At 51.2% G+C, this 45,573-nt stretch carries 46 protein-coding genes and 2 pseudogenes; 34 read left to right on the top strand and 14 right to left on the bottom strand.

Translation table 11 applies throughout. The features are described from left to right. On the top strand, positions 1-423 hold a 423-nt coding region (locus tag EFBL_RS21095; RefSeq protein ID WP_231705673.1), incomplete at its 5' end, for a pyridoxal-phosphate dependent enzyme. Between the two features lie 97 nt (positions 424-520). Next, positions 521-1,207 (top strand): DNA/RNA nuclease SfsA, encoded by a 687-nt coding sequence (gene sfsA / locus EFBL_RS03570; protein WP_096180765.1) that lies wholly within the window; start codon positions 521-523, stop codon positions 1,205-1,207. Between the two features lie 18 nt (positions 1,208-1,225). On the opposite strand, the gene EFBL_RS03565 is transcribed toward sfsA, so the two are convergent. Beyond that, positions 1,226-1,480: a hypothetical protein gene (locus EFBL_RS03565; protein WP_096180764.1), complete on the bottom strand. Its 255-nt coding sequence runs from the start codon at positions 1,478-1,480 to the stop codon at positions 1,226-1,228. Between the two features lie 178 nt (positions 1,481-1,658). Between EFBL_RS03565 and EFBL_RS03560 the strand changes: the two genes are divergently transcribed. From EFBL_RS03560 to EFBL_RS03550, 3 genes are all read left to right on the top strand, one after another. Next, entirely contained in the window at positions 1,659-2,906 is a 1,248-nt protein-coding gene (locus EFBL_RS03560; RefSeq protein ID WP_096180763.1) for an MFS transporter, read from the top strand. A 60-nt stretch (positions 2,907-2,966) separates the two neighbouring features. Beyond that, complete coding sequence (locus EFBL_RS03555; protein ID WP_096180762.1) at positions 2,967-4,295, top strand: DUF2252 domain-containing protein; 1,329 nt, start codon at positions 2,967-2,969, stop codon at positions 4,293-4,295. Positions 4,296-4,402: 107 nt separating this feature from the next. Continuing rightward, positions 4,403-5,614, top strand: coding sequence for an MFS transporter (locus EFBL_RS03550; RefSeq protein ID WP_096180761.1), 1,212 nt, complete (start codon positions 4,403-4,405; stop codon positions 5,612-5,614). A gap of 40 nt (positions 5,615-5,654) precedes the next feature. On the opposite strand, the gene EFBL_RS03545 is transcribed toward EFBL_RS03550, so the two are convergent. Then, positions 5,655-6,131 carry a hypothetical protein gene (locus tag EFBL_RS03545; RefSeq protein ID WP_096180760.1) on the bottom strand — a complete coding sequence of 159 codons (477 nt, stop codon included), beginning with the start codon at positions 6,129-6,131 and terminating at the stop codon, positions 5,655-5,657. 185 nt (positions 6,132-6,316) lie between these two features. Here EFBL_RS03545 and EFBL_RS03540 point away from each other — a divergent pair, with 185 nt between their 5' ends. The 3 genes from EFBL_RS03540 to EFBL_RS03530 all read left to right on the top strand — a co-directional run bounded on the left by EFBL_RS03540 (position 6,317) and on the right by EFBL_RS03530 (position 9,429). Then, a complete protein-coding gene (locus EFBL_RS03540; protein ID WP_096180759.1) occupies positions 6,317-7,972 on the top strand; it encodes a glutamine--tRNA ligase/YqeY domain fusion protein in 1,656 nt (551 codons plus the stop codon). Between the two features lie 20 nt (positions 7,973-7,992). After that, positions 7,993-8,217, top strand: a complete 225-nt coding sequence (locus EFBL_RS03535) for a DMT family transporter (RefSeq protein WP_165912524.1) — start codon at positions 7,993-7,995, stop codon at positions 8,215-8,217. Positions 8,218-8,286: 69 nt separating this feature from the next. After that, on the top strand, positions 8,287-9,429 hold the full coding sequence (locus tag EFBL_RS03530) for an acyltransferase (protein ID WP_096180757.1): 1,143 nt from the start codon (positions 8,287-8,289) through the stop codon (positions 9,427-9,429). A gap of 47 nt (positions 9,430-9,476) precedes the next feature. Here EFBL_RS03530 and fdhF read toward each other — a convergent pair whose 3' ends face one another. Together fdhF and EFBL_RS21790 are read right to left on the bottom strand one after the other, a co-directional pair. Then, on the bottom strand, positions 9,477-11,384 hold the full coding sequence (fdhF, locus tag EFBL_RS21795) for a formate dehydrogenase subunit alpha (RefSeq protein WP_341769640.1): 1,908 nt from the start codon (positions 11,382-11,384) through the stop codon (positions 9,477-9,479). Between the two features lie 6 nt (positions 11,385-11,390). Further along, a pseudogene (locus EFBL_RS21790) lies at positions 11,391-11,549 on the bottom strand (hypothetical protein); the annotation flags it as partial. A gap of 234 nt (positions 11,550-11,783) precedes the next feature. On the opposite strand from EFBL_RS21790, the gene EFBL_RS03520 reads away from it, so the two are divergent. The 6 genes and pseudogenes from EFBL_RS03520 to EFBL_RS03500 form a co-directional block, all read left to right on the top strand. Further along, the gene (locus EFBL_RS03520) at positions 11,784-12,065 is read left to right on the top strand and encodes a hypothetical protein (protein ID WP_096180755.1); all 282 of its coding nucleotides are present in this window, start codon (positions 11,784-11,786) and stop codon (positions 12,063-12,065) included. A 449-nt stretch (positions 12,066-12,514) separates the two neighbouring features. Continuing rightward, positions 12,515-13,342: an aldo/keto reductase gene (locus EFBL_RS03515; RefSeq protein WP_096180754.1), complete on the top strand. Its 828-nt coding sequence runs from the start codon at positions 12,515-12,517 to the stop codon at positions 13,340-13,342. A 61-nt stretch (positions 13,343-13,403) separates the two neighbouring features. Beyond that, positions 13,404-14,333: a peptidase U32 family protein gene (locus tag EFBL_RS20440; RefSeq protein ID WP_165912523.1), complete on the top strand. Its 930-nt coding sequence runs from the start codon at positions 13,404-13,406 to the stop codon at positions 14,331-14,333. Between the two features lie 21 nt (positions 14,334-14,354). Continuing rightward, the gene (locus EFBL_RS20435) at positions 14,355-15,602 is read left to right on the top strand and encodes a peptidase U32 family protein (protein ID WP_165912522.1); all 1,248 of its coding nucleotides are present in this window, start codon (positions 14,355-14,357) and stop codon (positions 15,600-15,602) included. A 68-nt stretch (positions 15,603-15,670) separates the two neighbouring features. Continuing rightward, a complete protein-coding gene (locus EFBL_RS03505) occupies positions 15,671-15,871 on the top strand; it encodes an alpha/beta-type small acid-soluble spore protein (protein ID WP_096180753.1) in 201 nt (66 codons plus the stop codon). A 158-nt stretch (positions 15,872-16,029) separates the two neighbouring features. After that, positions 16,030-16,236, top strand: a pseudogene (locus EFBL_RS03500) (DegV family protein); the annotation flags it as partial. 81 nt (positions 16,237-16,317) lie between these two features. Here EFBL_RS03500 and EFBL_RS03495 read toward each other — a convergent pair. Then, complete coding sequence (locus EFBL_RS03495; protein ID WP_231705672.1) at positions 16,318-16,776, bottom strand: PaaI family thioesterase; 459 nt, start codon at positions 16,774-16,776, stop codon at positions 16,318-16,320. Between the two features lie 155 nt (positions 16,777-16,931). Between EFBL_RS03495 and trhO the strand changes: the two genes are divergently transcribed. The 15 genes from trhO to EFBL_RS03425 all read left to right on the top strand — a co-directional run bounded on the left by trhO (position 16,932) and on the right by EFBL_RS03425 (position 32,911). Further along, entirely contained in the window at positions 16,932-17,822 is an 891-nt protein-coding gene (gene trhO, locus EFBL_RS03490) for an oxygen-dependent tRNA uridine(34) hydroxylase TrhO (protein WP_096180752.1), read from the top strand. Between the two features lie 254 nt (positions 17,823-18,076). Beyond that, positions 18,077-18,874 carry an alpha/beta fold hydrolase gene (locus EFBL_RS03485; RefSeq protein ID WP_096180751.1) on the top strand — a complete coding sequence of 266 codons (798 nt, stop codon included), beginning with the start codon at positions 18,077-18,079 and terminating at the stop codon, positions 18,872-18,874. Positions 18,875-19,351: 477 nt separating this feature from the next. Continuing rightward, positions 19,352-19,531 carry a YgiT-type zinc finger protein gene (locus tag EFBL_RS03480; protein WP_096180750.1) on the top strand — a complete coding sequence of 60 codons (180 nt, stop codon included), beginning with the start codon at positions 19,352-19,354 and terminating at the stop codon, positions 19,529-19,531. Between the two features lie 11 nt (positions 19,532-19,542). Beyond that, a complete protein-coding gene (locus tag EFBL_RS03475; RefSeq protein ID WP_096180749.1) occupies positions 19,543-20,196 on the top strand; it encodes a succinate dehydrogenase/fumarate reductase transmembrane subunit in 654 nt (217 codons plus the stop codon). Next, positions 20,193-22,028 (top strand): fumarate reductase flavoprotein subunit, encoded by a 1,836-nt coding sequence (locus tag EFBL_RS03470; protein WP_096180748.1) that lies wholly within the window; start codon positions 20,193-20,195, stop codon positions 22,026-22,028. The genes EFBL_RS03475 and EFBL_RS03470 overlap by 4 nt, the downstream gene beginning before the upstream one ends. 23 nt (positions 22,029-22,051) lie before the next feature. Further along, positions 22,052-22,777 (top strand): fumarate reductase iron-sulfur subunit, encoded by a 726-nt coding sequence (locus EFBL_RS03465; RefSeq protein WP_096180747.1) that lies wholly within the window; start codon positions 22,052-22,054, stop codon positions 22,775-22,777. Positions 22,778-22,929: 152 nt separating this feature from the next. After that, complete coding sequence (locus tag EFBL_RS03460; RefSeq protein ID WP_231705671.1) at positions 22,930-23,670, top strand: glycerophosphodiester phosphodiesterase; 741 nt, start codon at positions 22,930-22,932, stop codon at positions 23,668-23,670. Between the two features lie 149 nt (positions 23,671-23,819). Continuing rightward, complete coding sequence (locus EFBL_RS03455) at positions 23,820-24,002, top strand: hypothetical protein (RefSeq protein ID WP_131927694.1); 183 nt, start codon at positions 23,820-23,822, stop codon at positions 24,000-24,002. Positions 24,003-24,168: 166 nt separating this feature from the next. Beyond that, positions 24,169-26,550 (top strand): bifunctional diguanylate cyclase/phosphodiesterase, encoded by a 2,382-nt coding sequence (locus tag EFBL_RS03450; RefSeq protein WP_096180745.1) that lies wholly within the window; start codon positions 24,169-24,171, stop codon positions 26,548-26,550. A 135-nt stretch (positions 26,551-26,685) separates the two neighbouring features. Next, entirely contained in the window at positions 26,686-27,474 is a 789-nt protein-coding gene (locus EFBL_RS03445) for a gamma-glutamyl-gamma-aminobutyrate hydrolase family protein (protein ID WP_165912521.1), read from the top strand. 4 nt (positions 27,475-27,478) lie between these two features. After that, complete coding sequence (locus tag EFBL_RS03440; RefSeq protein WP_096180743.1) at positions 27,479-28,933, top strand: NAD-dependent succinate-semialdehyde dehydrogenase; 1,455 nt, start codon at positions 27,479-27,481, stop codon at positions 28,931-28,933. Between the two features lie 12 nt (positions 28,934-28,945). Beyond that, a complete protein-coding gene (locus EFBL_RS03435; RefSeq protein ID WP_231705670.1) occupies positions 28,946-30,334 on the top strand; it encodes a glutamine synthetase family protein in 1,389 nt (462 codons plus the stop codon). Positions 30,335-30,357: 23 nt separating this feature from the next. After that, positions 30,358-31,125, top strand: a complete 768-nt coding sequence (locus tag EFBL_RS03430; RefSeq protein ID WP_096180742.1) for an SDR family NAD(P)-dependent oxidoreductase — start codon at positions 30,358-30,360, stop codon at positions 31,123-31,125. A gap of 93 nt (positions 31,126-31,218) precedes the next feature. Further along, a complete protein-coding gene (locus EFBL_RS20430; RefSeq protein ID WP_165912520.1) occupies positions 31,219-31,356 on the top strand; it encodes a hypothetical protein in 138 nt (45 codons plus the stop codon). Positions 31,357-31,387: 31 nt separating this feature from the next. After that, a complete protein-coding gene (locus EFBL_RS03425) occupies positions 31,388-32,911 on the top strand; it encodes an amino acid permease (protein WP_172899635.1) in 1,524 nt (507 codons plus the stop codon). A gap of 59 nt (positions 32,912-32,970) precedes the next feature. On the opposite strand, the gene EFBL_RS03420 is transcribed toward EFBL_RS03425, so the two are convergent. The 5 genes from EFBL_RS03420 to EFBL_RS03400 all read right to left on the bottom strand — a co-directional run bounded on the left by EFBL_RS03420 (position 32,971) and on the right by EFBL_RS03400 (position 36,590). Continuing rightward, a complete protein-coding gene (locus EFBL_RS03420) occupies positions 32,971-33,255 on the bottom strand; it encodes a late competence development ComFB family protein (RefSeq protein ID WP_096180740.1) in 285 nt (94 codons plus the stop codon). A gap of 109 nt (positions 33,256-33,364) precedes the next feature. Continuing rightward, the gene (locus EFBL_RS03415; protein WP_096180739.1) at positions 33,365-34,315 is read right to left on the bottom strand and encodes a DMT family transporter; all 951 of its coding nucleotides are present in this window, start codon (positions 34,313-34,315) and stop codon (positions 33,365-33,367) included. Beyond that, positions 34,315-34,905: a non-canonical purine NTP pyrophosphatase gene (locus EFBL_RS03410; protein WP_096180738.1), complete on the bottom strand. Its 591-nt coding sequence runs from the start codon at positions 34,903-34,905 to the stop codon at positions 34,315-34,317. Before EFBL_RS03410 ends, EFBL_RS03415 begins: the two co-directional genes overlap by 1 nt. 564 nt (positions 34,906-35,469) lie before the next feature. Continuing rightward, entirely contained in the window at positions 35,470-35,826 is a 357-nt protein-coding gene (locus EFBL_RS03405) for a DUF3600 domain-containing protein (protein WP_096180737.1), read from the bottom strand. Continuing rightward, a complete protein-coding gene (locus tag EFBL_RS03400) occupies positions 35,823-36,590 on the bottom strand; it encodes an IclR family transcriptional regulator (protein WP_172899634.1) in 768 nt (255 codons plus the stop codon). Before EFBL_RS03400 ends, EFBL_RS03405 begins: the two co-directional genes overlap by 4 nt. Positions 36,591-36,753: 163 nt before the next feature. On the opposite strand from EFBL_RS03400, the gene aceB reads away from it, so the two are divergent. Continuing rightward, entirely contained in the window at positions 36,754-38,349 is a 1,596-nt protein-coding gene (gene aceB, locus EFBL_RS03395) for a malate synthase A (RefSeq protein ID WP_096180735.1), read from the top strand. Positions 38,350-38,445: 96 nt separating this feature from the next. Here aceB and EFBL_RS21605 read toward each other — a convergent pair whose 3' ends face one another. Together EFBL_RS21605 and EFBL_RS21600 are read right to left on the bottom strand one after the other, a co-directional pair. Beyond that, entirely contained in the window at positions 38,446-38,877 is a 432-nt protein-coding gene (locus EFBL_RS21605) for an alpha/beta fold hydrolase (protein ID WP_096180734.1), read from the bottom strand. Beyond that, on the bottom strand, positions 38,874-39,212 hold the full coding sequence (locus tag EFBL_RS21600) for an alpha/beta fold hydrolase (protein WP_165912519.1): 339 nt from the start codon (positions 39,210-39,212) through the stop codon (positions 38,874-38,876). The genes EFBL_RS21605 and EFBL_RS21600 overlap by 4 nt, the downstream gene beginning before the upstream one ends. Before the next feature lie 174 nt (positions 39,213-39,386). On the opposite strand from EFBL_RS21600, the gene EFBL_RS03380 reads away from it, so the two are divergent. From EFBL_RS03380 to EFBL_RS03365, 4 genes are all read left to right on the top strand, one after another. Further along, positions 39,387-39,902 carry a phosphatidylglycerophosphatase A family protein gene (locus EFBL_RS03380; protein WP_096180732.1) on the top strand — a complete coding sequence of 172 codons (516 nt, stop codon included), beginning with the start codon at positions 39,387-39,389 and terminating at the stop codon, positions 39,900-39,902. 85 nt (positions 39,903-39,987) lie between these two features. Continuing rightward, complete coding sequence (locus tag EFBL_RS03375; protein WP_424955035.1) at positions 39,988-40,314, top strand: ferritin family protein; 327 nt, start codon at positions 39,988-39,990, stop codon at positions 40,312-40,314. A gap of 17 nt (positions 40,315-40,331) precedes the next feature. Continuing rightward, positions 40,332-40,706 carry a spore coat protein gene (locus EFBL_RS03370; protein ID WP_424955034.1) on the top strand — a complete coding sequence of 125 codons (375 nt, stop codon included), beginning with the start codon at positions 40,332-40,334 and terminating at the stop codon, positions 40,704-40,706. A 131-nt stretch (positions 40,707-40,837) separates the two neighbouring features. Next, positions 40,838-43,396 (top strand): bifunctional diguanylate cyclase/phosphodiesterase, encoded by a 2,559-nt coding sequence (locus EFBL_RS03365; protein ID WP_096180731.1) that lies wholly within the window; start codon positions 40,838-40,840, stop codon positions 43,394-43,396. Positions 43,397-43,473: 77 nt separating this feature from the next. Here EFBL_RS03365 and EFBL_RS03360 read toward each other — a convergent pair whose 3' ends face one another. Further along, positions 43,474-43,683: a hypothetical protein gene (locus tag EFBL_RS03360; RefSeq protein ID WP_096180730.1), complete on the bottom strand. Its 210-nt coding sequence runs from the start codon at positions 43,681-43,683 to the stop codon at positions 43,474-43,476. Further along, positions 43,667-44,956, bottom strand: coding sequence for a helix-turn-helix domain-containing protein (locus EFBL_RS03355; protein WP_269432674.1), 1,290 nt, complete (start codon positions 44,954-44,956; stop codon positions 43,667-43,669). Before EFBL_RS03355 ends, EFBL_RS03360 begins: the two co-directional genes overlap by 17 nt. Between the last annotated feature and the right edge of the window lie 617 nt (positions 44,957-45,573).

Below are 45,573 nucleotides of genomic sequence, written 5' to 3'. Positions count from 1 at the left end.
GACGGGAAGCTGGATGCGCTTGTTCTGACTGCGGGTACCGGCGGAACGGTCACGGGTGTGGGGGAAGAACTGAAGAAGAAGATACCCGGGCTGAAGATCTATGTGGTGGAACCGGCGGGCTCTCCTGTGTTGGCAGGGGGGCAACCGGGTCCCCACAAGATTCCCGGAACCGGTCCCGGATTTGTGCCGCGGATCCTGAACAGGGAGATTTACGACAAGATCCTGCATATCAGGGACGAGGATGCACAGACGATGGCTCGCCGTTTGGGGGCGGAAGAAGGCATCCTGGTTGGGGCTTCCGGGGCTGCATCCGTTCACTTCGCGGTGCAGATTGCCAAAGAGTTGCCTGCAGATGCAAGAGTTCTGAGCATCGCGCCTGACACCGGCGAACGGTATCTGTCTTCCGATTTGTTTGTTGACTAAAGGATTCAAAGTCATAAATGCTATAAGGGGGCTGTACAAAGTAGACAAACCTGCTTTTGGTACAGCCCTTTGGTTTATCAACACCCGAGGTGAAGCAATGAAATACCACCATGTAATCACTGGCAAGTTCATAAAAAGGGTGAACCGCTTTCTTGCACATGTATGGCTGGAGGGTGCCGAACAAATCGTCCATGTCAAAAATACGGGGCGATTGAAAGAACTGTTGATCCCTGGTGCTGAGGTGCTGTTGGAGCAATCCGGCAACCCTGAGCGCAAGACCCCTTTTTCCCTGATTGGGGTGTACAAAGGTGAAACGCTGGTCAACATTGACTCCCAGGTTCCCAATCCGGTTGTATATGAAGCGCTGACCACCGGTGCCGTTCGTGAGATTGGACCGGCTGAACATGTAAGAAAAGAGGTTAAGTACGGTAACTCCCGATTTGACCTTTATTATGAGACGAAGTCAAAAAAAGGGTTTATCGAAGTGAAGGGCGTGACGCTTGAAAAAGAGGGAGTCGCCCTCTTTCCGGACGCACCGACCGTAAGGGGAACCCGTCACATTTATGAAATGATGGAGGCGGTGGAGAACGGCTATCAGGGGACGATCCTCTTTCTGATCCAAATGATAGGCGTTCACTGCTTTACGCCACACAGTGAGATGGACCCCGAGTTTGCAAACGCGTTAAGAGTGGCTTCGCAACGTGGAGTCCAACTGTTGGCCTATGATTCAATTGTCACAACGAATGATATCGTAATAGGGAAACCGGTGGAGGTTCGGCTGTGACGAATACGGCAGCACGGTTTATTGCTTTCGAGCCATAAAGATAAAGAACCTTACCAAATGTCCAACCGAATAAGTGCCGGTGATCAGCAGCAGAAAGAAGCCGATCACGGCAAACATGACAGCCAGACCGTTGGAGAAGAAATGAGCCAGGTATACGAGAATGGCCGATACAATCAGGATAATCAGAAACTTGGAAAATTGTTTCACAGCATAATGCAATTCTTCCCTGGCGCGTGTCGGGAATCTGTTTGAATGGACTTGCTCTTCCTGCATCAAGGCAGCACCCCTTTCGGAAACCATTGTACCACAGTCGGCGTGCTTCCAATCACCGGGAAGTGTGCCATCCCCCACTTGAAAAAAGATGGTGCCATGATTATAAAGAATATTTGCTGCCATACAATGAAAAGGATACAATCAACGCATGGGTTGATGAACGCTAGGGGTGGAAGAGATGTCCATAACTGCGCCTGCGGCGGCAGGCTTTTTTCGCAATCGGTTTGTTCAGGCTATAATGCTCTCGGGTATTTTTCTGCAAATCGGCATTTGGGTACGAAACTTCGCTATCTTACTGTATGTAATGGAGCAGACCGGCAATGACCCGTTCTTCGTATCTCTGATATCCGTTGTTGAGTTTGCCCCGATTTTTTTGTTTTCCGTTATTGGCGGCACCTATGCGGATCGCTGGCGGCCGAAGCGAACCATGGTCTGGTCTGATTTGTTGAGTTCGGTGTCAGTGTTTATTGTGCTGCTTACGATCCTTTATGGAGTATGGCAAGCGGTCTTTCTTGTAACCCTGGTTTCGGCCATTCTTTCGCAGTTTTCGCAACCTTCGGCCATGAAATTATTCAAAACCCACGTACCGGCCGAGCAGTTGCAAATGGGAATGGCCCTATTCCAAACCCTGATGGCCATTTTCATGATTATCGGGCCGGTGCTTGGCACCTTCGTTTATCAAACATATGGAATCGGAATTGCTGTCGGGGTCATGGGAGTGGCGTTTTTGCTTTCGGCCGGAGTGCTGACATTTCTGCCGCCCGATCAAACCGGAGAGAAACCGGAACACCAAACGGATTTCTGGCGTGAACTGACCGATGGGTTCCAGTATGTCTGGCAAAGCAAGGTGCTGAAGTGGCTGGGCGGGACGTTTCTTGTCGCTGGCTTCGCGGTGGGCATTATTCAACCGCTTATGATCTTTGTAGTAATGGAGCGGCTGGGGCTGCCGAAGGAGCATGTGCAGTGGCTGATGATGGTCAACGGTGCGGCGATGCTGATTGGCGGCGGGCTGGTAATGGGTGCCGCAAAGAAGATCGCACCCTCGAAGCTGCTGGCAATTGGGCTTTTGGTCAGTTCCATTTCCGTTGTCGGCGTCGGACTGTCCACCAGTTTGAAGCTGACACTGTCTTTGCAGTTCTTAAGCGGCCTCTTCTTTCCCTGCATCCATATCGGGGTGAACACGCTGATCCTGCAAAATACGGAGGAAGCGTTTGTGGGGCGGGTGAACGGGGTGCTCAATCCGCTCTTTATGGGAGCGATGGTAACTATGATGAGCATGGCCGGTTGGCTCAAGGCCACTTTTTCACTTGTGAATGTATATGCGGGGGCGGGCCTGCTGTTCTTTATCGGCGTGCTGCTCATGGTGCCGCTGTTTAATCACCGGGCTCACGGGAACAAAGAGCAGCTGGTGACCGAAGGGGAGTAAGGAACTGTAGTATACTTAGTGCAAGGTAAAGAATGGCTGAACGGGGGAGAAGTTGAAACTATGGGAACTCGTTTGGGGGAGCGTGTGAAACAAACGCAAAAAAATCTGCGCATGCAGGCGCTGGTCACCGTGTTTGACGAGTTTGACGGGCAGATTATGCAACTGGATGAAGAGAAGCGCGGGGAAAAATACAGGAAGATGTCGGGGAACCCGTTCTCCTTCTTCCGGGGAAGCGCCTACCTGTTTTACTTCGATGCCACGCGCGAATGGCTTCCTTATCATACACGGCCGGACCGTCCCACCTGGATTCAGGGTGATCTGCATTTTGAGAATTTCGGGGCGTTTCACAACGGCAAAGGAGCCCTTGTTTTTGACGTAAACGATTTTGACGAAGGGTACCTGGGTTCGTACCTGTACGATTTGATGCGGATGTCTGTCAGCATTGCCCTGGTGTGCCGACTCAAGGGGTTTCCGGTTTCAGATCAAACAGATGCCATTACCGCCTACCTGAAGGCCTACCACAAACAGATCCGGCGGTTTGCCAGAGGCAAAGAGGATCCCGCCTCGTTTGTATTGACGGAAGAAAACACAGAAGGTCAGATAAGAAAACTCCTGAAGAAACTGGAAAAAAAGAAAAAACATCACTTTCTCGAGAAAGTAACGGCATTGTTGGAAGGAACCCGGCAGTTTTCCCCTTCAGACGAAATTCAACCGGCAAGCCCTGAGGAAAGGGAACTGCTGCTGTCCGCCTGGCCTGCCTATATTGACAGCTTGGAAGACCCGGATCGGGAAACTGCAACCTACTACCGCATCAAGGACATAGCAGTCAAACATGGTTCCGGAACTGCCTCCATTGGCCTCGACAGATTCTATGCACTGATTGAGGGGGGAACCGAAGCCCATGGCATGGATGACATCGTTCTCGAAGTGAAAGAAGTAAGAGTTCCAATTCCCGCCTATTTCATGCCTTACAATGAGCTTTTCTGGGATCACTACAGCCATCAAGGGAAACGGGTGATCATGACCCAGCGGGCCATGCATCATGAGGCAGATCCCTTCCTGGGCTACCTGACCTTGGAGGAAAGGGAATTCTATGTGCGAGAGCGCTCCCCCTACAAGAAGAGGCTGAAACTGGAGTCTATAGAGAGAATGGAAGATCTCGTTACCGTCCTGGGATACATGGGACAGATCACGGCCAAACTGCATGCAAGGGCAGACGCAGACATTGAAAACGGAGTGTTGTCATATCACAGTGAGCAAGAGATCCTGTCAGCCATGGGGGAAGATTTGGACGCTTTCTGTGCGACCATCTCCCAATGGGCACTGTCGTACGCCAACCAGGTGGAGCAGGACTTTGAGTTGTTCACGCAGTGGATGGAGAGACGGTAAGAGTGCGCAAGATACAAAGACCACACCTTGAAATTTAAGGGAGCGGTATAGTGAATCAATATATTTATCTGTAGAGCTGCAATTGCGCCAGATGGGAGAAGCATTCTATGTGGAAAAATCGAAACGTTTGGATTGTGCTGGCCGGGGAGTTCATAACCGGCTTGGGTCTGTGGACGTCCATTATTGCCAACCTGGAGTTCATGCAGCAGCATGTGCCCTCCGATTTCATGAAATCCCTCATCTTATTCGTGGGTCTGTTGGCAGGTGTATTGGTGGGACCTGCAGCCGGAAGGATCATTGATACCCGGAGCAAAAAGTCGGTCCTCCTCTTCTCCGGGATTCTGCGCATGGTCAGTGTCGGATTTATGTTTCTGGCTCTCTATTATGAATCCGTATGGTGGATGGTTCTGTTTGCCATCCTGCTTCAAATCGCTGCAGCCTTCTCCATGCCGACCCTGCAAGCACTGCTGCCGATGATCGTATCGGAGAAAGATCTGCTCTCCATCAATGGAGTTTATATGAACGTCACTACTGTCTCAAGGATTCTGGGGACCGCTTTGGCCGGTCTCATGTTGGCTGTGATGAGCCTGTATTCTCTTTATACCGCTTCCCTTGTTGCCTATGTTCTGCTGCTGATATCCACCTTCTTCCTCGATGTGAAGGAAGATGAGAATGCCGGTGCGGGGCATCAAAAGCAAAACAAAAGCAGCTTTAAGGATGTTATTCCGGTGCTGAGGGGATTGCCTATTGCCATCGTTATACTGGCCTTGTCAATCGTTCCCATGCTGTTCATTGGCGGCTTTAATCTGATGGTCATCAATATCAGCGAGATGCAGAACGATCCCCAAATCAAAGGGTTACTGTATGCGGTCGAAGGAACCAGCTTTATCATTGCCGCCTTACTGGTCAAGCGACTGTCTGAAGGGCGCAACCTGCTGAAGCTGCTGTTCGCCATCGCGATCGTAATTGCCTGCTCTCATTTGTCCCTGTATTTTGCCGACAGCAAGGTCATGTCACTGGTGTCATTCGGACTGTTCGGAATCGGGGCGGGTTGTTTCTTTCCGATCTCAGCCACCATCCTTCAAACCAGGGTTCCGAAAGAGTACCATGGCCGATTTTTCTCCTTCCGTAACATGTTTGACCGTGTCCTCTTTCAGGTGATTCTGTTGGGAACAGGGTTGTTCCTTGACACCATCGGCTTCCATCAAATGGTGCTATGGTTTGGTGCAATCTCGATTCTATTGGCGCTGTATGGGGTTCTCAAGATGGCAAAGACTGTAGAATTCACGGAAAAGTCAGGGGTCAGTCAACAGGCATAAGAAACAGCCAAGGCCATCCAATCGGGTGGCCTTTAGATTTTTAATCTCTTCTGGCGGCAGCTGCAATCAAACCTGCCAGGGCACCTGATCCAATCAATAGAAAATCTTTGGTGCGTTCCATATCATATTGGGTTTTTGCGTAGAATTGTATGTCGGGCAGGTGTTGTTCCTGACGAGGGGTATCGGGTGATGGCTGAACAGAAGAAGGTTGCACCGGGGTATTTAAGGCGCTGTACAATTGGGTCAGGTAGTTGTCCGAGTGCTTGTCGTAGCTGTAAGCACCAATGCCAATCAGGCTGAAAGCAACCACTATCAGCAGATTGCTCAGGCTGTTGGGGTTTGTGATGCGGGGTTCATAGGCAAGGGGCGGGGACTCTTCATGTGTGGTGCCGCAAACATGGCAAAACAAGTATCCTTCCATCTGTTTCTTGCCGCAAGCAGAGCAATAGGACGGAAGTTTGGGCGGTTCGGGCGGTTTGATCTGTTCCTTGTAAAATGCGCTAACGTAATCGTTCAAGCGAGCCCCTCCCCTCTACGGAAACTATATAGAAAAGGCCTTGTACCCATTCCGAAAGATTTGTTAAACGTAGGAACAATAGGCAGATGTTGAACTCCTGATACATTGACAGTATTATGGATTGAGAAGGGTCTGGGGACACGGCGTCCTCCCGCTCCCGCGATCAAGCGAGAAGGGTTGATAGGATGGAGAATGCAAGTTCCAATTTTATTCGAAACATTGTGATCGAAGATCTGAAAACGGGAAAGGTCGATCAAATCGTCACCCGTTTTCCGCCGGAACCAAACGGATATTTACATATCGGTCATGCCAGGTCAATCTGCCTCAATTTTGAATTGGCGGACGAATTTAACGGCAGGACCCATCTGCGGTTTGATGACACAAACCCATTAAAGGAAGACGTCGAATACGTGGAATCCATCAAGGAAGACGTCAGATGGCTTGGATTTGAATGGGACGGATTGTTTTTCGCGTCCGATTACTTCGAGGAAATGTACAATAGGGCCGTTCTGTTAATCAAGAAAGGCAAGGCATACGTGGACGATCTCTCGGCAGAAGAAATCCGGGAGATGCGAGGAACCTTGACGGAACCGGGTAAAGAAAGCCCTTACCGCAATCGAACGGTTGAGGAAAATCTGGACTTGTTCGAACGGATGCGGAAAGGGGAATTCAAGGACGGGGAGAAAGTGCTGCGAGCCAAAATTGACATGGCTTCTCCCAATATCAACATGCGGGATCCCGTTCTTTACCGAATTGCTCACGCCACCCACCACAACACGGGTGACAAATGGTGCATCTACCCAATGTATGATTTTGCCCATCCATTGGAAGACGCGATCGAAGGCGTCACCCATTCTCTGTGCACCCTGGAGTTTGAGGACCACCGTCCCCTTTACGATTGGGTAATCCAAGAGTGCGAAATGGAGCATGTCCCGCGCCAGTATGAGTTTGGCCGCTTAAACCTTACCAACACGGTCATGAGCAAGAGAAAGCTGAAGCAGTTGGTGGACGAAAAGTATGTGGACGGGTGGGACGACCCCCGGATGCCTACCGTTTCCGGCTTGCGACGGAGAGGCTATACGCCGGAATCCATTCGCAATTTCATTCGGGAATTGGGTGTTTCCAAAGGATCGGGCGTTGTGGATACCCAGATGCTTGAGCACTTTGCACGTGAGGATCTGAAGCTGAAGGCACCTCGAACCATGGCGGTTTTAAGGCCCTTGAAGGTAGTTATCACCAATTACCCGGAAGGGAAAGTCGAAATGCTGGAAGCGGAGATCAATCCGGAAAATCCCGAAATGGGGGTAAGACAGATTCCCTTCTCCAGGGAAATCTATATTGAACAGGACGACTTCATGGAGAACCCGCCGCCCAAATATTTCCGGCTGTTCCCGGGAAATGAAGTCCGGCTGAAACACGCTTATTTCATCAAGTGCAATGAAGTGATCAAGGATGAACAGGGCAACGTCGTTGAACTGCACTGTACCTACGATCCCGAGACCAAGAGCGGAAGCGGATTTTCCGGCCGCAAAGTCAAAGGTACGATCCACTGGGTGGAGGCCCAACATGCGGTTCCGGCCGAGCTCCGATTGTATGAACCCCTGTTGCTGGATGATACGGACGGAGAAGAGAAGGATTTCCTGGAATTGGTAAACCCCAATTCTCTGGAAGTGCTTCAAGGGTTTGTCGAGCCAAATATGAAAGATGCCAAACCCCATGACAAATTCCAATTCTTCCGCCACGGGTATTTTAATGTGGATCCCAAGGATACCACCAGTGATCAATTGGTGTTCAATCTGATTGTATCCCTGAAAAGTTCTTTCGAAGTTCCAAAGAAATGACCGCTGGCCGAAGGCACTCAGTGTCTTCGGCTTTTCAACGTATTAACATTTTCATGATGGTGCTTGTGGTTCCGAAAATCGGTGTGGCTACTGCATTGGTTTGCGTTATAACCGGCCAGATTTTTGCCAGCACAGTAATTGACCATTTCCAGTTGTTTGGCGGGCGGCAGATTCCTATTGACGGGAAACGGATCGCCGGAATTCTGTTTCTGGCTTTAGCGCTCTGGCTGTTCTACAAAAGGTGATTTGCTTTCACCAGTTTCTGGTATAGTGGTGGGAGAGCGTGGTCACTGCAAGGCTAGGGGGCTGACACCATGAAGAAAGCCAGAATCGAAGAGATTGGGTATTTGCGGGGCATTGCGTTTCTTGCGGTAGTGATGCAGCACGCGATTGCTTACTTTGCGGCTTTGCCGCAGGCACAGCTGGCTGATGGCGTGGAGCTGGCCATTCTGCTGCTGGCCGTCAAGTTTGCCGTTCCCCTGTTTGTGTTTATCACCGGACTTGTGTTGTTCTACAATTATGAAGGCAAGCTGCATTACGGGGAGTTCATGCGAAAGCGGTTCCAGGACATTATCGTTCCCTATGCGGTGTGGTCGCTGGTCTACTTTCTGCTTTACCATGGCATCCAAGGGAATCTTCTGAAGAGCATGAAGTTGCTCTTTGTCCAGATTTTTACGGGACAAGCCTTCTACCATCTCTGGTTTGTGGCAATGATCTTTCAGTTTTACCTTTTGTTTCCACTCTTTCGACTGCTCATCACGAAGGTCAAGGAGAGGCTCCGGACAAAGTTTGCGGCCTATGCAGCTCTATTGGTATCCGGAGCCGTTTTTATCTATGTTACGTCCGAGGTTTATGTGATCCACGAGAGGATAGATCGTCTCAAGATCCCTGTGTTTACAGCCTGGTTCACCGATTTTGCAGACCGCAACTTTGTTTATTTCTTTTACTATTTTGTCTTGGGAGCGGCGGCAGGGCTGTCCATCGAGCACTGGCGAGGATGGGTAACCAGGTACAAAACGCCGGTGTTGTTGACTTTCTTGGCTTTCTTCTCCTATTTCTTGCACAAAGTGATAAGCGGATTTCAAGTGGTGCCCTTCTTCAAGATGAACTTTAACGACACGTTCCTGATCCGGCCCAAGATGGCCATGTTTCTAATCATTTCCATGCCTGCTGTCTACTGGCTGTCCATACAAATATCACGACACGCAGCGCCTGTCGCCAAACGGATTCTTCATAAATTGGGGGAGTACTCCTACGGAGCTTATCTCATTCATGCCCTGGTCTTGGACATCTGCGGCCTCGTGCTCAAGCACCTGCTGCCGGCAATAAACCTGACATTGCAAACCCTTCTGGCGTTTGCCCTGTGTTCTTTTCTTTCCATAGGGTTGACGGTCGTGTTGAGCCGACTGCCGCTTGGGCGTTGGACGGTGGGAATCAAGAAATCGGGTCGGGCTTGATTCTATAGGAACTAAACGGCCCTCACTTTGAAAGAGAGGGCACTCATTCACTCAGCCAAAAGGGTGGCGGGTGCAATCTTCACCGCGCAAGCTTTAAATTCGGCTGTACCGGATATGGGGTCATATTCGTTGATGGTCAAAACGTTGGTCGGTACATCCGCCCAGTGAAAACTCATAAATACCAGGCCTGGCTGCATCCGGTCAGTAAGTTTGGCTGTGACCGACACTTTGCCGCGACGGGAACTTACCTCTACCCGATCTCCATCTCCGATACCCAAGGAAGCCGCATCCGTTGGATGGATGTCCAAAGTTTCCTCTGTCTGCTTCAGTTTCACACCATCCGCATAATAGCGGGTCTGGGTGTGGGTATTGTACAATTCATACCGCCTTCCCGTCGTGAGCATAAAAGGATACTCCTCATCGGGAACCTCCGCGGGCGGCGTGTAATCCACCGGAATAAACGGGGCTGCCGGGCCTTCCAAAGCCGGTTTGTGGAATCGTTCATGCAGACAAGTTGTGCCGGGGTGGTCGAGAGAAGGACAAGGATAACACAAACCTCCCTCCCGATCAAGCCGGGAGTAGGACATGCCTCCATACATTTCGGGAGCCAGCTGCCGCACTTCCTCCCAAATCTCTTCACTGCTGCGATACTGCATCGGATAACCCAAACGGGTGGAGAGGTCACAAAGGATATCCCAATCATCCCGTGTAGAGGGACCCGGTTCGACCGCTTTCCGAACCCGTTGAACACGACGTTCCGTATTGGTGTAAGTTCCCTCCACTTCTCCCCAGGAACGGGCAGGAAGAACCACGTCGGCCATCCGGGCCGTCTCGGTCAGGAAGATGTCCTGCACCACGAGCAAATCCAGATTTTTCAACAGCTTGTGGGTGTGGTTCATGTGCACATCGGCCAGCAGCGGATTTTCGCCTATGATATAGAGAGCTTTTATCTCACCGCTTTCCATCTTTTCAAATATGCGGGTCTGGGTGGCCCCTGCCATCGGATTGAGCCTGACATTCCAGGCTTTTTCGAAGCGGGAACGGTACTCGTCGTTGGCAAGGCTGAAAGCGCCAGGCAGTTGGTTGGGCAGACACCCCATGTCACCGGCACCTTGCACATTATTCTGCCCCCGCAGGGGGAGGATTCCATTTCCCCTCCGGCCGATGTGCCCCGTGAGCAGGGCCAGGTTGGCAATATCAAACACGTTGTTGACTCCGCAATGGTGCTCGGTTATTCCCAATGTGTAAGCAATCATCGCATTTTGCGCACGAGCATATGTCCGGGCAGTGGAAATGATCTGTTCCGGAGTAAGGCCGGTGATGGATGCGGCATATTCGGGCGTGTAGGGCTCCACCTTCTTTTTTAAGTCTTCAAATCCGGTACTGGTGCGCCGGACAAAAGAGGGATCGAACAATCCTTCCTTAATGATCACATGGAGCATTCCGTTCATCAGGGCGATGTCGGATCCTACCTTGATCTGCAGATAAGAAGACGCAAACTTGGCCATCTCAATCTCACGCGGGTCGATAACGATCATCTGCAGTCCTTTTTTGACCGCGTTCTTGATCCGGTTTGCAATGATGGGATGGGCTTCCGTGGTGTTGGAACCCATCAACAGCAGCACATCCGCCTCGTCAAAATCGTCCAGGGTTCCGGTTGGGAACCCGCTGCCAAATACAGTCGCCAGACCGGCGACGCTGGGAGCGTGTCAAGTCCGGTTGCAGCCGTCGATGTTATTGCTGCCGATTGCCGCCCGCATGAACTTCTGGGTCACATAGTTGGTCTCGTTGGTAGCCCGGGCACAGGCAAACATGGCAATCGAGTCCGGGCCCCAGGCAGATTTCAGGTCAGCCAGTCTTTGTGCAATGACATCCAGCGCTTCGCTCCAGGAAACGGGTGTCAACTTTCCCTCTTTCCGGAGCAGAGGTTGCTTCAGACGTTCGGGTGCATGCACATATTTGTAGGCAAATGCTCCTTTGACACAGGTTTGCCCCTTGTTGACGGGCGCTTCCTTGTCTCCTCTCACTCTGACAATCTGATTGTCGCTTACCTCAAGGACCAAGCCGCATCCGGTGCCGCAATACCCGCAGATGGTCTTGACTTCCTTTGTCGTTGCCATGTTACCTCCCCCTTACTGCAGAATGATAATGACTCCACCTGTTTGTGCATGCTCTGTCTTTATACTTCCATTATGAACCTGATACATCTGCAGGGAAAGAGTTTTCACTGAAAAATCAACTACCGGTTGACACGGTGGTTGGGTATGCAACATTTTTTGAGTTTATTATATAATAGTATTGTAAAATTCAATCTGTTATAATACAATAAATCAAAAAAGAGGGAGAGGGAAAATATGACAACCGGACTGGAACTGGTAAACAAGTGGATTGAGAAGAATCGGGAGATGGGGCTGCCGGACGAAGCAATGGAAGGGACGAAGTTTGTCTTTGGAGATATGCTCTACACCATCAGGAAAAACGGGGAGGGCCGGTTTCATGTGGATTCCAGCCAGGGCAAGATCGTGATCTTCCGAGACCTGAAACAGTACACCGACGAACTGACCTGCCGGATTTGCGGCACTGAATACGACAACAAGATTGACACAATTCGCTGCTGTACCAACGGAGACGAATAATGAATCAACAGGCAAGGATCTGCCACCCTGTTTGTTCCGGAAAGGAATGAACAGGGTGTTTGCCTTTTGTGAGCGGGAACATGGCCACTGTTGGATCACCGGGTCTGCCGGGTTCACGATCCGGCAGCTCAGGTAGAAAATAAACGGATTTTCGATTCTCTTATTTGAGTAAACTTTGGTGTTGGTGGTTACTAAGATGGGAATAGGGGACTGAAAATCCTCTAATTCAGAAACCTTTTCCGATTTCTTAAAGTTAGAAGACTGGGAATCCGTTATTTTTGAGAACAGAGGCCAACGATCCTATTGTAAGTTATAATAGGGGACAGACACGAAAATGAGGAGGGGCATCCAAAGACGGTGTTTCAATTAAACCCGGAGCAGCTTGTCAAGTTAACCGGCGGACAGGTAGTGACGGTAAAATAAACAAGGAGGAAAGGAATGAGGGAATCATGAAACAGATTACGGATTGCACGGTTTTGCGGAATGGGGTGCAGATGCCGTGGCTGGGGCTGGGTGTATACAAAACCCAAGATGGAGAAGAAGTAATACGTGCCGTGACAACGGCAATCAGTCTGGGATACAGAAGCGTTGACACCGCAGCCATGTACGGAAACGAAGAAGGTGTGGGACAGGCCGTCAGGGAATCGGGTCTCACACGGGAAGACATCTTTGTTACCACAAAAGTCTGGAACTCCGACCAGGGTTATGAGACGACCTTGCAAGCTTTTGAAGCAAGCCGGAGACGTCTCGGGTTTGACTACATTGACCTGTATCTGGTGCATTGGCCGGTTCGGGGCAAATACATAGAGACCTGGAAAGCTCTTGAGAAACTGTACAAAGAGGGCTATGTCCGGGCGATTGGCGTCAGCAACTTCCAGATCCATCACCTGCAGGATATAATAAAGGAATGTGAAGTCAAGCCGATGGTCAATCAGGTGGAATACCACCCGTTCCTGACCCAGAAAGAGCTGCATCAGTATTGCGAATCCCAGCAGATTCAACTGGAGGCCTGGAGTCCGCTGATGCGAGGCGAATTGTTGAACCATCCGACTGTAACCGATATGGCCGGCAAGTACGGGAAAACCCCCGCACAGATCGTGCTGCGATGGGATTTGCAGCACGAAGTGGTGACGATTCCCAAATCGGTTCGCGAAGAACGGATCCGGGAAAACTCAGGTATCTTTGATTTCGAACTGACGCCGGAAGATATGCTAAGGCTGGACGGGTTGAATCAGAACAGACGGATCGGACCCGATCCGGACAACTTCAACTTCTAAAAAATCATAAATTCCTACAAGTGTAAATTTAGCAATTGTCATTTGGAAAGAAGTGACACTCATGGGCAAAAAAACGGAACTGCTGGTAACGGCAGGCGACCTGCAAGAAGCGGAACGGATGCTTCAGGCGGGAGCTGATGCGATCAGTATAGGCCATGAAAGGTATGCGTTGCGGATGCCTGGGAGCTTTGAGCTGCCGGACATCCGGGACGCGGTAGCGTTAGCCAGACACTTTCAGGCCAAAGTATACGTGTCCATAAACGCATTGCTGCATAACGATAGTTTGCCGGAACTGAATGACTACATCCGGCAGTTGAATGAGGCAGGCGTGGACGCAATCGTATTTGGAGACCCGGCGGTCTTGATGGCCTCTCGCCTTGCAGCTTCCAAACTGAAACTCCACTGGAATACGGAGACTACCTCCACCAACTACCGAACTGTCAACTATTGGGCAGGCAGGGGCGTTGCGAGGGCTATCCTTGCCCGAGAGTTGTCCATGGAAGAAGTGCTGTACATCAAACAAAATACCAAAATCGAAGTGCAGGTGCAGGTTCACGGCGCCACCTGCATTTTCCATTCCAGGCGGGAACTGGTCGGCAATTACATGCAGCACCAGGGACGAATGGCGGAAGAGGGGAACCGGAGCCGGAATCGCCATATGTTTCTCAAGGAAAAGAACCGATCGGAAGAGCGTTATCCAATTTTTGAAGACCGGCACGGGACGCATATTCTCAGTGCAGAAGACATTTGCATGCTTGAGCATTTGGGCCCTTTTTTGACGGCGGGGATTGATTCCTTTAAGATCGAGGGATTGCTGAAAACGGCTGACTATAATGCGGCGGTGGTGTCTCTGTACCGCAAGGCCATTGACTGTTTGGCAGACAACCCGAACGCCGGGATACACCCTGGGTGGCTGGCGGAGCTAAGAAGCATTCAACCGCCCGACAGGCCCTTGGGGACGGGGTTTTACTTCAGGGAACAAATCTACTAGGGAAGACAGGAGGTTGATCTTGTGAGGAAACCGGAACTGTTGGCCCCCGCAGGCAATTTGGAGAAATTGAAATTCGCCGTCCTGTACGGGGCGGATGCGGTATACATCGGCGGGCAGAGATTTGGTCTTCGTTCAAAAGCGGGCAACTTCTCTTGTGAGGACATGCGGGAAGGCGTGGAATTCTCCCATGCCCACGGTGCAAAAGTATTTGTGGCAGCCAATATTATTGCTCACAACGATGATTTTGCAGGCATGGAGGAGTACTTCCGCACACTGTACGACATCGGAATCGATGCGGTGATCATTGCCGATCCCGCCATCATTGACGTATGCAGACAAGCGGCACCTGATCTGGAGATTCATTTAAGCACCCAAGCGTCTACCACTAACTGGCAGGCTGTCAAGTTCTGGGCTGACGAAGGTATCAAGCGAATTGTCCTCGCCAGGGAAGTATCCTTGCAGGAAATCCGTGAAATCAAACAGAATGTCAGCGTGGAAATCGAAGCGTTTATCCACGGAGCCATGTGCATATCCTATTCGGGACGCTGTGTACTGTCCAACCATATGACCAATCGGGACGCCAACCGCGGGGGCTGCGCCCAATCCTGCCGCTGGCAGTACGATCTGTTTGAAGAAGTGGAAGAGCAAACGGACGAACTGCCCCTTTTTGCGGAGGGTGATGATGCATTCACGATGAGCTCCAAGGATCTGTGCATGATTGAGCATGTTCCCGAGATGATCGAAGCGGGCGTTGACAGCCTGAAGATTGAAGGCCGGATGAAAACGGCGCACTATGTGGCAACAGTGGTGAATGCCTACCGCAGGGTGATTGACGCGTATTGCGAGAACCCGAAGGAATTTCGTTTCCGGCCAGAGTGGATGGATGAGATTCTGAAAGCGGCGAACCGTCCCATTACCACTGCTTTTTATTATGGTGCCCCGACGGCTGGTGATCAAATCTATGGATTGCCTCCCAAAATGGCAAAGTATGAATTTGCCGGTCTGGTGCTTGATTATGATGAGACCGCAGGGATCGCGACAATTGAACAACGGACCCGTTTTTCCGTTGGGCAGGAAGTGGAATTCTTCGGTCCCAAGCGGGAAAATTTCAAGCAAGTGGTCACCGCTATATGGGACGAGGAGGGAGCTGCGCTTGTAGACGCAAACCGCCCTTTGCAGCGGGTGAAATTGAAAGTGGATCGTCCGGTGCAACCCTACGACATTATGCGCAAGGGCGAAGGCATCTTGTCTTTGGCGGGGCGACCATAATTTGCAAGTCATATCTGTCTGCAGTATGAGCATCATAAGCATACACCACTGAAAAGGAGGTTCATACAATGGCAGACAACAATAACAGAAACAATTATGTAGCCCAAGGTGCAGCACAGGCTCTGGATCAAATGAAGTATGAAATTGCACAAGAGTTTGGTGTTCAACTCGGTGCAGATCAAACTTCCCGTGCGAATGGTTCTGTAGGTGGAGAAATTACCAAGCGTCTTGTGAAATTCGCTGAACAGGCTCTGGCGGGCACCCGCTAATTGATAATCGAATATATAGAAGCGGCCGACCTGATTCAGGTCGGCCTTCCTGTTCCCGCAGACACACTTCACCTTGTCATGGCCCGAAATCAGTTGTTGGAGACCTATCCGGAGTTTGATCTGGAGATTGTGGATACCAAATGCAAGCAGCGAAATTTTATGCTGCTCATATGGAACATATCTTTACCGTGGACAACCTGGAATATCTGTCCAGGGGCGGCAGAGTCAGCCGAATTCAGGCATTTGTTGGGGAAATCCTGAATATCAAACCAATCCTGCATGTGGAAGAAGGCAGACTGATTCCTCTTGAGAAGATCCGGGGAAGGAAGAAAGCGCTGCGCAGGATGGTAGAAATCCTGAATGAAACGCTCCGGTCTTGAGCCCAGGGGGATCAGCAAATTGCTGTACAAGCTGAGTGGGCAGAGCCAGCCCTATAAGGGGACTGGTTATGTCTGTTCTTCGAGTCGGATGGCCGGTTCTCCGGTATAGTAGAAGGTACCGGTACTCTGGGCAATTCGTTTGCCCGTTTCGTTCTCCATGTAAGCTTCCGCTACCGCTGTAGCTCTGCCGGTATGGGTCGGTCGCGCAAACACCTTCAGAACTTTTCCTTTGCCCGGTGCTATGTAGTTTACGTTCATCTGCAGGGTAACCACCTGTTTCCCCGTTTCCTCCGCAATGCTCCACCCCATGGCTGAATCCAGCAGCACGGCTGTAATCCCTCCATGTACAATGCCTAGCGGATTCATAAAGAAAGGCAGCAGTGGAAGGGACATCACATACCAATCCTCATGTCGTTCCCTCTGAATGGGGAGCAGTTTCATCAGGGACAGCATGTCCCCGCTGGCCATGGCCCCGACCGCTTTCTGGATGACTCCGGGATCCAGTTTAAAGTTTGATTCGCTCACAGAACAAGTCCCCTTTATACAATCGTTTTTTTGGCAATTATATCATAAAGGGGATATTCCGGGACGAAAAAACGGATTGTGCGGCATCCCCAAAGCAAATCAATCAAACTTGTGGTAAAATACCAACTTGATAATGATTCAAAGGTGGTGTCGTTATGAGCGGTCAAAAACCCTATCGAGTCCTGCTCTTCTATAAATATGTTCACATCGAGGATCCCGTGGGTTTTGCGGAACAACACCTTCAGTTCTGCAAAGAGTTGGGACTGCGGGGCCGGATTCTGGTGGCGGAAGAAGGAATAAACGGGACTGTCTCGGGAACTGTCGAGCAGACGGAAAAATACATGGAAGAAATGCACAAAGATCCCCGGTTCGCGGATTTGTGGTTCAAAATTGACGAAGCAGACGACCACGCTTTCAGGAAAATGTTTGTGCGGCCGAGAAAGGAATTGGTGACTTGGCGCCTGGATGAGAAAATCGATCCGAATGAAACGACAGGGAAGCATTTGACGCCGAAAGAATGGTACGAACTGATGCAGCAGGAAGACGTGGTGATTATTGATGGCCGCAATGATTATGAGTATGATCTTGGCCACTTCCGGGGAGCGATTCGCCCTGAAGTGAAGACCACCCGGGAATTTCCCGAGTGGATCCGCAACAATCTCGATCGGTTCAAAGGCAAGAAGGTTTTGACTTACTGCACCGGCGGCATTCGTTGTGAAGTTCTGTCTGGCGTGCTATTGAAGGAAGGGCTCACAGACGTGTATCAACTGCACGGGGGCATCGTCGCCTACGGGAAGGATCCGGAAGTCAAGGGCCAAATGTTTGACGGCAAGTGTTACGTATTTGACAATCGGATCTCGGTGCCAATCAATCAGGTGGATCCGTCGGTGGTCGGGAAGTGCCATCACTGCGGCGTTCCGGCGGAGAAATACATTAACTGCGCCAACGATCTGTGTCACCTGCAGCATATTGTATGCCCCGAATGTGAAGAGAAGCATCAGGGATACTGTTCGGAGGAGTGCGTGTCCGAATTGGTCCAATCCTGATCGGAAGTAGAAACCCTTGTCATGGGACTTTCGCCTGACAAGGGTTTTCTGCTTCCAGGTTTTGTAAACCTTGACCGGAGGGGAAACGGAAGGAAACAGCTGAATTGGCGGCAATTCTTGGCGATATTCAGAGAGAATAAAGGATAAACCAGATTGATGGCTTATGAATACCGCCAGAACCGGTAATTAAGTAATTGTTTTAAAATTACTAAAACCCGTCATGCGGATATAATGTAGCTTGGGAGGAATGTCAGTTGCTGCATTACAAAACGTATGAATTGGGTAAAACTCATGACTGGGTCATCTTTGTCCACGGTGCGGGCGGAAGCTCTGCAATCTGGTACAAGCAGATCCGTCAGTTCAAGGAACATTTCAACATCTTGCTGCTTGACCTCCGCGGTCATGGCAAGTCCAAAAACGTCAAGCGGAAACTCAGTCGATATTCGTTTCATGAAGTAAGCAAGGATGTGATTGAAGTCCTCGATCACCTTAAGATAAAATCTGCCCATTTTGTCGGGATCTCCCTGGGAACCATCGTCATCCAGACCCTGGCCGAACTTTGCCCGGAACGGATCCGTTCCATGATCCTGGGCGGGGCGGTAACCAAACTCAATGTCCGATCGCAAATTCTGATTGCCCTTGGCAATATGACCAAGCATATTATTCCATATATGTGGCTGTACCGGCTGTTTGCCTGGGTGATCATGCCGAGGAAGAACCACAGGAAATCCCGCCTGCTGTTTGTCAACGAAGCGAAGAAGCTCTGCCAGAAGGAATTCAAGCGTTGGTTCAAGCTGACTCTTAACATCAATCCTTTCCTGCGGAATCTGCGGGAGAAGGAGTTGCCGATTCCGACTCTTTATCTGATGGGTGAAGAGGACTATATGTTCCTGCCAACGGTGGAAGCGATTGTGGAGAGAAAGAGATTCTCTAAACTGGTGTTGATTCGCAATTCGGGCCATGTATGCAATGTAGACCAACCGGAAGAGTTCAATCGGCAGTCCATCAAATTTATCAAAGAAAATTTGATCTTTCGACCGGCAATCGTATAGTGTCAACGAGTGAGCGCCCTTAGTCAAAAGGGCGCTTTTAGAATGGTTTTAATTTCCTTACTTGTCCTTGAAAGACAGAATGGGTTGGGATAGTATAGAAGTAAGAACTCCAAATTTCTATCAAACGTCTTGTTAATACTCCCTCATTTTCGCGGCATACTCACAGTACCGTCAAATGCACACTTCTTCTCAGAACGTTCATTGCACACCAAATTTCCCTACATCGAAGATTCAACTCCTGACTATTTTTTTCGGACACAACATTCATGGGCACTTTCCTTCTTCCTTTGATGTGATTCATGCGGCCAATTGAAACCGCTTTCATAATCCTTGCTTCTTTTCCTGAATAACGTTCCTGTTAATTTCGTTGCAAGTTTTCCTGCCATATCAATAATATTCCGCAGTGTTTGGTTCATAGGCTTTTATTAATCAAACCATTGAAATCCCGTTTCGATATTTGACTAGGAGGGGAGCGGAATGGAGGTATCGGAATGCTGCAATAAAGAGTTGAGATTGGACTACCGAATCGAATACTTGCATGGAAAAGATGACGAATACGAATTGAAAGTCCCGGTATGGGTATGCACCCAATGCGGCAAGATCTATCTGCCCAAATACGATCTGCTGCTGGATCCAGATTACAAACAGTTAGGATAGGAGGGGACCGGATGGAACTGCAAAGATCGACGGAATTGCAAAAAACGTATGTGACTTCATCGAAACTGGAACTTGTGGCAGACATCATCCAGTTGGTAAGCGGAGTAAGTTTGGCATTTTTCCTTTGGACCCACATGGTATTCGTGGGCTCCATTCTGTTGGGAGTCAGCGCTTTCAACAAGTTGGCCGCTTTTATGGAAGAGTATTACTTGCTTCCGGCCGCAGTCGTTTTCATTATCATTGCTTTTACCGCCCATGTTGGAGCTGTGCTGAGGAGAATTCCAGGGCGTTGGCGAGATCAGAAAATCATATGGCAACATGCGAAAACAATCAAGCACGGCGACACCTGGTCATGGTTGTTTCAGGTAGTATCCGGTGCTGCGATTCTGATTCTTGCTACGATCCACGTGTTTGTCGTAGTTTATGGCGGCATCAGCGCCGACCTTAGTTCAGACAGAATGCACTCCCCCTTCTTGTGGTTTTATCTCGCTTTGCTGTTTCTGGGGGAATACCATGCAAGCATAGGTCTGTATCGTGCAGCCATCAAGTGGGGTTGGATCAAACGGCAGACCGCCAAGAGAGTGCTCGGTTTTGCAACGATCATCTTCCTGGCCATCGGTCTTGTCACCATTGGAACACTGTGGATGTTGGGAGGTTCACTATGAGCAGCTACGACGTTTTTACAACGGATGTTCTGATTGTCGGAGCAGGATTGGCAGGAGAACGGGCTGCGATTGAAGCGGCGGAACACGGTCATTCGGTCATCATCCTGAGTCTTGTGCCGCCACGGCGGTCACACAGCACGGCGGCGCAGGGTGGAATGCAGGCCTCACTTGCCAACAGCGCCAAAGGAGCGGGGGACAACCCTGACGTGCATTTTGCCGATACGGTAAAAGGCTCTGACTGGGGGTGTGATCAGGATGTTGCCCGCCTGTTTGCGGAAACGGCACCTATTGCTGTAAGGCAAATGGCTCATTGGGGGGTTCCCTGGAACCGGGTTACGGCAGGCAAGAAAGTGTTGCCTGATGGAACCGAGATCTATGATGATCCGGACAAAGAAGGTCTGATTACCGCCCGCAACTTTGGCGGAACGGCAAAATGGAGAACCTGTTATGTTTCGGATGGCACCGGGCACTGCTTGCAATATGCCATGGACAGTGTGGTGGTGAAACTTGGCATAACTGTGCATGACCGGGTGGAAGCGATTTCGCTCATTCATGACGATACCCGGTGCAGCGGTGCGGTGGTACGTTGCCTGAGAACAGGCAAGCTTCGGGTATATCTAGCCAAATCGACGGTTATTGCCACCGGCGGTTATGGCCGTTTATATGGCGCTTCCACCAATGCGATCATCAATGAAGGAAGCGGCATGTTCATTGCACTCAACACAGGAATTGTACCTCTTGGCAACATGGAAGCGGTGCAATTCCATCCGACAGGAATTGTCCCCACATGGATTCTGGTTACAGAGGGGGCGCGGGGAGACGGCGGTTATCTGCTGGACAAAAACCTGCACCGCTTCATGCCTGATTACGAACCTGCCAAGAAAGAACTGGCATCCCGTGATGTGGTCTCCAGACGAATGACACAGCACATTCGAAAGGGATTCGGAGTTGACAGTCCTTATGGGGCTCACCTCTGGCTGGATATCCGTCATCTGGGGGAGCGTCATATTAACACCAATCTACGTGAAATTGCGAACATTTGCAGGAATTTCGCGGGCATCGACCCGGTCCATGAACTGATACCGGTCCGGCCCACCCAACATTACAGTATGGGCGGAGTCAGGACCGATATCAACGGCATGGCATACGGGTTGGAAGGATTGTTTGCAGTTGGCGAAGCGGCTTGCTGGGACCTGCACGGATTTAACCGGCTGGGCGGCAACTCTCTTGCGGAGACCATCGTGGCAGGTATGATCGTCGGCAAGCAGGTAGCCATATACACCAAGGACGCTTCTATTAACGTATCAACTACTCTGATACAAGAACATGTCAGAGAACAGGAAGAGCGTATCCACAATCTGTTGAACTGCACCAACGGTAAGGAGAACGTCTACGAAATCCGCAGGGAAATGGAGAACACCCTGATGGAGAATGTGGGCATCTTCCGTACCGGGGAAGCGTTGGAGAAAGCGGTCAACAAGCTGGACGAACTCTATCACAGATCTCTTCATGTCGGGCTCAGAAGCAACGGGCAGGGTCCGAACCCGGAACTGGCATCCGCACTAAGAATCAATGGCATGGTGAAGCTTGCCTATTTGATTGCGGCAGGAGCACTGGCACGCCAGGAAAGCCGCGGCAGCCATTACCGGGAGGATTTCCCGCAGCGGGATGATGTCAACTGGCTGAAGCGCACGCTGGCATACTGGCCCAAAGGCTCAGACAAACCCGTTCTCAAATACGAAGACGTAAAGATTACAGAATTGCCTCCCGGAGATCGCGGATACGGTGAAGGAAGCAAACAGACAGCCGGTACAAGTGAAGTTTCGAAATAAGATCGTATATAGGAGGGAGACATATGGGACGCCAGTTAACGCTTCATATATTGCGTTACAATCCTGACAAGCCTGAAGTCAAGCCATATCTGCAGCCGTTCAAACTGGAAGAAGAAGAACGGATGACCTTGTTTGTCGCTTTAAACAAGATACGTGAGGAACAGGATCCTACTTTGCAGTTTGATTTTGTCTGTCGGGCTGCCATATGCGGTTCCTGTGGAATGCTGATCAACGGGAAGCCCACATTGGCATGCAAGACTTTGACGAAGGACCTTCCAAACGAAATTACACTCATGCCCTTGCCGGTTTTCCAGATGCTGGGGGATCTGAGTGTAGATACGGGCACCTGGTTTCGGGAACTTAACATCAAGACGGAAGCCTGGATCAAAACGGAGAAGAAGTTTGATCCGACAGCCCTTGAGGACAGGATGAGCAATGATGAGGCGCTTGCGATATACGAAGCGGATCGCTGCATAGAGTGCGGTTGCTGTATTGGCGGTTGCGCTACTGCAAACATCAACCCCGACTTTCTTGGGGCTGCGGGTATCAACCGGGTAGCCCGCTTTATGGTGGATCCACGGGATGAACGATCAGAGGCTGAATACTTTGAGATTGTCGGTACCGGAGAAGGGGTTTTTGGTTGCGTGGGCCTGATGGCCTGTGACGACAACTGCCCGATGGAGATTCCGCTGCAGGAGCAACTCGCCTACGTACGCCGCAAGATGGCCCTGGCGGGGATCAAGATGTAAGACGGCACCGGAGGCAAGGGAGTTCTAATGAGACCATGCGGTTCACTCCGCATGGTCTTCTTGTTTTAAACTCCCGAAAGAATACAGGATTCGCCATAATAAAAATAGAAGTCTTGAACAGGATGAACACTCGAGTAAGGAGAGAGGTTAGGATGAATAAAGAGTCGGGTATGTTGATCTTCGGCCACCGGGGTTCGGCAGGAACACATCCGGAGAATACGATGATCTCGTTTGAAGAGGCCGCAAGGGCTGGTGCGGATGGAATCGAACTTGACATCCAATTGAGCAAGGATGGGGTTCCGGTTGTGATTCATGATGAGAAACTGGACCGCACTACCAATGGAACCGGCTGGGTCAAAGACAGGACCTTCTATGAACTGAAACAGTTGGATGCGGGAGCCTGGTTCTCGGACAAGTTCAAGGGGACCCGAATCCCCTCGCTGGAAGAGGTTCTGGTCTGGGCGCAGGGCAACTCCCTCCTGATCAACCTGGAGTTGAAGACAGGAATTATCCTTTACCCGCAGATTGAAGAGAAGGTGATCCGTCTTGTTGAACAATACGGTCTGACCGGCCGGGTAATCATCTCCTCGTTCAACCATTACAGTCTGGTGGAGACCCGCCGGATTCATCGGACTATCAAGACGGCAATCCTCTTCTCGGACGGTCTATATGAACCCTGGAAGTACGCAAAAACAGTCGAAGCTGACGGACTGCACTGCCACTGGCCAATCGCCGCCTACCCGGTAATCCTAGACGGGGCGAAGCAAGCGGGCATGCCGATTCGTGCCTATACAGTCAATGACGAAGCCCGAATGCGGGAGTTTATGACCAATGGGGTCTCTGCCATTTTCACCGACTGGCCGGAGAAAGCGGTTCGGATCCGCCGGGGGTAAAGGGAGGGACTAAAAGGATACAGGGAATAGTCGTATAAAGGTTCGTATATCGATGGATGCGAAGTCATAGGATGGTTCCTGTGACTTTTCTCATTGTTTATTGGGGAGGCAAATATGAGAGTTTTTCTGGATTTGATGTGGTTTTTAATATGGAAAAGAAAAGTTACGGAATCGGGGTCGGGATCCTGGTTATGGTTGCAATGATGCTATTGCTGCCACATGGGTATGAGGAATTCGTCGGGGAGCGGGGGACCCACCAGGAACTGCTGGCCAAAGAGGGCCTGTACAACAAGATGTACCTGCTGCAGCAAGGGGCTGCCAAATCGGTTTGACGCAACAAACGAGAAACTCCCGGGAATCGTTCCGGGAGTTTTTGCTTTGTGTGAGAGCCTGTCTAAAAGGGAAAATTCTCATTTTTCAAACGGAATTAATATTTTATTGTATAATAATGCTATATTTTGTTATTTTTTGTGACATTCTGTCGAAAACGGTGATTCTATGAAAATGTGGACTTCCCGCATGTTTTGGCGGGTCTATCTGATTAACATAATTGTGATGTTGGTACTGTTGGCTTCCATCTATTTCATGGCCAAACAGACCCTGCCGGAGATGTCGAGGGAGAAGTATCAAAGCGTCACGGATGAGACGGTATTGAGGTTGCAAGGGCAATTGGCCAACATGGTTTCCCATCTGTATGAGATCTCCCAACTCGTGGACCAACTTACAGGCCTCAGATCTTCGAATCCGGAGGAAATGACTGAGGAACTCTACCGTATCATCTCCGCCTCCCCGTTGTTAAACAGCGGCCTGGTGATTGACAGGAACGGAAAGGTACTGGCAAATTACCCGGAAGACACTTCCTCCGTCAAGGACACCAGTTTTTCCGGGAACCCTATTTTTCAGGAGGCCAAACAGGGAAAGAAACCTTATATCAGCGATGTATTCAAAGCCCCCACCGGACGAAATGTGATTGTGCTCTCCATCCCTTTAATGAACCGGCAGAATGAGGTGGAACGGGTGGTCACTTTGCAAGTCCGGATCGAAGAAAACAATCTGTTCTCCCTGGTGTTTCAGAACCACAATCTGGGGGCCGGAGGATATGTCTATATTGTTGACCGCAACGGGGTGATCATCTCCCATCCCCAGAAGGAACGAATTGGAGAATCCGTAAAATCAAACCCGGTCGTTCAGAAAGTCTTGCAGCAGCAATCGGGTTACCAGTGGGTAGTCAATACAAAGGGTGCCCCCATGTACGCTTCCTTCGCCTACATTCCGCAGTTGAGCTGGGGAGTGGTGGCACAGGTGCCCGAAAGTGAAATCTATGAACCCTTTTATAAGTTTCGAAGCAACTTGTTTGTCCTTTCGCTGCTGACCCTGATCCCTTTGTCTGTCTTGACGGCGTTTTACGCAAAACAAACCATTTTCCCCATCCGCCGGTTGCAGCAAGCCGTTGCCGAAGTGGAGAAGGGCAACTACGAACAGTATGTGGAGCACACGGACAAAACGGAACTGGGGGAGTTGTCAAGCAAATTCAATGACATGATCAAGACCATCCGCGAATCCCGGGAAAGGATCAGGCACCAGGCGTTCCATGACTCGCTGACCGGCCTGCCAAACCGGACCCTGTTTAAGGAAGATCTGGGAAAGTATCTGGTGGAAGCGGATGTTGGCAATCAACAAGTGGCGGTGCTGTTCTTTGATCTGGACGGTTTTAAGATGGTGAACGATTCACTGGGCCACAAAGTGGGGGACATGTTGCTTGTCGAAGTCGGGAAGCGGCTCGAGCGGCTTCCGAAATATAGCGACACTACGTATCGGGTAGGCGGGGACGAGTTCATTGTTATTATTCCGGATGTGGCGAGTAAGGATGAAGTGGAGAGGTCGGCCAAGGAGATCTTGGCTATCATTGCGCCTCCATTTTATTTGGAAGGCAGGGAAATCTTCATTTCCGCCAGTATTGGCATCAGCATCTATCCAACGGATGGAAAAGACGCCGACACGCTTGTCAAACACGCGGACATTGCAATGTACCGGGCAAAAGAACAGGGCAAAAACAATTACTGCCTGTTCATGGAGGGCATGCATTCCTACGTACAGCGGAAGATCTATCTCACCAACTGCTTGCGCAAAGCCATCGGATTTGACGAACTGTTGGTCCATTACCAGCCGAAGCTCAACATCAAGACGGGCCAAATTACCGGCATGGAAGCGCTGCTTCGCTGGAATCACAGGCGGGAAGGAATGATTCCCCCATCCGAATTTATCCCGGTGGCGGAAGAGTCAGGGTTGATTCTGCCCATAGGGGAATGGGTGCTTCGTGCCGTCTGCAAACAGATGAGAGAATGGCAGAACAAGGGCTTGCCTCCGCTGCAGGTCTCCGTAAACCTGTCAGCCCGCCAGTTCCAGGATGCTCATCTGGCGGATAAGATCCGCAAAATCCTGCAGGATACAGGGCTTGACCCGAGTTTGCTGGAACTGGAACTCACCGAGAGTGCCCTTATGAAGAATGAACAAGCAGTCAACCGGGTATTGGCCGATTTGAAACAGATTGGCGTTAGCATCTCCATCGACGACTTCGGCACCGGCTACTCCTCGCTGAATTACCTGAAGCTGTTTCCGATTGACTGTCTGAAGATTGACCGGTCCTTTATCAGGGATATTGGGAAAGACCCGGGCGACGCGGCCATCACCCGGTCCATTATCGATCTGGCACACAATCTGAACCTGGAAGTGGTTGCGGAAGGGGTCGAAACACCAGAGCAGTTGACTTTCATGCAAACCAACAGTTGTGATTCCATCCAGGGCTATTTGATCAGCCCGCCTCTACCGGCCGATGAGTTTGAGCAATTCCTTAAAGCAAAGCTTGGCGGCTCCTTATAGCCGCCCTCAATAGAATCATGACAATTACGAAACGGCCCCTTTTTGGGGCTTGTTTTGTTATTCAAAGGAATTTCGTAAATGTTGTCCACGTATGAATGATAACAAGGCATGGCATGGAAGGGAGTGAAGGTTTGCGTGCGGACTCCGGTGATCGGAATAACAGGGTACCACGTATTGGGCGAAGAGGGATACGGAGGCTCTTTTCGCGGAGTGCCCGGCCAGGGGTTCAGCGTGGTGGGTCATGATTACATTAACGCTGTAAGACGCGTCGGCGGAATCCCGTTGGGAGTTCCGGTGGGAGAAATCGACTCGGCGAGAGAAGTTTTGCAAGCTCTGGACGGTCTGATTCTTAGCGGGGGTGAGGATATCGACCCCTCGTTGTATGGTGCCCGCCCGGACCTGCGCTGTTGGACGCTGACTCCGGAACGGGACCGGTTTGAACTGGCATTGATCGAAGAAGCACTCCGGCAGCAGAAACCGCTGTTGGCGGTATGCCGGGGGATGCAGCTTCTGAATGTGTATTTCGGCGGATCTCTTTATCTGGATCTGGCGGACTGTTCGAACAAGGTGCTGTCCCACCAGTTCTCCCGGGCACCGCGCTGGTACAAGGCCCATAAGGTGCGCTTGCTGTCGCCGGTACTATCTGAGTTGTATCAGACAGATGAGATTGAAACGAACAGTTACCATCATCAGGCGGTGAAAGAGGTAGGAAACGGAATGCAGGTGGCGGCTGTCGCCGAAGACGGAATCATCGAGGGGCTGCTTCACCCCGATCATCCTCAACTGCTGGCCATCCAGTGGCACCCGGAGATGATGTCCGTTCAGTTGGAAGAAGGACTGATCCCGTTCCGATGGTTGATGGACAGATGCAAACAAGCGGCAGGCACTGGTGAAACTGCCGATTCCAAAGACATAGGGGGATAGGGGTATGTCTGACAAGTATTCGAGCAAATGGAACTTCATGTGGATTTTTGGACAGAAAGTCACTTTGCCGGTGACAGTGGCGGTCCGCAATCCCGCAACGGGAGAAGTGACAGGCCATGTCCCGAAAGGGGGCCAGGCGGAAACGACCCTCGCAATTGAAGCGGCGTGGCGGTCGTTTCCCCAGTGGTCGAGGATGCCGGCGAAGGATCGGGCCGTGTACCTGCTCGACTGGGCGGACCGAATTCTCGACAATCGGGAGGAGCTGGCTGCCCTGCTTACACAGGAACAGGGCAAACCGCTGGCGGAGGCAAGAGGAGAGATTGAAGGGGCGGCCGAGTTTGTCAGGTGGTACGCGGAAGAGGGGAAACGAGCTTACGGCGAGCTGATTCCCGCTTCCCGACCGCGGCAGCGAATCCTGGTGATGCGCCAGCCGGTGGGAGTGGCGGGGCTCATTACACCGTGGAACTTCCCGGCGGCCATGGTCACCCGCAAGGCGGCACCCGCTCTGGCGGCAGGCTGTACGGTAGTATTGAAGCCCGCGAAGCAAACGCCGCAGATTGCAGTAGCTCTGTTTCAACATCTGATGGACACCGGCATTCCGGCGGGTGTGGCCAATCTCGTAACGGGAGACGCAGTGGCGATCGGCGGCGCGCTGTTGTCAGATCCCCGGGTACGCAAAATCTCCTTTACCGGTTCGACGGAAGTGGGCAAGAATCTGATGCGGCAGGCGGCCGACCAGGTGAAACGCCTGTCCCTCGAGTTGGGCGGCAATGCTCCCGTCATCGTGTTCCCCGATGCGGACCTGGACAAAGCGGCAAATGCCATCGTGTCCAACAAGTTCGAGAATTGCGGTCAGGTCTGCAACGGAATCAATGTGATCTATGTCCATAAGGAGATTGCCGGGCCGCTGACGGAGAAGATTGTTACTTTGGTGAAGAGATTGAAGATCGGGAACGGAATGGACCCGGAGGTCACGATGGGCCCCCTGATTGATGAAACGGCGCGGGCGAAGGTGGAAGCGTATGTGGCCGATGCGGTGGAAAAAGGGGCACGTGTCCGGACGGGCGGATACAGGCTTGAAACCGGAGGCTGTCAGTTCGGAAGCTTTTATGCCCCGACGGTGCTCGAGGGTGTTACACGTGAGATGGCGCTGACGCGGGAGGAAGTGTTCGGACCGGTGGCGCCGGTTGTGGAGTTTGAATCCGAGGAAGAGGTGCTTGCTTATTCAAACGAGACTTCCTTCGGGCTGGCGGCCTATTTTTTCACGCGGGATACGTCAAGGGTGTTCCGGATGGCCGAAGGGTTGGAGTTTGGCATGGTGGCGGTCAACGGTACTTCCCTCAGCGTGCCGCAGGCCCCGTTTGGCGGGATCAAAGAGAGCGGCACCGGACGTGAAGGGGGGCATCACGGGCTGGAAGACTACATGGAATACAAATATGTGGCTTTGACACTGGAATAAGGGGGGATATTCGTGCACACGGATACGGATTTCGGGTTGTCCGGCAGGGAACGGTTGGAACAGGCCATCCGGAGTGGGGAGATCGATACAATCATTATCGCCATTGCCGACATGCAGGGGAGGTTGATGGGGAAGCGTCTGACCGGCGATTACCTGCTCAGGAGCGGTTTGGACAAGGGGACTCATTTTTGCGTCTATCTCTTGGGAACGGATATGGAGATGGCCACTCCTGACGGCTACGCCCTGATGAATTGGGGAACGGGGTATGGGGATTGGCTAGCAAAGCCGGATTGGTCCACACTGCGGTTCATCCCCTGGCTGGAGCGAACTGCCCTGGTGCTGGCCGATGCGGTGGACGAGAGAACAGGGGACCTGATCCCCATAGCGCCCCGCAGCATCCTGAAAAATCAACTGGAGAAAGCGGAGAAACTGGGCTTTCATTTCAAGATGGCTTCTGAACTGGAATTCTATCTGTTCCGCCAAACTTTCGAAGAGGTTCAGAATGGCGGCTATATGGGGATGAAACCGGCCGGTTACTACAATGAGGACTACAACCTGCTGCAAGGCACGCGCAATGAACCAGTTTACCGGTTGATCCGCAACTCCATGATCGAGGCGGGTATCCCCATTGAGTCTTCCAAGGGGGAGGCCTGCTCCGGACAACATGAGATCAACATGATGTACGCAGATGCACTGACTTCTGCCGACCGCCATGTGATATTTAAACACGGGGCCAAGGAAATCTGCATGCAAACCGGGTACGCCATCACTTTCATGGCAAAGCCGCACCATCAATGGACCGGTTCCAGCGGCCATCTGCACATCAGCCTTTGGGACATCTCGCAGGAACGAAACCTTTTTTACGACCCTGATGGGAAACCGTACCACATGTCGGAACTGATGGAGTCTTTTCTGGCCGGTCTGTTGGCCCACACCAGGGAGTTCTGCCTGTTCTTCGCTTCCAACATCAATTCCTACAAGCGGTATGCACCGGAGAGTTGGGCACCCGTATCGGTGGTCTGGAGCCATGACAACCGCACCTCCGGCTACCGGATTGTAGGCGACAAGAACAGTCTGCGAATCGAAAGCCGGATTCCCGGCGCTGACATCAATCCTTACCTGGCCTACGCGGCCATGATTGGGGCGGGGCTGCAGGGAATCAAATACAAGACATCCCTCCCCGCAGAGTTCAAAGGAAATGCGTACACAGCCAAAGGGGTTCCACGGGTTCCCCGCTCGCTGTATGAAGCGATGGAACTGTGGAGAGAGAGCCGGGTCGTCCGCGACGTGTTCGGAGGTCTGGTGACCGACCACTACTACAACATGGCCCGCGTTGAGCAGCATGCATACGACACGGTCGTTACCAACTGGGAACGGGCACGGTATTTTGAGCAGGGGTAGAATGCAAAAAAGGCGGGGGAACTATGAGGTTGCAAGATAAAGTTTGCATCATTACGGGAGCCGGTGGCGGGATGGGCAAAACCGCCGCACAGATGTTTGCCAGAGAAGGCGCAAAGGTGGCCGTGTTTGAGCTGAATCAGGAGGCGGGCCGCAAGACGGCGGAACAAATACGGGAGGAAGGCGGTTCCGTAGAGTTCTTCGCCTGCAATGTGGCAGTTGAGGGAAGTGTCAAGCAGGCGGTTGCCGAAGCTGTCAAACGCTTCGGCCAAGTTGACATTTTATACAACAATGCAGGGATTATGCCGGCAGAAGACCATTCGGTGATCGATACTCCGGTGGATATCTGGGACCTGGTCATGAACGTCAACGTCAAAGGCGTGTTCCTTATGTGCAAGTATGTGATTCCTGAAATGCTGCGCCAACAGAAAGGATCCATCATCAACATCGCGTCTTTTGTGGCCTTCTTGGGTTGCAGTGTACCGCAAGATGCCTATACAGCTTCCAAGGGGGCGGTTGTCTCCCTGACCCGTTCGTTGGCTGTTCAGTTCCGGCCAAAGGGGATTCGCAGCAATGCCATCTGTCCCGGTCCGATCGAGACCCCCTTGTTGATGGATTGGCTGGTCAAGGACGAAGAAGCGAAGCGGATTCGCCTGAACCGACAGCCCAGCGGCCGCTTCGGAAAGCCGGAGGATATTGTAAACTGCGCCATCTACCTGGCCTCTGACGAGTCGGATTGGACCAATGGTGCGATCCTCAATATTGACGGAGGCATCACCTGCAACTACTTCTAATCGTACGGCCGGGGGCCCGTTTAGGCTACAGCGTCGTGCCATGTGACCCGGGACCCCGATAAGTGCGGAACACGACACAAGGGAGGTGAAAGCATGACGGTACTGGGGTTCCTGCTTGTCGCGGCAACGGTGGCAGTGGCTCTGGCCATTGGCTGGAAAGCCAATGAACGGGTGCGGTCTTTTGATGAGTCCAAGCATGAGAACTTCCTGCATTCTCGTGGAAAGGACTGAAGTTCATTTTGATTGAAGGGAGGAACTGGGGATGGATAAGCAGAGACAACTGTTGGAAGACAAAAAGCTGCTTCACCAATTTGGCTATGCGCAGGAATTGCTTCGGGACATGGGCGGATTCTCCAACTTTGCCATCTCGTTTTCGATCATCTCAATCTTGACGGGCGCCGTCTCCCTCTATGGCCATGGGCTCACCTACGGCGGGCCGGGAATCATGGGGTGGGGCTGGACGCTGGTTGCCCTGTTTGTGCTGTTGATTGCCGCTTCCATGGCCGAACTGGCTTCCGCAATTCCCACTGCCGGAGCCTTGTACCATTGGGCATCCGTACTCGGGAACAAAAGATGGGGCTGGTATACGGCATGGATCAACCTTATCGGGCAAATCGGGATTGTGGCGGGGATCGACTACTCCTGCGCCCTGTTCGCCGACCCGCTGCTGGCCGCCACATTCGGGTATAAATCCACGGAAACAACGGTCCTGATCGTATTTGGCATCATCCTGTTGCTTCATGGCATCTTTAATCATATTGGGATCCGGATGGTGGCGCGGCTGAATGATTTTTCCGCCTGGTATCATATTGGAGTCGTGGCGATCCTTGTTGTAAGTCTCGCGTTCTTCACAAAGCACAGCCTGCAGCCGGTCGATTACCTGTTCCAGGTAGGGCAAACGTTCTCCGACAAGCCGTATGCGCTGGCATTCCTGATCGGACTGCTACAAGCCCAGTGGACGTTCACGGGGTATGACGCTTCGGCACACACCATCGAAGAGACAGTGAATCCCCGGGTGCGCGCCCCTTGGGGGATTTTCACCTCGGTAGCCTTCTCCTTCGTCTTTGGGTTCATGATGCTGGCTGTTGTCACGTTGGCCATCAAGGACGCTGAAGGGGCAGCGGGTGCCAGCAACGCCTTTATCCATGTCATCAGTGAAGCGCTGGGTGGCACGTTTGGCACAACCGTGCTCTGGTTGGTGACACTGGCGATGTGGTTCTGCGGGCTGTCTTCCGTAACCTCCTTCTCTCGCATGATGTACGCCTTTTCCCGTGACAAGGGTATGCCCTGGAGCCGCCACTGGGCGGAGATTAGCCATAAGTACCGCACACCGGCCAAGGCCATTTGGCTGGTAATTGTTCTGTCCTTCGCATTGGCCCTGGTGGATTACATTGTGAAATCGATCAAACCTGACACCAGTTATACAACACTTGCTTTCCTTACAGCCGTCAGCGTGGTCGGTTTATACGCAGCGTACGGGATCCCCATTTATCTGAAGTTGCGCGCCGAGGCCAAGGGCATCTTTTTGCCAAAGCATCTGGGTCCCTGGAACCTGGGGGGTTGGAGCAAACCCATCAATCGGATCAGCTTGATCTGGATTGCATTCATCTCGGTGGTCATGGTGATCCCGCCCAATCAAAACGCCTTGTACGCATTGGTCGGCATGTTTGTGCTGCTTCTGGTGATGGACTTTGCCTATTACAAGAACAACTTTGAAGGTCCGGAGGCGCACTTGAAAGTCAGCGAGGCTGAGCTTGAGCGGATTGAAAAGGAACTGGAATCCTGATTCCAAGCCCCGGGCGTTTCCCCCGGGGCCAAAATTTTGCCGGATGGGCTTGTCCGATGTCAAGCTTCTTGGGTTGAGGATGCGTGCCGGGGATTTTGCTCCACAATCTGGGCTGCTTTGGTCATCTCGATAATTACATCCGATTTCAATTGTTCGTTCAGATACTGACTTTTGATGTGCACTTCCCCGATATCGCTGGATACATACTTGGGCGGTATGTGGTTCAAAGTCAGGGCCAGAATGTCCGTCTTGCAGAGCTCACAATCGCATTTGAGCGGATACCGCTCTTTAAACTCGTCAAATACATGCTCAATGATATGCTCCATGGCGTTCACCAAAGTCATGGTCCTACACTCCCTGTTATTAACTTTACCATCATCATACAGGATGGAACCTCAATTTACACTAGTAATATAGTTCTTTTTTGGGGGGACTGCCAAAGTCACAGAGAGCCTATGGCATGGGCCGGGAATCCGCTTTGCGTTTGTTGAAAAAAGGTGCCAGTTGCACATACGCTACCGACAGCAAAGTAGCGAGCAGTCCGATTCCCTGCAGAACACTGAGTTCTCGGTCAAGAATCCAGACATCCAGAACGGCCACCTGGATCAGCACCAGGTTGTTTAGTATGCTGCTCTCGTAAGCATGGAGCACCTTCTGGCTCCAGGTCCAGATATAGAAAGCCAGGGCCCCGTTAACGATCCCCAACCAGACCAGAATCCCGGCCAACTTCCAGGAAAAAGGGGGCAGCCCTTCCACAGCAGGGCCAACTGCCAACATGCCAATCGCTCCGATCAGCATCGGTCTGATGACAAGCTGTTGGAGTTTGGAACCAAACCGGCTTAGAAAGTACCGGGTAGCCGAAAGGTTCACCGCATAACCGACAGAAGAAAGTACAATGAGGCCAATTCCAATCCGACTTTCCCAGTTCAGGTTCCAGGGATAGAAATACGCCAGGATTCCGATCAGGGCACAGAAAACGTCCACAAGACTGCTTATGCTGCGAATCTCCTTGAGCCAGACGGCGTCCACCACCAGTACAAAAAAGATATTTCCAATGCAAAGCAGCAAACTGGTTTGAGTGGGAGTGACAAAATACTGCCCCGCATACTGCAGGCCTTGGGCCATGATATAACCGGCAATTCCCAACAGGAGGTAATGGGGGAAGCGGAGCTTGGGGACGGATGTCCGCCCTGTGCCTGGAGCCCCGTCCCGATTCTGACGCTGAGCCCGGGCCGTGACGCTGGCAACCGCCCACAGGGCCAGCACCGCGATCAAGTACCGCAAGCCGGACAACGTAAAAGGCCGGATTTCTTCGGCAAACGCCAGCTTGTTCAGAATATAAGAGGTCGCCCATAGAAACGTGACAAAAACCCCTGCACCAATCGCAACCAACCGGTTCGACATCAGACTCGACCTCCCAGCCACTGCCGAATTCCTGTTGCAAGTTTGGCAAGCGCCTGCCGTCTGTGGTCGACCGGTTCCACTTTCTCACGACCCAGTTGTGCAATCGTCAATCCACCCGATAATTGAAAAATCCGGTCATACCCGTCCGACAGTTCCCCTACAGCATACAAGGCAATCTGACCGTCCAACCGTCCTTCATATACCGCCTCCCGTCCATCGGGAAAGAGCACGGCTGCCGCGCTGCAGAACGCTGCGGTGCGTTTCCCGGGCGGAACATCCTGCAACTTCTTCAGCAGCAGTGCGCTGCGGTCATTGTCTGTCCCCGGCGCCCAACGGGCAGTACGTACTCCCGGGAACCCGTTCAGTGCATCCACACATAAACCCGAATCTTCCGCCACCACGATAGCGTCCGGACGGTGTCCCACCGCACGTGCCTTAAGCAGGGCATTCTCTGCAAAGGTGCTTCCCGTTTCCTCCACATCCTCCACTTCGCCTGGCAGGAGGATCCTCGTAGACAGCGGCAGATCCGCCATACCTTGCTGCAGCCACTTTTTCTTCGATTCGTTCCAGGTCGCCAAGATCAGTTCCATGAAATCCTCCTCCTTGTTTCCTGCCACTTGCTTTTTATAAATAAGGGACCTTAAGAATCTTATCTTCCTTCTCTATTGGTCATTTTTTGAGATAAGTGATTCTCAGGTATTTATCTTAGGGGTTTTGACCATGGACTCACCGATCAGGTCTAAGTAAGTACCTCAAACACCCCTATTTTGAGAAAAGCTGCCTCCAAGGACAAATAAGAGACTCAAAATCCCTTACTTCGAGAGCTTACGAAAAAAATAAAAATGCCCGGTGTGGGATGGTTCGGTGTGCATGAGCAAACACACCAAGCCGTCCCCCTCGGGCATTTTATTCCAGTAGGTGCCTCCCGCCATCCGGCAGGATCCTGTAGCGCTCGGTCGCAGACCCCCGATCCACGGGGCGGAACCCTAGCTACCGATTCAAGCTTAGTCATAGCAAATTCGTATGAAGTTAGTCTCAGTGTCGCACATCCACAGGGAAAAGACAAGGGAACTGTGAGAGGGAAATGTGAGAAAGCCCCCGCGTAAAAAACGGGGGCTTGCCATTGAAAGGAGGCGGCGATTAGCAGCCAGTCTTTAGTTGTTGCCGGTGATTTTCCGGTTGGTTTCTTTTAGTACCTGCTCTGCCTGCTCAAATTCGGCTCTCAGTTCAGTCGGGATGTCATTTGCCTGAATGGGCCCCTTGTTCCCTGTCAGGCCCGTTTTGGCGCGGATAGTCTCGAGGGTCATCTCCGCTTCAATATAGGCATTGAATTCCTCGGAACTCAGAACTTCCTTACTGGATTTGTGATGGTTCAGGCGGTCGAAATAGGGAGTGATCTCTGCCAACAACTGCTTGAGTTCCGACGCCTTGGCTGCGGACAGCTGCTCGTAATTGATATTGCCGTTGGCATCACCGTATTCCCGTCCGGCAAAACGGCGCCTACTCGTCATAAGGTTCCCCGATATCCCAACCGGGCAGAAATCTTGAGTCCAATCTTGCGAACTTGCTGGGCCAGCTGCTCAATGCGCTGGGGCTGCATGCGGATGGTAGGGGCCGAAACCGATATCGAAGCCGCGACCGACCCCGTATGGTCAAAAATAGGGGCTGCGACACACGTGATTCCCAGTTCGTTTTCCTCGTCATCCAGTGCATATCCCCGCTCCCTGATCTGTTGCAGATCCTGAAGCAAATCTTCAAGTGTTGACAGAGTCTTTGGGGTGTGGGGTTCCAGGCCGTATTGGCGAATGATTTCCCGTACTTGCGCTTCCGGCAGGTAGGCAAGAATCGCTTTGCCCACACCTGTGCAGTGGACGGGCGCCCGGTTTCCGACCCGGCTGTGCATACGGATTGTCTCAGTTCCTTCCACTTTCTCTATATAAACGACTTGTCCCTTATTCAATACCACCAGGTGAACCACCTCGTTGGTGAGATCGGTCAGTTCCTGCAGGTAGGGCATGGCTTCCCGGCGAATGTCCAGATTATTCAAGAGCCGCGAGGAAACTTCCAACAGCTTGTACCCCAGTTTGTACCGCTCCGTCTCCGGATCCTGTTCGATGTATCCCAGATGGGTTAACGTGGCAAGTACCCGGTGAATTGTACTCTTGTACATGTTCAGTTCTTTCGCCAGCTCGGTCACACCGATTCCATTTTTGGCGAGGCTCACCCGTTCCAGGATCTGCAAAGCCCGTTCCACCGATTTTACGCCTTCTTCCATGAATGAACCCCTCCTGCCGCAGAGCATACCAAATCTGTCACCCGCTTGCAATGCAAGAAAATTCTCTATTTACGATTCCGGAAGCAAATGATATGATGGTTGTAGATTTTGGGAACTGTGTTCTGTAATACGGAACACAAGGAAACGAAGGAGGAAGAAGCCTATGAGCAACTACCCGGCAGGCGTAGAGATCAAAGGAAAAGTGACCCCGGAATTCGAGAGAATTCTGACCCCGGAAGCGGTTGAGTTTGTGGCAACCCTTGAGCGCAAATTTGGCAAGACCCGGGAAGAACTTTTGCAAAAAAGGGTGGAACGGCAAAAGGAAATTGACGCTGGCAAACTGCCCGACTTCCTGCCCGAAACCAAACACATTCGGGAAGGCGATTGGACAGTGGCCCCGATTCCGAAGGATCTGCAGGACCGTCGTGTGGAAATCACCGGTCCGTCCAGCGACCGCAAGATGGTCATTAACGCTCTGAACTCCGGAGCGAAAGTGTTTATGGTGGACTTTGAAGATGCCAACTCCCCGACCTGGGAGAACCAGATTCAAGGGCAAATTAACCTCTATGACGCCATTCGCCGTCAAATTGATTATGTAAGCCCGGAAGGCAAATCCTACAAACTGAACGATGAAGTGGCAGTCCTGATTGCTCGCCCCCGCGGCTGGCATATGGTCGAGAAGCATGTTCTCGTGGACGGCAAGCCGATGTCCGGCAGCATGTTTGACTTTGGCTTGTATTTCTTCCACAACGCGAAACAACTGCTTGCAAACGGCTCCGGTCCGTACTTCTATCTGCCGAAGATGGAAAGCCACCTGGAGGCGCGACTCTGGAACGATATTTTCGTCTTCGCACAGCAACAGCTTGGCATTCCGCAAGGATCCATCAAGGCAACTGTTCTGGTGGAGACAATTCTTGCCACTTTCGAACTGGACGAAATCCTTTACGAGCTCCGTGAGCACATGGCGGGAATGAATTGTGGACGTTGGGACTACATCTTCAGCTACATCAAGAAGCTCCGCAACCAGCCGAATGTGATTCTGCCCGACCGCGGCCAGGTCACCATGACCGTCCCCTTCATGCGGGCTTACTCGTTGCTCACCATCAAGACCTGCCATAAGCGGAATGCGTTTGCAATCGGTGGTATGGCGGCTCAGATTCCGGTCAAGAACGACCCGGCGGCAAACGAAGAAGCGTTTGCGAAAGTCCGCGCCGACAAAGAGCGGGAAGCCAACGACGGCCATGACGGTACCTGGGTGGCACATCCGGGACTCGTTCCGGTTGCTCTGGAAGTATTCAACCGCATCATGCCTCAGCCAAACCAGGTCGACAAGAAGCGCGATGATGTGAACGTAACCGCGGCGGATCTGCTGGAAGTTCCGCAAGGTACCATCACCGAAGCGGGTCTCCGCAACAACATAAGTGTTGGGGTGCAGTACACCGAAGCCTGGCTGCGGGGTTCCGGTGCGGTGCCGATCTTCAACCTGATGGAAGACGTGGCAACCGCCGAAATCTCCCGTACGCAGGTATGGCAGTGGATCCACCACCCGAAAGGAATCCTCGACGATGGCCGCAAGGTGACGGTGGAGCTGTTTGAACAACTGCTGCAGGAAGAATTGCAGAAGATCAGGAACACCATCGGAGAGGAACGCTACAATGCTGGCAAGTTCGAGCAGGCTACCCAACTGTTCCGGCAAATGTCGACCAGCAAAGAGTATGCCGAATTCCTGACCCTGCCGGCTTATGAGTTCCTGAGCTGATACAAATGAATTCCGATTGTTTCCGGATTTAAACAAACAATGCGGGGCTGTCTTCAAACAGAGAGATCTGCTTGAAGACAGCCCCGCGCGCTTGCTTCATTCCGGCTTGAGAAACTTGTGAATAGCCTGGTTCACTCCCTCTGGCTTCTCGGCAATCACTGCGTGTCCGGCTCTTGGAACCGAAACAAATTGGGCGTTTGGGAGAACACTTGCCAGTTCTTTTCCGAATTCGTCAGGGATCAGCCTGTCATGATCGCCATGCAGAACCAATACCGGTGTGTTGCATTTCGTCAGGTGCGGACGGTAGTCAAATTCCCGGATGGCGCTGTTGACCAATGCGAACTGTTCCAGCGGCATGGGGGGTTCCAGTCGGATAAACGCCCGAATTCGATCGTCTGTCACGTCGGGGCCGAACAGATAGTTCTTGGCAAACTGAAACCTTGCTTCAGCAGGGTCGATAGATTGCGGCTCGTTTGAGATCGCCTTAGAAGTGGCAGTTCCTTGCCCGTGTGACTTGGTGGCAATCACACCGCTTTGTTGATCGTTTCCGGATGCCGGATCAACAGATTTTGCGCAATATATCCTCCCATCGAAATGCCCACCAGATTCACCGGCTTGTCAAACAAGGAACAAAGTTCATAAAGATCTTTCGCATGATCCTCCATCGTCAGTTCTTCGGGAACCGTGGATTGGCCATGGCCTCTGCAGTCGTAAGCCAGCGTATCGAATAAAGAACGGAAATACCTGAACTGAGGATCCCAAGCTTTTAAGTTGCTTGCGAGACCGTGAATAAAAACAAGGGGTTCGCCTGTACCTTCCCGTATGTAATGCAAGACCGTTCCGTCTGAAGTGGCAAAAATCATTCTTTTCGATCCTCCCAACAGGCTTCCAAAATTTATCCAATTTGACATAATTATAGTAGTCCGTAGGACTTCACATCAAGAATCCTGTTTGCATACCCGAAATGCACCAGGCAAATACTGGCACACAGAAACCACGGGAAGCTTCAACACATATTGACAACGGGGGAATGGGCAATGTCGGATTTTGTTCGCAGTCAGCAGGTAAAGGAAGCGGCGCTTAACGCGCTCAAGCAAAGAGGCATCACGCTGGAAGATATTGCGGAACTGACTTTCTTTCTGCAGGAAAGCTACATTCCAAACCTGACGATGGACAGGTGCGTGGAAAGCGTGGAACAGGTACTGGAAAAAAGGGATGTGCAGAACGCCTTGCTCACGGGCATTGAACTGGACAGGCTGGCCGAGAAAGGGGAGATGTCCTCCCCGCTTCAGGAAATTATCAAAGCGGACGAAGGCCTGTACGGCGTCGATGAGATCCTGGCCCTCTCGATTCTCAACCTGTACGGCAGCATCGGATATACCAATTACGGGTACATTGACAAACTCAAGTACGGCATCCTGGCCAAATTGAACGACAAGTCCTCGGGTCAAGTCCATACGTTTCTGGATGACCTGATCGGGGCAGTGGCGGCAGCGGCTGCCGCAAGGCTGGCCCACCGCACCCGGGCGGAAATGGAACAGGCGATGGAGTAAGCGGATAGCCAAGCTCCCCGAATGAGGAAATCTGAATTGAACAAACTAAGGTTGGAAATTCAGACTAGTGAAGGGAGTCGGAAATATGCAGCAACAGGGACAGCCCCCGCAAGCAGGCCAAAAGGGGCAAATCGGTCAACAGGGAAGAATGCAAACTCCGCCGGAGGTGATCACGACCAAAGACCTCCTCTATTTGAGAGACGCCCTGTCATGGGAACTGGGCGCCATGAAGAAATGCGCCCATTTTGCCCAGGAATGCCTGGACTCGGACATCCGGCAGGCCATTGAACAGGCCGGTCAGATGCACCAGCGCCATTACAACATGCTCCTGCAGCATCTGCAGACCAATAATGCTCAAATGATGGCGCAGGTACCGTCGCCCCAACAACTCAAGCAGCAAATGCAGCAATAAAGGAGGCTTTTCGCGACATGAAGCAGAACCAACAAGGTGGTCAGCAGCAGGGCGGCCAACAGGCCAAAATGATCAAGAACCCGAAATTGCCCAACGAACCGCAGGTGAAAGGGCCGGAAATGAATGACCGTGATCGGATCAATGACGTGCTGGCTACAGAAAAGTATCTGACCGACAGCATCAACGTGGCAACCCGGGAAGCCAGCCACAACTCCCTGCATCAGACCTACATGCAGATCCTGCAAGAAACTCACCAGTGCCAGCGCCAGATTTTCAACAAGATGTTTGAGAAAGGACACTATTCGCTGGAGGCGGAAGAGCAGCAAAAGCTTGACAAAGCCTACCAGCAGTTCAGCAACTACTCTACCCAGTTTCCTTATCAAATCCACTAAGCACGCTGTGATGCGAAAGCCGCCTTCCACAAGGCGGCTTATTCACTTCCTGGGTCTATCGATACTTGTCGAAATTTGTAAGTTTTTGAGATAATGAAAACATCTATTATTGAATCCGCAGGGGGTCAATTGTGCAAACGTGGATTGCCTACCATCATGAAGGATTTGTTCTGGAAGACTATCTTGCCCAAAACGGGATAACTCCTCATCCGTCCCTCTTGATCCAGGTGTTTGCCGGAGGCTTGGATCTGGAATCCATCATCGGTTTGCGCGATCACCTGCGTGATCTGCTGCCGTCAGCCGCAATTCTGGGCGCCACGTCTGACGGTGAAATCGCAGATGGCCGGATCACCACCAACCAGACGGTGCTGGTGTTCACCCGGTTTGACAAGACAGACATAGTTTCCGCTGCGGTTTCCCGCGAGTTGCAAGGCGACAGTTTCCAATCGGGCCAGGCCATTGCCCGGCAGTTATGCGGCGATTCGACAAAAGTCCTGCTCTTGTTTGCCGACGGACGGCATACCAATGGGGAGGAACTGTTGAAAGGCGTCCAGTCGGTGAATCCACAAGTGATTGTGGCGGGAGGGCTGGCGAGTGATCACTCCCCGAATACACCCAACGTCGTTTTTACGGAGAAGGAAATCGTTCGGAATGGAGTTGCGGGAGTGGCTCTCAACAGCGAGCAGCTCATCGCCAACACCAGCTGCCATTTTGACTGGATCCCCATCGGACGCAAAATGACCATCACCAAATCGGAGAAAAATCGGGTCTACGAGATCGACCACCTCCCAGCCATCGAGGTGTACAGGAAATATTTAGGAACCAAATTTGCACAAAACATAATGAATGCTGTCGGGCTGTTTCCGCTGGTTGTTAACCGCGGCGGCAGTCTGGCGGCACGCGCCATCCTCTTGTCCCATGAGGACGGGTCACTGACCTATGCCGGCAACTTGAACGAGGGAGATCAGGTGCAGTTTGCTTTCGGCAATCCGGAACTGGTCCTGGAGACCTCCATGCAGACGGTCCAGTCTCTGCAAGGTACACCGGTGGAAACGGTGTTTATCTATTCGTGCCGTGCCCGGAGGGCTTTTCTGGCAGAGTTTGCCGGAGCGGAGATTGCACCGTTTCAGAAGATGGCTCCGACGGCCGGATTTTTTACCTTTTGGGAATTCTATCATTTCGATCAGGGAAATGAGATAATGAATCAAACCATGACGGTGCTCATGTTGTCGGAAAACCCTGATGCGGGCAAGGGTGAACGGATTCCGGAGCCGGAGACCCGGGAGAGGGATATGGTCCAGTACTTGACAGCGGTGTCCAATCTGATCAATGTGACCACCGAAGAACTGCAGAAGACAAACGAAATGCTGCGGGAGAACGAAGAACGGTACCGCAGCCAAGCGTATTACGATGCACTGACAGGGCTTCCCAACCGAACCCAGTTCATGAAGACCTTTTCCGAGACCCTCCTCGAAGCCAAACAGGAGGGCGGCAAGGTGGCCTTAATGTTTGTGGATCTCGACCGGTTCAAAAACATTAACGACACCCTGGGGCATTCGGTTGGAGACCAGTTGCTGTGCGACGTGGCAGAACGGCTCAAACAGTGTCTCGGGGAGAAAGATATTGTCTCCCGTTTGGCAGGGGACGAATTCACCGTGATACTGCCGGAGATCTCCAGCATCCAGGAAATAGAGGCTGTCGCCCGGCGCATCATCGAAGCCATTTCGGAGCCCTTCAACGTAAAGGGATATGAACTGTATATCACAACCAGTATCGGAATCAGCATTTTCCCAGTAGACGGAGACACGATTGAAACCCTGCTCAAATACGCCGATATCGCCATGTACAAAGCCAAGGAACAGGGAAAGAACAATTACCAGATTTTTACCCCCGAATTGAAGGTGATGGCTTTTCACCGCCTGATCCTGGAAAACGCCATGCGCAAAGCGTTGGAAAAGAATGAGTTCAAACTGGTGTACCAGCCGGTGGTGGAGGCACATTCCCGGGAGATTATCGGGGTGGAGGCGTTGATTCGCTGGAACAATCCGAAGATGGGAAGCATCTCGCCTGCCGAATTCATCCCGCTGGCGGAAGAGACGGGATTGATAGTGCCCATTGGGGAGTGGGTGCTGCGGACCGCCGCCAAGCAGAACAAAGTCTGGCAGGATGCAGGGTATCCCCCGATCCGGATGTCGGTCAACCTGTCGGCCCGCCAATTCCTGCAGCATAACATTGTGGAAACAGTGGAACGGATCCTTGCGGAGACAGGGTTGGAAGCCAAATGGCTGGAGCTTGAGATGACGGAAAGCATCATGCAGAACTCGGTTAACACGGTGAAATCCCTGAAGAAGCTGCAGGCAATGGGGATTAAGATCGCCATCGATGATTTCGGAACCGGGTATTCTTCCCTGAGTTACCTGAAACAACTGCCGATTGACGCGTTAAAAATTGACAAGTCCTTTGTTCGGGACATCACCATTGACCAGGAGGATGCAGCCATTGCCGAAGCGATTATCGCCATGGCCCACAGTCTCAATCTGAAAGTCACTGCGGAAGGCGTGGAAACGGAAGGCCAGGCGGACTATCTTGGCAACGTCCGCTGTGACCGGTTGCAAGGGTATTTGTTTAGCAAGCCCTTGTCCGCCGCCGAGATTGAGCAGATTCTGCGGACTGGAAAGGTTTGTTTGTAGCGTAATGCAATTGAAAAGCCCCCATTCCAGGGGGCTTCGTTGTGGTTACAGACCAGGTTCGTCGAATTCGAGTTTTTCTAGATCCTTTGGGAGAGACCTTCCTCATCAACAGCAATCAGGGACAATCCCACATCATCGCCAGCAATCAGGGACAATCCCACATCATCGCCAGCAATCAGGGACAATCCCACATCATCGCCAACTATTTCTGATAACCCATTACTGGAAAAAAGCGCCAGTCCACATGCCAATGCAGTAATCAACAAGACATTAAACAATTTTTTCATTATATGTATCACCTCCATTCCCATTGTAAGGTATACGCTTCGTTATTTCCAATGTTTCTATAGCTTTTTCATAAAGTCCAAGACTTTTATAACAATGTGTTAGAAAATGTAACGACTCAATGAGTCTTACGTATAGTTTAGCTGTAAGGAAAGACTTTATAGACTTATCTAAGTATGATATGGCAGCATCTATCTCTTTTTTATGATAATAAACATCTGCCAGTGTTCGGTAGATATATCCTAATTCCCTGTCATTTTCCTGAGAACAATCCAAAGCCAAATATGCCAATTCTTTCGCTTGTTCGGTGTTTCCGCGTTTAATTTCTAACCGTGCTAATTCAGAATAAATAGTATTTGGTTCATAACCAAAGTTATAGGTTGCAAAGTCGTTTAAGCATTCATTGAAAAGTTTTTCGGCCTCATCATAACAATCCATCTCAGAAAGAAGAATTGCATAGTTGTACTTGCAAAGCAGTGTGTTTTTTTCCACAGGAACAGTCTTGAATAATTGCATTGCAATTCCCAAGTGTTCTTTCGCCTGATCAAAATGTTTGAGATACTTATAGCTTACCCCAATATTCATGTGAGCAGTGGCACATTGGGAAAGGTGTTTGGGATGGTAATAGTTATAGGCCTCTTGATACAGCGTAATTGACTTTTCAAATTCACCGAAACGAAAAGCCATTATTCCCAGCAGATTCTTTACCTTCCCTTTATAAAAAGGGGTTGTATCAGACTCAATCGGAATTCGTTTCTCGGCCCTTTGGGCTGTCAACAATGCGGAAAACAAGTCTCCTTTAAGGTAGTGGGACTCGGCGATTTCGTAGAGATACGGAATTGTGGAGGAGGGGTCTTTCATTTGGTCCAGGGCAGTGGAAAGGGATGAGATGGCTTGGTCATGGCAGCCTGCCCTTTTTTGACAAACCCCAAGCAAATACAGATATTCACTTGTATCAAGAACATTGAGAGGACGTTCGTCCACTTTCTCCAACAAATACAGGGCTGCGTGATATTCGCCATGCTCATACAGGTCCTGAGCGAATTTAAAGAGTTCTTTGATACTGAAGAAATCCAGGTCTACTTCTCTCAGAAATTGGTCAATCGGATAATCCAGCTTTTGCACAATTCGAATCAAGAGATTGGTAGAGGGGATGATCCGGTTCGTCTCAATTTGCGAAATCATGCTTTGGGTGGCCAAGCCCAAGGCAAGCTCTTTCTGCTTCATTTGCTTCGCTTCCCGCAGGGCCTGCAATCTGGAACCCAACGTAACCATATGAATCACCAACGTTACCCTGAATATCAATTGGGTCTTACAGACTAGCAGCTTTATTTTACCATATTTGTTCCCGGAATCCTGATCTGAAAAAGTGAAAGAGCAACCATCAATTAAATTGGTTAAATTCATTAGTCAAAAACTAATTTGCCCCCTGGCCCCAATCACATTCCAAACATGTCTTTGGTTTAGTATAATTCTTCATAGGAGATCAATAATTGTCATAATTTGACGAAAATGTGCACAAGTCTACAAGAGGGTAGATTCACGCCGCCACGTGAATTTGGCCTCCGAAAAGGAAAGGAGGTAAGAAATGGGTTACTACAAAGCAGGGAATTCCAAAGATACTCTTTATCTTCGAAGTTTGTTCGAGGAAAAGGAATACGGGGATGTATGCAGACAAATAGAGGATTGAATTCAACCCGCCAGTTGTTTCAATCTATGGATAGCTATGCCTATTTATCCACATACATCATTTCTATTTTAACTTGCATGCAACATGGAATCAATAACAGACAGGCTTTTGTAGTTGTTCTGTGATATTGTCACCCTGTAACTCGTCTGTGAAAATGTCACCATGGGACAGGAGACGATTACACTGACAACAACAGAATTAA

It is taken from the genome of Effusibacillus lacus, assembly GCF_002335525.1.
In the GTDB taxonomy this organism is placed as follows: domain Bacteria; phylum Bacillota; class Bacilli; order Tumebacillales; family Effusibacillaceae; genus Effusibacillus; species Effusibacillus lacus.
The sequence above is the reverse complement of the archived record's forward strand: the minus strand, read 5'-3'. Positions and strand labels throughout refer to the sequence as shown.

Coding starts and splice junctions, on each gene's coding strand:
- EFBL_RS03520 (WP_096180755.1), top strand. CDS start 11,784: ATGACAACCGGACTGGAACTGGTAAACAAGTGGATTGAGAAGAATCGG.
- EFBL_RS03460 (WP_231705671.1), top strand. CDS start 22,930: ATGAATAAAGAGTCGGGTATGTTGATCTTCGGCCACCGGGGTTCGGCA.
- sfsA (WP_096180765.1), top strand. CDS start 521: ATGAAATACCACCATGTAATCACTGGCAAGTTCATAAAAAGGGTGAAC.
- EFBL_RS03540 (WP_096180759.1), top strand. CDS start 6,317: ATGGAGAATGCAAGTTCCAATTTTATTCGAAACATTGTGATCGAAGAT.
- EFBL_RS03405 (WP_096180737.1), bottom strand. CDS start 35,826: ATGACGAGTAGGCGCCGTTTTGCCGGACGGGAATACGGTGATGCCAAC.
- EFBL_RS03375 (WP_424955035.1), top strand. CDS start 39,988: ATGCAGCAACAGGGACAGCCCCCGCAAGCAGGCCAAAAGGGGCAAATC.
- EFBL_RS21600 (WP_165912519.1), bottom strand. CDS start 39,212: ATGATTTTTGCCACTTCAGACGGAACGGTCTTGCATTACATACGGGAA.
- EFBL_RS03470 (WP_096180748.1), top strand. CDS start 20,193: ATGAGCAGCTACGACGTTTTTACAACGGATGTTCTGATTGTCGGAGCA.
- EFBL_RS03430 (WP_096180742.1), top strand. CDS start 30,358: ATGAGGTTGCAAGATAAAGTTTGCATCATTACGGGAGCCGGTGGCGGG.
- EFBL_RS03360 (WP_096180730.1), bottom strand. CDS start 43,683: ATGAAAAAATTGTTTAATGTCTTGTTGATTACTGCATTGGCATGTGGA.
- EFBL_RS03400 (WP_172899634.1), bottom strand. CDS start 36,590: ATGGAAGAAGGCGTAAAATCGGTGGAACGGGCTTTGCAGATCCTGGAA.
- EFBL_RS03555 (WP_096180762.1), top strand. CDS start 2,967: ATGGGAACTCGTTTGGGGGAGCGTGTGAAACAAACGCAAAAAAATCTG.
- EFBL_RS03530 (WP_096180757.1), top strand. CDS start 8,287: ATGAAGAAAGCCAGAATCGAAGAGATTGGGTATTTGCGGGGCATTGCG.
- EFBL_RS03420 (WP_096180740.1), bottom strand. CDS start 33,255: ATGACTTTGGTGAACGCCATGGAGCATATCATTGAGCATGTATTTGAC.
- EFBL_RS03450 (WP_096180745.1), top strand. CDS start 24,169: ATGAAAATGTGGACTTCCCGCATGTTTTGGCGGGTCTATCTGATTAAC.
- EFBL_RS03480 (WP_096180750.1), top strand. CDS start 19,352: ATGGAGGTATCGGAATGCTGCAATAAAGAGTTGAGATTGGACTACCGA.
- EFBL_RS03355 (WP_269432674.1), bottom strand. CDS start 44,956: ATGGTTACGTTGGGTTCCAGATTGCAGGCCCTGCGGGAAGCGAAGCAA.
- EFBL_RS03410 (WP_096180738.1), bottom strand. CDS start 34,905: ATGGAACTGATCTTGGCGACCTGGAACGAATCGAAGAAAAAGTGGCTG.
- trhO (WP_096180752.1), top strand. CDS start 16,932: ATGAGCGGTCAAAAACCCTATCGAGTCCTGCTCTTCTATAAATATGTT.
- EFBL_RS20440 (WP_165912523.1), top strand. CDS start 13,404: ATGGGCAAAAAAACGGAACTGCTGGTAACGGCAGGCGACCTGCAAGAA.
- EFBL_RS03465 (WP_096180747.1), top strand. CDS start 22,052: ATGGGACGCCAGTTAACGCTTCATATATTGCGTTACAATCCTGACAAG.
- EFBL_RS03380 (WP_096180732.1), top strand. CDS start 39,387: ATGTCGGATTTTGTTCGCAGTCAGCAGGTAAAGGAAGCGGCGCTTAAC.
- EFBL_RS03415 (WP_096180739.1), bottom strand. CDS start 34,315: ATGTCGAACCGGTTGGTTGCGATTGGTGCAGGGGTTTTTGTCACGTTT.
- EFBL_RS03505 (WP_096180753.1), top strand. CDS start 15,671: ATGGCAGACAACAATAACAGAAACAATTATGTAGCCCAAGGTGCAGCA.
- EFBL_RS03475 (WP_096180749.1), top strand. CDS start 19,543: ATGGAACTGCAAAGATCGACGGAATTGCAAAAAACGTATGTGACTTCA.
- EFBL_RS03370 (WP_424955034.1), top strand. CDS start 40,332: ATGAAGCAGAACCAACAAGGTGGTCAGCAGCAGGGCGGCCAACAGGCC.
- EFBL_RS03550 (WP_096180761.1), top strand. CDS start 4,403: ATGTGGAAAAATCGAAACGTTTGGATTGTGCTGGCCGGGGAGTTCATA.
- EFBL_RS03440 (WP_096180743.1), top strand. CDS start 27,479: ATGTCTGACAAGTATTCGAGCAAATGGAACTTCATGTGGATTTTTGGA.
- EFBL_RS20430 (WP_165912520.1), top strand. CDS start 31,219: ATGACGGTACTGGGGTTCCTGCTTGTCGCGGCAACGGTGGCAGTGGCT.
- EFBL_RS03560 (WP_096180763.1), top strand. CDS start 1,659: ATGTCCATAACTGCGCCTGCGGCGGCAGGCTTTTTTCGCAATCGGTTT.
- EFBL_RS03565 (WP_096180764.1), bottom strand. CDS start 1,480: ATGCAGGAAGAGCAAGTCCATTCAAACAGATTCCCGACACGCGCCAGG.
- EFBL_RS03425 (WP_172899635.1), top strand. CDS start 31,388: ATGGATAAGCAGAGACAACTGTTGGAAGACAAAAAGCTGCTTCACCAA.
- aceB (WP_096180735.1), top strand. CDS start 36,754: ATGAGCAACTACCCGGCAGGCGTAGAGATCAAAGGAAAAGTGACCCCG.
- EFBL_RS03455 (WP_131927694.1), top strand. CDS start 23,820: ATGGAAAAGAAAAGTTACGGAATCGGGGTCGGGATCCTGGTTATGGTT.
- EFBL_RS03515 (WP_096180754.1), top strand. CDS start 12,515: ATGAAACAGATTACGGATTGCACGGTTTTGCGGAATGGGGTGCAGATG.